This window comes from Pseudomonas sp. VI4.1 (assembly GCF_002029345.1).
GTDB lineage: Bacteria > Pseudomonadota > Gammaproteobacteria > Pseudomonadales > Pseudomonadaceae > Aquipseudomonas.
On record NZ_MULM01000185.1, the window covers coordinates 56,960 to 114,630 of the forward strand.

General features: G+C 57.0%; 51 protein-coding genes and 4 pseudogenes (2 of these 55 running past the window's edge). 29 read left to right on the forward strand and 26 right to left on the reverse strand.

Annotated features, from left to right (window positions below; genetic code table 11):
* On the forward strand, positions 1–551 hold the final stretch of the coding sequence (locus BZ163_RS33570) for a dermonecrotic toxin domain-containing protein (RefSeq protein WP_128874534.1). 3,970 nt of this gene lie to the left of the window's left edge; 551 of the gene's 4,521 nt are visible here — the last part of the coding sequence; its start codon lies off the left edge, out of view; its stop codon occupies positions 549–551.
* Positions 552–578: 27 nt separating this feature from the next.
* Here the strand turns inward: BZ163_RS33570 and BZ163_RS33575 are convergent, their stop codons facing one another.
* A complete protein-coding gene (locus BZ163_RS33575) occupies positions 579–2,129 on the reverse strand; it encodes a PLP-dependent aminotransferase family protein (RefSeq protein WP_128874535.1) in 1,551 nt (516 codons plus the stop codon).
* Between the two features lie 90 nt (positions 2,130–2,219).
* Between BZ163_RS33575 and BZ163_RS33580 the strand changes: the two genes are divergently transcribed.
* Genes BZ163_RS33580 through BZ163_RS33590 form a run of 3 tightly spaced genes read left to right on the forward strand, consistent with a single transcriptional unit; the run spans position 2,220 to position 3,988 of the window.
* Positions 2,220–2,843: an FMN-binding negative transcriptional regulator gene (locus BZ163_RS33580; RefSeq protein WP_128874536.1), complete on the forward strand. Its 624-nt coding sequence runs from the start codon at positions 2,220–2,222 to the stop codon at positions 2,841–2,843.
* Between the two features lie 9 nt (positions 2,844–2,852).
* The gene (locus BZ163_RS33585; RefSeq protein WP_128874537.1) at positions 2,853–3,305 is read left to right on the forward strand and encodes a GNAT family N-acetyltransferase; all 453 of its coding nucleotides are present in this window, start codon (positions 2,853–2,855) and stop codon (positions 3,303–3,305) included.
* A gap of 11 nt (positions 3,306–3,316) precedes the next feature.
* The gene (locus BZ163_RS33590) at positions 3,317–3,988 is read left to right on the forward strand and encodes a GNAT family N-acetyltransferase (RefSeq protein WP_128874538.1); all 672 of its coding nucleotides are present in this window, start codon (positions 3,317–3,319) and stop codon (positions 3,986–3,988) included.
* Between the two features lie 77 nt (positions 3,989–4,065).
* Here the strand turns inward: BZ163_RS33590 and oadA are convergent, their stop codons facing one another.
* Both oadA and BZ163_RS33600 read right to left on the reverse strand, forming a co-directional pair.
* Complete coding sequence (gene oadA / locus BZ163_RS33595) at positions 4,066–5,874, reverse strand: sodium-extruding oxaloacetate decarboxylase subunit alpha (RefSeq protein ID WP_128874539.1); 1,809 nt, start codon at positions 5,872–5,874, stop codon at positions 4,066–4,068.
* 11 nt (positions 5,875–5,885) lie between these two features.
* A complete protein-coding gene (locus BZ163_RS33600) occupies positions 5,886–7,301 on the reverse strand; it encodes an acetyl-CoA carboxylase biotin carboxylase subunit (protein ID WP_128874540.1) in 1,416 nt (471 codons plus the stop codon).
* Between the two features lie 190 nt (positions 7,302–7,491).
* Here BZ163_RS33600 and BZ163_RS33605 point away from each other — a divergent pair, with 190 nt between their 5' ends.
* A complete protein-coding gene (locus tag BZ163_RS33605; protein ID WP_128874541.1) occupies positions 7,492–8,454 on the forward strand; it encodes a LysR family transcriptional regulator in 963 nt (320 codons plus the stop codon).
* On the opposite strand, the gene BZ163_RS33610 is transcribed toward BZ163_RS33605, so the two are convergent.
* Positions 8,396–8,608 carry a PA3496 family putative envelope integrity protein gene (locus BZ163_RS33610; protein WP_128874542.1) on the reverse strand — a complete coding sequence of 71 codons (213 nt, stop codon included), beginning with the start codon at positions 8,606–8,608 and terminating at the stop codon, positions 8,396–8,398. The genes BZ163_RS33605 and BZ163_RS33610 overlap by 59 nt on opposite strands.
* On the opposite strand from BZ163_RS33610, the gene BZ163_RS36215 reads away from it, so the two are divergent.
* Positions 8,513–8,785 (forward strand): hypothetical protein, encoded by a 273-nt coding sequence (locus BZ163_RS36215; protein WP_256579197.1) that lies wholly within the window; start codon positions 8,513–8,515, stop codon positions 8,783–8,785. The genes BZ163_RS33610 and BZ163_RS36215 overlap by 96 nt on opposite strands.
* A gap of 76 nt (positions 8,786–8,861) precedes the next feature.
* On the opposite strand, the gene hexR is transcribed toward BZ163_RS36215, so the two are convergent.
* Together hexR and BZ163_RS33620 are read right to left on the reverse strand one after the other, a co-directional pair.
* On the reverse strand, positions 8,862–9,728 hold the full coding sequence (gene hexR / locus BZ163_RS33615; RefSeq protein ID WP_028620399.1) for a transcriptional regulator HexR: 867 nt from the start codon (positions 9,726–9,728) through the stop codon (positions 8,862–8,864).
* A gap of 135 nt (positions 9,729–9,863) precedes the next feature.
* The gene (locus BZ163_RS33620; protein WP_128874543.1) at positions 9,864–12,737 is read right to left on the reverse strand and encodes an EAL domain-containing protein; all 2,874 of its coding nucleotides are present in this window, start codon (positions 12,735–12,737) and stop codon (positions 9,864–9,866) included.
* 258 nt (positions 12,738–12,995) lie between these two features.
* Between BZ163_RS33620 and uvrD the strand changes: the two genes are divergently transcribed.
* The 3 genes from uvrD to BZ163_RS33640 all read left to right on the forward strand — a co-directional run bounded on the left by uvrD (position 12,996) and on the right by BZ163_RS33640 (position 16,894).
* Positions 12,996–15,179, forward strand: a complete 2,184-nt coding sequence (gene uvrD, locus BZ163_RS33625; protein ID WP_128874544.1) for a DNA helicase II — start codon at positions 12,996–12,998, stop codon at positions 15,177–15,179.
* Positions 15,180–15,477: 298 nt separating this feature from the next.
* Complete coding sequence (locus tag BZ163_RS33635) at positions 15,478–16,350, forward strand: Tim44 domain-containing protein (RefSeq protein WP_128874546.1); 873 nt, start codon at positions 15,478–15,480, stop codon at positions 16,348–16,350.
* Between the two features lie 136 nt (positions 16,351–16,486).
* Positions 16,487–16,894 (forward strand): SMI1/KNR4 family protein, encoded by a 408-nt coding sequence (locus tag BZ163_RS33640; protein WP_128874547.1) that lies wholly within the window; start codon positions 16,487–16,489, stop codon positions 16,892–16,894.
* Positions 16,895–16,917: 23 nt separating this feature from the next.
* Here the strand turns inward: BZ163_RS33640 and BZ163_RS33645 are convergent, their stop codons facing one another.
* Positions 16,918–18,681: a cation:proton antiporter gene (locus tag BZ163_RS33645; RefSeq protein ID WP_128874548.1), complete on the reverse strand. Its 1,764-nt coding sequence runs from the start codon at positions 18,679–18,681 to the stop codon at positions 16,918–16,920.
* A 284-nt stretch (positions 18,682–18,965) separates the two neighbouring features.
* On the opposite strand from BZ163_RS33645, the gene BZ163_RS33650 reads away from it, so the two are divergent.
* Positions 18,966–19,448: an acyl-CoA thioesterase gene (locus BZ163_RS33650; protein ID WP_128874549.1), complete on the forward strand. Its 483-nt coding sequence runs from the start codon at positions 18,966–18,968 to the stop codon at positions 19,446–19,448.
* 164 nt (positions 19,449–19,612) lie between these two features.
* Here the strand turns inward: BZ163_RS33650 and pdxY are convergent, their stop codons facing one another.
* A complete protein-coding gene (pdxY, locus tag BZ163_RS33655; protein WP_128874550.1) occupies positions 19,613–20,485 on the reverse strand; it encodes a pyridoxal kinase PdxY in 873 nt (290 codons plus the stop codon).
* A 117-nt stretch (positions 20,486–20,602) separates the two neighbouring features.
* Here pdxY and BZ163_RS33660 point away from each other — a divergent pair, with 117 nt between their 5' ends.
* The gene (locus BZ163_RS33660; RefSeq protein WP_128874551.1) at positions 20,603–21,016 is read left to right on the forward strand and encodes a DUF3301 domain-containing protein; all 414 of its coding nucleotides are present in this window, start codon (positions 20,603–20,605) and stop codon (positions 21,014–21,016) included.
* A 91-nt stretch (positions 21,017–21,107) separates the two neighbouring features.
* Here BZ163_RS33660 and BZ163_RS33665 read toward each other — a convergent pair whose 3' ends face one another.
* The gene (locus BZ163_RS33665) at positions 21,108–22,073 is read right to left on the reverse strand and encodes a GTP-binding protein (RefSeq protein ID WP_128874552.1); all 966 of its coding nucleotides are present in this window, start codon (positions 22,071–22,073) and stop codon (positions 21,108–21,110) included.
* 26 nt (positions 22,074–22,099) lie between these two features.
* Here BZ163_RS33665 and BZ163_RS33670 point away from each other — a divergent pair, with 26 nt between their 5' ends.
* Positions 22,100–22,456: an NADH:ubiquinone oxidoreductase gene (locus tag BZ163_RS33670; RefSeq protein WP_128874553.1), complete on the forward strand. Its 357-nt coding sequence runs from the start codon at positions 22,100–22,102 to the stop codon at positions 22,454–22,456.
* 18 nt (positions 22,457–22,474) lie between these two features.
* Here the strand turns inward: BZ163_RS33670 and BZ163_RS33675 are convergent, their stop codons facing one another.
* The gene (locus BZ163_RS33675) at positions 22,475–23,149 is read right to left on the reverse strand and encodes a DUF1826 domain-containing protein (RefSeq protein ID WP_128874554.1); all 675 of its coding nucleotides are present in this window, start codon (positions 23,147–23,149) and stop codon (positions 22,475–22,477) included.
* Positions 23,149–24,357 carry a zinc metallochaperone GTPase ZigA gene (zigA, locus tag BZ163_RS33680; protein WP_128874555.1) on the reverse strand — a complete coding sequence of 403 codons (1,209 nt, stop codon included), beginning with the start codon at positions 24,355–24,357 and terminating at the stop codon, positions 23,149–23,151. The genes BZ163_RS33675 and zigA overlap by 1 nt, the downstream gene beginning before the upstream one ends.
* A gap of 112 nt (positions 24,358–24,469) precedes the next feature.
* Between zigA and folE2 the strand changes: the two genes are divergently transcribed.
* Together folE2 and BZ163_RS33690 are read left to right on the forward strand one after the other, a co-directional pair.
* The gene (gene folE2 / locus BZ163_RS33685; RefSeq protein ID WP_128874556.1) at positions 24,470–25,363 is read left to right on the forward strand and encodes a GTP cyclohydrolase FolE2; all 894 of its coding nucleotides are present in this window, start codon (positions 24,470–24,472) and stop codon (positions 25,361–25,363) included.
* Positions 25,364–25,597: 234 nt separating this feature from the next.
* Positions 25,598–26,503 carry a His/Gly/Thr/Pro-type tRNA ligase C-terminal domain-containing protein gene (locus tag BZ163_RS33690; protein ID WP_128874557.1) on the forward strand — a complete coding sequence of 302 codons (906 nt, stop codon included), beginning with the start codon at positions 25,598–25,600 and terminating at the stop codon, positions 26,501–26,503.
* A gap of 48 nt (positions 26,504–26,551) precedes the next feature.
* Here BZ163_RS33690 and BZ163_RS33695 read toward each other — a convergent pair whose 3' ends face one another.
* Positions 26,552–27,073, reverse strand: a complete 522-nt coding sequence (locus BZ163_RS33695) for a DUF3617 domain-containing protein (RefSeq protein WP_128874558.1) — start codon at positions 27,071–27,073, stop codon at positions 26,552–26,554.
* Between the two features lie 27 nt (positions 27,074–27,100).
* Between BZ163_RS33695 and BZ163_RS36645 the strand changes: the two are divergent.
* Positions 27,101–27,181 (forward strand): annotated as a pseudogene (locus BZ163_RS36645) (CRISPR-associated DxTHG motif protein); the annotation flags it as partial.
* Positions 27,182–27,204: 23 nt separating this feature from the next.
* Positions 27,205–28,644 carry a cardiolipin synthase gene (cls, locus tag BZ163_RS33705; RefSeq protein WP_128874559.1) on the forward strand — a complete coding sequence of 480 codons (1,440 nt, stop codon included), beginning with the start codon at positions 27,205–27,207 and terminating at the stop codon, positions 28,642–28,644.
* Here the strand turns inward: cls and cfaB are convergent.
* Positions 28,641–29,828: a C17 cyclopropane fatty acid synthase CfaB gene (gene cfaB, locus BZ163_RS33710; protein WP_128874560.1), complete on the reverse strand. Its 1,188-nt coding sequence runs from the start codon at positions 29,826–29,828 to the stop codon at positions 28,641–28,643. The two genes, cls and cfaB, sit on opposite strands and share 4 nt — an antisense overlap.
* Positions 29,829–30,119: 291 nt before the next feature.
* Entirely contained in the window at positions 30,120–30,593 is a 474-nt protein-coding gene (locus BZ163_RS33715) for an Lrp/AsnC family transcriptional regulator (protein ID WP_128874561.1), read from the reverse strand.
* 144 nt (positions 30,594–30,737) lie between these two features.
* Between BZ163_RS33715 and BZ163_RS33720 the strand changes: the two genes are divergently transcribed.
* On the forward strand, positions 30,738–31,367 hold the full coding sequence (locus BZ163_RS33720) for a LysE family translocator (RefSeq protein ID WP_128874562.1): 630 nt from the start codon (positions 30,738–30,740) through the stop codon (positions 31,365–31,367).
* Here BZ163_RS33720 and BZ163_RS33725 read toward each other — a convergent pair whose 3' ends face one another.
* The 7 genes from BZ163_RS33725 to BZ163_RS33750 form a co-directional block, all read right to left on the reverse strand.
* Positions 31,368–33,500, reverse strand: a complete 2,133-nt coding sequence (locus BZ163_RS33725) for a hypothetical protein (protein WP_128874563.1) — start codon at positions 33,498–33,500, stop codon at positions 31,368–31,370.
* Positions 33,487–34,683, reverse strand: coding sequence for a DUF3142 domain-containing protein (locus BZ163_RS33730; RefSeq protein ID WP_128874564.1), 1,197 nt, complete (start codon positions 34,681–34,683; stop codon positions 33,487–33,489). The genes BZ163_RS33725 and BZ163_RS33730 overlap by 14 nt, the downstream gene beginning before the upstream one ends.
* Before the next feature lie 112 nt (positions 34,684–34,795).
* A complete protein-coding gene (locus tag BZ163_RS33735) occupies positions 34,796–36,826 on the reverse strand; it encodes a pyridoxamine 5'-phosphate oxidase family protein (protein ID WP_128874565.1) in 2,031 nt (676 codons plus the stop codon).
* Between the two features lie 61 nt (positions 36,827–36,887).
* Complete coding sequence (locus tag BZ163_RS33740; RefSeq protein WP_128874566.1) at positions 36,888–37,514, reverse strand: glutathione S-transferase family protein; 627 nt, start codon at positions 37,512–37,514, stop codon at positions 36,888–36,890.
* Positions 37,515–37,645: 131 nt separating this feature from the next.
* Positions 37,646–38,548 carry a LysR family transcriptional regulator gene (locus BZ163_RS33745; protein WP_128874567.1) on the reverse strand — a complete coding sequence of 301 codons (903 nt, stop codon included), beginning with the start codon at positions 38,546–38,548 and terminating at the stop codon, positions 37,646–37,648.
* Between the two features lie 317 nt (positions 38,549–38,865).
* Positions 38,866–39,036: a hypothetical protein gene (locus BZ163_RS34995; RefSeq protein WP_168187439.1), complete on the reverse strand. Its 171-nt coding sequence runs from the start codon at positions 39,034–39,036 to the stop codon at positions 38,866–38,868.
* Entirely contained in the window at positions 39,036–39,287 is a 252-nt protein-coding gene (locus BZ163_RS33750; protein WP_128874568.1) for an AbrB/MazE/SpoVT family DNA-binding domain-containing protein, read from the reverse strand. Before BZ163_RS33750 ends, BZ163_RS34995 begins: the two co-directional genes overlap by 1 nt.
* A 776-nt stretch (positions 39,288–40,063) precedes the next feature.
* Between BZ163_RS33750 and BZ163_RS35000 the strand changes: the two genes are divergently transcribed.
* A complete protein-coding gene (locus BZ163_RS35000) occupies positions 40,064–40,216 on the forward strand; it encodes a hypothetical protein (RefSeq protein ID WP_168187440.1) in 153 nt (50 codons plus the stop codon).
* 542 nt (positions 40,217–40,758) lie between these two features.
* On the opposite strand, the gene BZ163_RS33760 is transcribed toward BZ163_RS35000, so the two are convergent.
* Complete coding sequence (locus BZ163_RS33760; RefSeq protein ID WP_128874570.1) at positions 40,759–41,043, reverse strand: hypothetical protein; 285 nt, start codon at positions 41,041–41,043, stop codon at positions 40,759–40,761.
* Between the two features lie 109 nt (positions 41,044–41,152).
* Here BZ163_RS33760 and BZ163_RS33765 point away from each other — a divergent pair, with 109 nt between their 5' ends.
* The 6 genes from BZ163_RS33765 to BZ163_RS33790 all read left to right on the forward strand — a co-directional run bounded on the left by BZ163_RS33765 (position 41,153) and on the right by BZ163_RS33790 (position 49,088).
* A complete protein-coding gene (locus BZ163_RS33765; protein WP_128874571.1) occupies positions 41,153–42,565 on the forward strand; it encodes a hypothetical protein in 1,413 nt (470 codons plus the stop codon).
* 181 nt (positions 42,566–42,746) lie between these two features.
* Positions 42,747–46,427: an SIR2 family protein gene (locus BZ163_RS33770; protein ID WP_256579193.1), complete on the forward strand. Its 3,681-nt coding sequence runs from the start codon at positions 42,747–42,749 to the stop codon at positions 46,425–46,427.
* Positions 46,428–46,669: 242 nt separating this feature from the next.
* Positions 46,670–46,867 (forward strand): hypothetical protein, encoded by a 198-nt coding sequence (locus BZ163_RS33775; RefSeq protein ID WP_128874572.1) that lies wholly within the window; start codon positions 46,670–46,672, stop codon positions 46,865–46,867.
* Positions 46,868–46,988: 121 nt separating this feature from the next.
* Entirely contained in the window at positions 46,989–47,174 is a 186-nt protein-coding gene (gene gmtX / locus BZ163_RS36220) for a gamma-mobile-trio protein GmtX (protein WP_256579198.1), read from the forward strand.
* An 84-nt stretch (positions 47,175–47,258) separates the two neighbouring features.
* Entirely contained in the window at positions 47,259–48,284 is a 1,026-nt protein-coding gene (locus BZ163_RS33785) for a YaaC family protein (protein WP_128874573.1), read from the forward strand.
* A gap of 111 nt (positions 48,285–48,395) precedes the next feature.
* Positions 48,396–49,088, forward strand: coding sequence for a hypothetical protein (locus tag BZ163_RS33790; RefSeq protein WP_128874574.1), 693 nt, complete (start codon positions 48,396–48,398; stop codon positions 49,086–49,088).
* 198 nt (positions 49,089–49,286) lie between these two features.
* Here the strand turns inward: BZ163_RS33790 and BZ163_RS36225 are convergent, their stop codons facing one another.
* Positions 49,287–49,418, reverse strand: a complete 132-nt coding sequence (locus BZ163_RS36225; protein WP_256579194.1) for a hypothetical protein — start codon at positions 49,416–49,418, stop codon at positions 49,287–49,289.
* Between the two features lie 680 nt (positions 49,419–50,098).
* Here BZ163_RS36225 and BZ163_RS33795 point away from each other — a divergent pair.
* The 5 genes and pseudogenes from BZ163_RS33795 to BZ163_RS33820 all read left to right on the forward strand — a co-directional run bounded on the left by BZ163_RS33795 (position 50,099) and on the right by BZ163_RS33820 (position 55,923).
* Positions 50,099–50,326: a BPSL0761 family protein gene (locus BZ163_RS33795; protein WP_128874575.1), complete on the forward strand. Its 228-nt coding sequence runs from the start codon at positions 50,099–50,101 to the stop codon at positions 50,324–50,326.
* 204 nt (positions 50,327–50,530) lie between these two features.
* Positions 50,531–51,144, forward strand: a pseudogene (locus BZ163_RS33805) (transposase); the annotation flags it as partial.
* 1,308 nt (positions 51,145–52,452) lie between these two features.
* Positions 52,453–53,745, forward strand: coding sequence for an OprD family porin (locus BZ163_RS33810; protein WP_128874577.1), 1,293 nt, complete (start codon positions 52,453–52,455; stop codon positions 53,743–53,745).
* A gap of 292 nt (positions 53,746–54,037) precedes the next feature.
* Positions 54,038–54,277, forward strand: a pseudogene (locus BZ163_RS36650) (IS110 family transposase); the annotation flags it as partial.
* A 320-nt stretch (positions 54,278–54,597) separates the two neighbouring features.
* On the forward strand, positions 54,598–55,923 hold the full coding sequence (locus tag BZ163_RS33820) for an OprD family porin (RefSeq protein ID WP_128874578.1): 1,326 nt from the start codon (positions 54,598–54,600) through the stop codon (positions 55,921–55,923).
* A gap of 373 nt (positions 55,924–56,296) precedes the next feature.
* On the opposite strand, the gene BZ163_RS33825 is transcribed toward BZ163_RS33820, so the two are convergent.
* The 3 genes and pseudogenes from BZ163_RS33825 to BZ163_RS33835 all read right to left on the reverse strand — a co-directional run.
* The gene (locus BZ163_RS33825) at positions 56,297–56,629 is read right to left on the reverse strand and encodes a DUF2790 domain-containing protein (RefSeq protein WP_128874579.1); all 333 of its coding nucleotides are present in this window, start codon (positions 56,627–56,629) and stop codon (positions 56,297–56,299) included.
* A 143-nt stretch (positions 56,630–56,772) separates the two neighbouring features.
* Entirely contained in the window at positions 56,773–56,973 is a 201-nt protein-coding gene (locus BZ163_RS33830; RefSeq protein WP_128874580.1) for a co-regulatory protein PtrA N-terminal domain-containing protein, read from the reverse strand.
* Between the two features lie 141 nt (positions 56,974–57,114).
* A pseudogene (locus tag BZ163_RS33835) lies at positions 57,115–57,671 on the reverse strand (CusA/CzcA family heavy metal efflux RND transporter) (it continues 2,610 nt past the right edge of the window).

The following is a 57,671-nucleotide window of genomic DNA, read 5'->3' on the forward strand; positions in this document are numbered from 1 at the left end:
CTGCTGACATGCAGGACATATTCGATCAACAAGCAAGCCGGCTCGAACAAAGCGCTACCAGCGTTGACGAGGTTTGGTCCCGAACGAAGGAATTTCCGGTGCGCAGTTTAGCGCCGCAATTACGTGCGGCAGCTGCGACAATGCGCGAAACCGGCAAAAGCATTCGCGCCAGTCTCTACACATTGAGGAAGCCCACCCAGTCTATATTCAGATGGATGCATGAGAATGCTCAGATTGAATTGCGCCGAGACAAAGGCCGAATCAAGACTAAGCAGCTGGGCGATTATTTTCAGGAATACCGGATTCTCGACAAGACCCATAATGCTCGGGAACTCTGGGTCGCCCATTTCCATTACCCTACCCTGAAAAGCCCTCGAGACTATCCCGCTGCCGCGCACCTGAAGATCTCGGAAACCTATCTGAAAACGCTTACCGAGGAGCAACAAAAAACATTCGCCACAGTCGAGCCCATCGATGGGGTTTTGCGCAAGATCGATGACCCGGTGTTACGAAAGCTGTTTTTTGACCTGGAGCCTGTAGTCGAAGACTGACGTGTAACCCTGACGGGGGTGCATGACTCATGTGCGCCAGATTCTGTCCAAGCGCCGGAGTGCTTCGATGATGGCGACTTCGGGCACCGCCGCAAAACCCAGGACCAGTCCGGCGCGCTGGTCCTCCGGTTGTTGCGAGTCCGGCAACCAGTAGCTGCTCAGGGCATTGATCTCGACATCGACGCTGGCCGCTTTTTCGATCAGCGCCTGCTCGCGGGCCACAGACTCGACCGCGACCGTCAGGTGCAGCCCTGCCGCGACACTCGGCAGGCTACCGATACCGGGGATACCCTGGGGCCAACCGGACAGCAAAGTGTTACGCCGGCTCAGCGCAGCACGGCGCATACGCCGAATGTGTCGCTGGAAATGCCCTGCAGCCATGAACTCGGCCATCACCGCCTGAGTGCTGACCTCGGAATGCCGTACATCCACCGCACGACGTTGGGAGAATGCATCCACCAATGCTGGCGGCAATACCAGATAACCCAGGCGCAATGCCGGAAAGGCGACTTTGCCAAAGGTCCCGACGTACAGCACCCGCCCCTGGCGATCGAGTGCCGCCAAGGGCGCCAATGGCGCGCCGCTGTAGCGGTATTCGCCATCGTAGTCGTCCTCGACAATCCAGCCTTGGCTGCGTTCAGCCCAGGCCAGCAGTTCGACGCGACGTGCCAGGCTCATGACCACCCCGGTCGGGTACTGATGCGACGGCGTGACATAAGCCAGGCGACAATCACCCAGTCCCGCCAGTTCGGTGCAATCGATTCCCTCACTATCTACCGCTATCCCATGCAATCGCGCCCCAGCCACTGCGAACGCATGGCCCGCCGCCCGATACCCCGGATTCTCGAGCGCCACCCCGTCGCCCGGCTCCACCAGCAGCTGTGCACAAAGGCTGATCCCCTGCTGCGCGCCACTGGTGATCACTATTTGCTCAGCCGTGCACTGCATGCCTCGTGAACTGCGTAAATATGCGGCAATCAGGCCGCGCAAGCGCCCATCGCCTGCCGGATCGCCATAGCACAGCTGCTGCAAATCCGGTTTACGCCAGAAAGCCGCGTTCAGCTTGGCCCACACCTCAAACGGAAACAGATCAAAGGCCGGAACGCCGACCCGAAACGCCCGGGGTGGACCGCTCGGCGGCGTGGCCAAATGATTCTTTTCCACCCTCTCCAAGGCACCACTGTGGATAACTTTACTGGATGAAACCACAGCTAAATCCGCGCAATTTGTGGATAAGGCTGTGGGTAAGCCTGTTGACAACCCTGTGGATACTTTTGTGGATAGTTTTTTCGCCGGCAGCATCGCGTGAGGCAGTTGCGCAACATAAGTGCCGTCGCCAACACGCCCTTCGATAAAGCCCTCGGCGTAGAGCTGATCGTAGGCCCGGACCACGCTGTTGCGGGAAATCGCCAATGCCGCCGCCAGATCGCGACTGGCCGGTAACCGCGTGCCACTGGCCAATCTGCCGTCGAGCACGCGTACCCGTAACGCCTGATACAACTGCCGGCTCAAGCCCTGACGGCGATCAAGTTCGATACCCGCAGGATTGAACGACAAGGACAGTGATTCGCTGGTCATGGCAATGGACCTATGAAATTGGTCATTAATGGCTCTTACAACAGACCAATAGCCTGCCTAGGATGAACACATTCGCCAAGGAAAATCTCCATGTACACGCCAAGCAACTTTGCCATCAACGATTTGCCTGAATTGCAGCAGCAGATACTCGGCACCCGCCTTGCCGTGTTGGTTACCCATGGGGAGGAAGGCCTGCAGGCCAGTCATCTGCCACTGCTGCTTCGCCCCGACCAAGGTCCGAACGGTACCCTCTACGGTCACTTCGCCCGGGCCAATCCGCAATGGAAAGCATTGCAGAACGGCGCTCAAGCACTGGTGATTTTTGCCGGGGCCGATGCCTACGTCAGCCCGGGGTTCTACCCGAGCAAAGCCGAACACGGCAAGGTCGTGCCGACCTGGAACTACGTCGCCGTGCACGCCTACGGCACGGCCGAGGTTTTCACCGACGCTGATCGCCTGCGCGATCTGGTCAGTGCTCTGACGGATCGTCATGAAGCAGGTCGAAACAATCCGTGGAAGGTCGCGGATGCGCCCGCGGACTACATTGACGGGATGCTCAAGGCCATCGTCGGTTTTGCCTTGCCGATCCAGTGCCTGGAAGGTAAGCGCAAACTCAGCCAGAACCGCAGCCCTGCCGATATCGCCGGCGTGCGCGAGGGGCTCGCCGCCAGCCCCGATGCGCATGACCAGGCCCTCGCCCACTTGATGCGTTAAGGAATGAACATGAGTCAGATCGAGATTCGCCAGGTCACTGCCGATGATCATGCGGCCTGGTTGCCGTTGTGGCAGGCCTATCTGCGTTTCTATAACACCGAACTGCCCGAGGCCGTCACCCAAAGCACCTGGCAGCGCCTGCTCGACCCTGATGAACCGACCCACTCGGCGCTGGCCTGGGCCAGTGGCGAAGCGGTAGGGATGGTGAACTTCATCTACCATCGTTCGAACTGGAGCATCGAAAACGCCTGCTACCTGCAAGACCTGCTGGTAACGCCCCAAATGCGCGGCACCGGCGTTGGCCGCAAGCTGATCGAATATGTGTACGCCACAGCCAAAGAGGACGGTTGCTGCAAGGTCCACTGGCTGACCCACGAAACCAACGCCACCGCGATCCAGCTCTACGAACGCATCGCCGAACGTCCTGGTTTCATCCAGTTTCGCAAGGCCATCCAAGGTTAAGGGAGCACAGCATGACGACTTCACTCGCGGACTGGAAAGGCGTTCCGGCACCGACGGTTCAAACGATCGAAGGGCGCTTCATCCGCCTGGAAAAACTCGACCCGGCACGCCACGGCGACGGCTTGTGGAATGCCCTGCAAGGCCCAGGCTCCGATCCGAAGCTGTGGGACTATTTACCCTATGGACCCTTCCCGGAGCGCGGTGCATTCAATGACTGGCTGAATAATCATGCGGCCAACAGCGACCCGTATTTCTTCAGCGTGATCGATCGCGCCAACGGCGAGGTGCAAGGCATCCTCAGCCTGATGTCGATCGTGCCGTCACAGGGCCGAATCGAGATCGGCCACGTGACCTTCGGCGCACCGATGCAGCGTTCGCCAAAAAGCACCGAGGCGGTTTATTTGCTGGCCAAGGCATCCTTTGATCTGGGTTACCGGCGCCTGGAGTGGAAATGCAACAACGGCAACGCCCGCTCCAAGTACGCAGCCGAACGGCTGGGGTTCAGCTTTGAAGGGGTGTTCCGCCAGCACATGGTGGTCAAGGGGCAGAACCGGGATACCGCGTGGTATTCGATTGTGGACGCGGAATGGCCAGCGATTGGTGCGGGATTTGAACGATGGCTGTCCGATGAGAACCAGACGGATGCGGGGCAGGTGAAAACCCTGGCTGAGTGCCGCGGTTAGGGGCTGTGCCGAACCCATAAAAAAAGGGGAGCACATGCCCCCCCCGAGGTTTAAAGCGTTGAATCGAGGCTGTTAACTCAGCCTTCGATCTCGATCAGGATTTCGCCCGGGTTTACCCGGTCGCCCTTGGCCACGTGGATGGCGGTGACTTTGCCGGCGATGGCTGCCTGGACTTCGGTTTCCATCTTCATCGCTTCGGTGATCAGTACGGACTGGCCGGCTTTGACCATGTCGCCTTCCTTGACCAGCACGTCGACGATATTGCCTGGCATGGTGGTGCTGACGTGGCCCGGTGCAGTCGCTTGCTTGCGCTTGCTGCTGCCGCCGCCGACGAACTCGTTGAGCGGTTCGAACACCACTTCTTCCGGCATGCCGTCGATGGACAGGTAGAAGTGACGCTTGCCTTCCGCCTTGACGCCAACGCCAGTGATGTCGACGCGGTAGGTTTCGCCGTGGACGTCGATGACGAACTCGGTCGGCACGCCTTCGCCACCGGCGGAGGTCACGCCGCCCGCTTCCGGAATCGGCAACAGCACTTCTGGAGTCAGGGTGCCGGCAGCGCGTTCTTCGAGGAATTTGCGCCCGATGTCCGGGAACATGGCGTAGGTCAGCACGTCTTCTTCAGACTTGGCCACGGCGCCGATTTCGGCACGCAGCTTGGTCATTTCCGGCTTGAGCAAGTCAGCTGGACGGACGTCGATCACCTCTTCGCTGCCGATCGCCTGACGACGCAGTTGTTCGTTCACGGTGCCTGGCGCCTTGCCGTAGCCGCCTTGCAGGTAAAGTTTCACTTCGTTGGTGATGGTCTTGTAGCGCTCGCCGGCCAGCACGTTGAAGAACGCCTGGGTGCCGACGATTTGCGAAGTCGGGGTCACCAGCGGCGGGAAGCCGAGGTCTTCGCGAACCCGCGGGATCTCCGCCAGCACTTCGCTCATGCGGTTGAGGGCGCCCTGCTCTTTCAACTGGTTGGCCAGGTTGGAAATCATCCCGCCCGGTACCTGGTTGACTTGCACGCGGGTGTCGACAGCGGTGAATTCGCTTTCGAACTGGTGATACTTCTTGCGCACGGCGTAGAAGTACAGCCCGATCTCTTGCAGCAGTTCCAGGTTCAGGCCTGTATCGAATTCGGTGCCTTTAAGGGCAGCGACCATCGATTCGGTGCCAGGGTGGCTGGTGCCGGATGCGAAGCTGGAGATCGCGGTGTCGATGTGGTCGGCGCCGTTTTCGATAGCCTTGAGTTGGCACATGGTGGCCATGCCAGAGGTATCGTGCGAGTGAATGAACACGGGCAGCGACTGCTCGGATTTCAACGCCCGGACCAGTTCGCCAGTAGCGTAAGGAGTCAGCAGACCGGCCATGTCCTTGATCGCCACCGAGTCGCAACCCATGGCTTCCATTTGCCGGGCCTGGGCCACGAACGCGTCGATGGTGTGCACCGGGCTGGTGGTGTACGCGATGGTGCCCTGAGCGTGTTTGCCGGCGGCTTTTACCGCCTCGATGGCCGTGCGCAGGTTACGTACGTCGTTCATGGCATCGAAGATGCGGAACACGTCTATGCCGTTGACCGCTGCCTTGGCGACGAAGGCTTTGACCACGTCGTCGCTGTAGTGGCGGTAGCCCAGCAGGTTTTGACCACGCAATAGCATTTGCAGACGCGTGTTAGGCAATGCGGCACGCAGTTGGCGCAGGCGCTCCCACGGATCTTCTTTGAGAAAACGTACGCAGGCGTCGAACGTCGCGCCGCCCCAGCATTCGAGCGACCAATAGCCGACTTTGTCGAGCTTGTCGCAGATCGGCAGCATGTCTTCGGTGCGCATGCGGGTGGCGAGCAGCGATTGGTGGGCGTCGCGCAGGATGGTGTCGGTTACATGAATCTTCTTGGACATTGTTTTATTCCTCACAGGCCTGCGTGGGCGGCGATGGCGGCGGCGATGGCCAGGGCCAGCTCTTCGGGTTTGCGCTTGATCGAGTAGTTGGTCAGTTCAGGGTGGCTTTCAACGAAGCTGGTGTTGAACTGGCCGCTACGGAATTCCGGGTTGCGCAGGATTTCCTGGTAGTACGCGGCGGTGGTCTTGACCCCTTGCAGACGCATGTCGTCCAGAGCTCGCAAGCCACGGTCCATCGCCTCGTCCCAGGTCAGCGCCCAGACCACCAGTTTCAGGCACATGGAGTCATAGAACGGTGGAATGGTGTAACCGGTGTAGATCGCCGTGTCGGTACGCACGCCGGGACCGCCGGGCGCGTAGTAACGGGTGATTTTGCCGAAGCTCGGCAGGAAGTTGTTTTTCGGGTCTTCGGCGTTGATCCGGAATTGCAGCGCGAAACCGCGGTGCTGGATGTCTTCCTGTTTCACCGAAAGCGGCAAGCCGGACGCGATGCGAATCTGCTCGCGGACGATGTCGATGCCGGTGATTTCCTCGGTGATGGTGTGTTCCACCTGCACCCGGGTGTTCATCTCCATGAAGTACACCTCGCCCTCGGCGAGCAGGAACTCCACGGTACCGGCGTTTTCGTAACCCACGGCCTTGGCCGCACGCACCGACAGGTCGCCGATGTAGGCGCGCTGTTCCGGGGTCAGTTGCGGGCTCGGGGCGATTTCGATGAGCTTCTGGTTGCGGCGCTGGATCGAGCAGTCACGCTCAAACAGATGCACCACGTTGCCAAAGCTGTCGCCGAGGATCTGCGCTTCGATGTGTTTCGGATTGACGATGCATTTTTCCAGAAACACTTCCGCCGAACCGAACGCCTTGGTGGCTTCGGAGATCACGCGGGGGAACGCCTGCTCGAGTTCTTCGCGGCTGTTGCAGCGACGAATGCCGCGACCGCCACCACCGGAAGTGGCCTTGAGCATCACCGGGTAACCGATGCGCTCGCCTTCGACGAGGGCTTCTTCGATCCCCGAAACATTGCCTTCAGTGCCCGGGGTGACCGGCACGCCAGCCTTGATCATGCTGCGGCGAGCTTCGGTCTTGTCGCCCATGCGGCGAATCACTTCAGCCGACGGGCCAATGAATTTGATACCGCGCTCGGCGCAGATCTCCGCCAGTTCGGCATTTTCCGAAAGGAAACCGTAGCCTGGGTGCAAGGCATCGCAGCCGGTTTCCACAGCCAGGTTCACCAGCTTGCGCGGGTTCAGGTAGCCGGCCAGCGGATCGGCACCGATGCTGTGGGCTTCGTCCGCACGCTTCACATGCAGGGCATGGCGGTCGGCGTCGGAATAGACCGCGACCGAGCGAATGCCCATCTCGGCGCAGGCACGCACGATTCTTACGGCAATCTCACCACGGTTGGCGATCAGGATCTTTTTTATCACTTGGAGGTTCCCTTGAGCCGGTGGTACCCACGACCTGCTAGACCAGGTCGACGCGTGACCAAATGTTTCAATTTAGTCGCAGCCCCACACTAGCCCCCACAAGGGATTAACAAAAATGATTAATTATTGGGTCATGCATAAGTAAAGACTTATAGTTGACGCATCAGTCTGCCGACGGAGACCTTTAATTATGCGTAAGTCCTTGATGCGTCTGACATTGCGTCAGCTGCAGATCTTCAACGAAGTCTGTGATTTGAGGTCCTACAGCCGTGCAGCCGAAGAAATGTCGCTCACACAACCTGCCGTCAGCCTGCAGATTCGTCAACTCGAGGAGCTGATTGGTCAGCCCTTGTTCGATTACGTAGGCAAAAAACTCTACATGACGGAAGCGGCCGAGGCTTTACAGCGCGCCAGTCGGGACATTTTCGGCCGCCTGGAAAACCTCGATATGCAGCTCTCGGACATGCAAGGCTCGTTGCAGGGCCAACTGAAACTGGCGGTGGAATCCAGCGCCAAGTATTTCGTGCCGCATCTGTTTGCCGCGTTCAAGCGCCAGCATCCAGAGGTGAACCTGCAACTGACGGTGGTCAACCGGGGGCAAGTGATTCGACGTCTTTCCGATAATCGCGATGACCTGGTGATCATGTCCATGGTGCCGCAGGATATGGGCCTGGAATTCCTGCCGTTCCTCAACAACCCGATCGTCGCCGTGGCGCCACCGGATCATCCGTTGTGTCGCATGGGCCCTCTACGCTTGCAGGACCTGGAACCTTACACACTCCTGCTGCGCGAGTCCGGTTCCGGAACACGGCTGGCCTGTGAAGAGTATTTCAAGGAGAAACGTGTGCACTTCAACCAGACCCAGGAGGTCTCGTCAGCCGAAGCGCAACGCGAATGTGTGTCGGCGGGTCTGGGCCTGGCGCTGTTGACGCGCCACGCCCTGAACCTTGAATTGGCGACCGGCGGCCTGATCGAGTTGCCGGTCGAAGAGCTGCCGCTGTATCGCAGCTGGTGCCTGGTGCAGGCCAAGGCCAAGCGACTGTCACCGGTGGCGCACGCGTTCCTTGCGTTTATCCGCAGCGAGCGGCTGCAGATCAGCGCCCTGGTTGAGCGTTTCGACGGGAAGCCGCGGGAGCTGCCTGCCAGTAGTTGAGTTCCAGTTCGTCGGGAAAGTCGCCAATCTCGGCCAGCAGCTGGCGGCGTTCGCAACGATCTTCGATGGCGCGGCGAAATTCCATGCGGCGCTGGTCTTCCTGCTGGCGACGGGTTCTGACGGCGCTGTTGCGTTCTTCGTAGGGCTGGGCCATTTCGAGTCTCCCAAGGCGATGACGGGAGTTACAGGATGGGCATGGGGGATGACGGTTTGGCGGCTTGCGGGTTACAGGCAGATGAAAGTTGTCGCTTTAGAGGACGCCTTCGCGGGCAAGTCGGATCGCCGCACCGCCGCTCCCACAGGGATCGACTGTGTTGCACAAAATGTGTGAGCACCATGAACCCTGTGGGAGCGGGCTTGCCCGCGAATGAAGGTCGGAACGACCTTCCAGCCATCTGGGGTCAGAATCAGTCGTCCAGCGCTTTCACCGACTTGGGCGACAGTCGCAAGCTGCGCAGGCTGCGCTTGACGCTCTTGAGGTGATTGACCAGGCTCGGCCCGCGCGCCATGGCCACGCCCATCGCCAATACGTCGATCACCACCAGGTGGGCGATGCGCGAAGTCAGCGGTGTATAGATTTCGGTGTCTTCATGCACGTCGATCGCCAGATTGACCGTCGACAGCTCGGCCAAGGGTGTCTGGCTCGGGCACAGGGTGATCAGCGAGGCGCCGCTTTCACGCACCAGGTTGGCGGTGATCAACAGGTCCTTGGAGCGCCCGGACTGGGAAATGCAGATCGCCACGTCGGTCGGCTTCAGGGTCACCGCCGACATCGCCTGCATGTGCGGGTCGGAATAGGCCGCAGCGGTCAGCAGCAAGCGGAAAAACTTGTGCTGGGCATCCGCCGCCACCGCACCCGACGCCCCAAAGCCGTAGAACTCCACACGCTGGGCCTGGGACATGAGCGTCACGGCCCGCTGCAACTCCACCGGATCGAGCCGCTCGCGGACCTCCATCAGGGTGTGCAGGGTGGTGTCGAAGATTTTCAGGCTGTAGTCAGCGACCGAATCGTCTTCATGGATCGCGAACTGCCCGAAGCTCGCACCCGCCGCCAGACTCTGCGCCAGCTTCAGCTTCAAATCCTGGAACCCGGAGCACCCGATGGCGCGGCAGAACCGCACAATCGTCGGCTCGCTGATCCCCACGCTATGGGCCAGGTCGGCCATGGAACTGTGCATCACTGCCGCAGGGTCAAGCAGCACGTGGTCGGCGACCTTGAGCTCCGACTTGCGTAACAGGTGGCGAGACTGGGCGATGTGTTGCAGCAGATTCAAAGGGATCGACTCTTTGTTATTGGCAGGTGCCGGGGATGTAGCAAGCTTGTAGTTATACTACAAGAATCGTCTTTTTGCCTGCTCAATGCGTAACTCGATGCCCCCGTTTCACGCCTTGCGCGCTCCATGTAGCCCTTACAAGGGCTTCGCGTCCGCACGCAGCTGTTGCAACAGGCCGTCGGCCTCTACGGGCCGACTGATCAGATAGCCCTGTACCTCATCGCAGCGCTCAGCCTTCAAAAACTCAAGCTGCTCCGGCCGCTCCACCCCTTCAGCCACCACTTTCAACGACAGGCCATGGGCCATGGCAATGATTGCCCGGGTAATCGCCGCATCCACAGTGCCCTCCCCCAGGCCACGGATAAACGCCTGATCGATCTTCACGTAATCCACCGGGATGCGCTTGAGGTAGCTCAGGGACGAATAACCGGTACCAAAATCGTCAATCGCCAGTTTTACCCCAAGATTTCGCAGCTGCTGGAAGGTGGCGATAATGTGCTCGACGCTGTCCAGCAGATGACTTTCGGTGAGCTCCAGCTCCAGGTTGTGCGGCGCCAGGCCGGTTTCTTCCAGCACCTGTCGCACCAGGCTGACCAGCTTGCCATGCCGCAGTTGATGCACCGACAGGTTGACCGACATGCGAATCGGCGCAAGCCCCTGACGTTGCCACTCGCAGGCTTGCCAGCAGGCCTGGCGCAACACGAATTCGCCAATGGGGCCAATCAGGCCCGTTTCCTCGGCAAGCCCAATGAAATCCCCTGGCGGGATGCTACCCATGGTTGGGTGATCCCAGCGCACCAGCGCCTCGGCAGCGTTCAACCGGCCCGTGGCGAGGCACAGCTTGGGTTGGTAAAACACCTTCAATTGCTTTTCTTCGATGGCCTTGCGCAGCTGATTTTCCAGCTGCAGGCGTTCCAGCGTGCTGGCTTGCAGACTGTCGGTGTAGAACTGGAAATTGTTGCCGCCCAAGTGCTTGGCATGCTGCATGGCGATGTTCGACTGACTGACCAGCGCGGAAACTTCCCGGGCGTTGTCCGGCAGCAGACTGATGCCCATTGAAGCGCTCACCACCAATTCGTGGCCCTCGACGGTCATCGGCGTACGCAACTTGGACGACAAGCGCGTCGCTACTCGCGCCAGGCTCGAGAGGTTGCCGTAGGCATTGAACAACACGGCGAACTCGTCGCCGGACAAACGCGCGATGGTGTCCGCCTCGGGCAGCGCGTTGACCAGGCGCCGGGCTATTTTTTGCAACAACTGATCGGCGATTTCATGGCCCAGGCTGTCGTTGAGCAGTTTGAAACGATCCAGGTTGATGTGCAGCAATGCCAGGCTGCGGTAGCCGCCTTGGCGCACTCGCTGGTGAGCTTCGCTCAGCCGCTCGCGAAATAGCGATCGGTTGGCCAGGCCGGTGAGCTCGTCGTAATGGGTCAGGTAGCGCATGCGCTCTTCAGATTGCCGTCGCGCCGATAAATCGGCGAAGAAGCCCACAATATGGCTTACGTTTCCCCGAGCATCGCGTACGGTGTTCAGTTGCAGCCATTGCGGATACAACTCGCCGTTCTTGCGGGTTTCCACCAGCTCGCCTTGCCAGGTCCCCTGTTGCTCCAGCGCCTGATGGATCGTCGCATAGTGCCGGCGGGCATCACGACTGCAGGGCAAGTCGACCACATTGCGCCCGAGCATGTCCTCGATGGCATAGCCGGTGACTCGACTGAACGCCTGGTTGACGGCGATCAGCGCGTAGTTCGGGTCGAAAATCACGATGCCTTCGCTGGCGGCCTCGAACACGGTCGCTGCCAGTTGCCGCTGCACTTCCAGGCTTTTACTCACGCTGATGTCGCGGCGGGTGCCGACCATGCGGATGACCCGGCCGTTGTCACTGCGCTCAACCGCTCGACCACGGTCTTCGATCCACACCCAATGGCCATCGACATGGCGCACGCGGTACTCAACCTGATAATCCTCGCTGCGGCCTTTCAAATGCTCGACCAGCGCGCGCTTGAGCGACGGCAAGTCATCGGGGTGCAGGCGCGGCTTGAGGTGGCGCAGCATCGCCGTGACAAACTCCGGCTCCAGGCCGAACAGCTCCTGGAGATGGGTGTGGTGGACTTCATCGGTTTTCAGGTTCCAGTCCCACAACCCCAGCTCACTGGCCTTCAACGCCAGCGCCAGTCGCGCTTCACTTTTGCTCAAGGCCTGATTGGCGGAGTCCAGCTCCAGGCTGCGCTGGGCGATGCGGCCTTCCAGCCCGGTTTGAATCGCACGCAATTCGTCTTCGGCTCGACGGCGCTGGTCGATTTCCTTGGCGAGCTTGTGATTGAGCCGGTCGCCTTCGCTTCGAGCCTGCTGCAAGTGCTCGATCAGTGCCTGATTCTGGAAGCGCCGCAACAGTCCGCTATCGATCAGCCGATTGACCTGCCAGGCGACCACGCTCAACGCGCCCAGCAGAATCAGGCCGAACCAGCCCCAACCCTGTCCCTGCTCATCGCCGCCCCAGAACAGATAGCCGATGGCCGGCAACAGGCAGGGCAAGGTAAAGGACAGGAAGGCAGGCAGGCTGACCGCGTAGGCAACGCTGGCCGAGAGCGCAGCCGCTCCGATCAGACCGAATACCCAGGCTTGCTGGATGAAGTTGTCGCCAGGGACCAGCGCAATGCCGGCGCCGGCCAGGGTCAGGCCGGTCAGGGCCGAACCCAGCAAAAACATGCGGCGCCAGATCGGATGGGCCTGGCGATTGGGAATCGCCGAGTCGAAGGCCGCGACCTGAATCACCCGCAATGCCACCAACGACAACAACCACACCAGCCAGACGCTGACCAGGAAGTAGCGCTGCGGACTCCAGAGCAACCAGGCGCAGACCAGGCCATTGATCAACATGAACAGCGTGGGCAGCAATGAGCCTTGATACAGCAGGCGCGTGCGTTCGACCGCCATTTCCATGGCGTACTGTTTGCGGATAACCCGAGGATCCACCGCGGGGCCCGACAGGTCGGAGCTGAGGGTCATAGGCAAAGTTCTTGTTCTTATAATAGTGAGCATGAGCCCGAAACGTGCACGGAGCATACACAAGCAACTGCCCGGGCCAAACAGCCCCAGGTCATAAAACAGCTAAAAATATCCGCTGCTTTCCCCGCCGTAAAAGCGTCCAGGCGAGTCCCGCCAACGCTTGCAGCCGCTGACCGACCGGTCGTCCTGCACATGACTTTCATCGCCTGAAGCAAAGCGGGGTTTGCCCGGGGTCGCGCCGCCCCCTAGAATGCCCTGATGCGCGATGATCTCTCCCTTCTGCTGAACTCCCTCAACGATGCCCAACGCCAGGCCGTAGCTGCCTCCGTGGGTCGTCAGTTGGTCCTGGCCGGTGCTGGTTCCGGTAAAACCCGAGTGCTGGTGCACCGTATCGCCTGGTTGATCCAGGTCGAAAACGCCTCGCCCCACTCGATCCTGTCGGTAACCTTCACCAACAAGGCCGCTGCCGAGATGCGTCATCGCATCGAACAGTTGATGGGTATCAACCCGGCCGGCATGTGGGTCGGCACCTTCCACGGCCTGGCGCATCGCTTGTTGCGGGCGCATTGGCAGGAAGCCGGCCTGAGCCAGACTTTCCAGATTCTCGACAGCGACGACCAGCAGCGACTGGTCAAGCGGGTGATCCGCGAGTTGGGCCTGGACGAGCAACGCTGGCCGGCCCGTCAGGCCCAGTGGTTCATCAACGGGCAGAAAGACGAAGGTCTGCGCCCGCAACACATCCAGGCCAGCGGCGATTTGTTCCTGGCCACCATGCGCAGCATTTATGAAGCCTATGAGGCCGCGTGCCTGCGCGCCGGTGTCATCGACTTCTCCGAATTGCTGCTGCGCGCCCTCGACCTGTGGCGCGATAACCCAGGCTTGCTCGCGCATTATCAAAAGCGCTTCCGACACATTCTGGTGGACGAGTTCCAGGACACCAACGCCGTGCAGTACGCCTGGTTGCGTCTGCTGGCCAAGGGCGGCGACAGCCTGATGGTGGTCGGCGATGACGATCAGTCCATCTACGGCTGGCGCGGCGCGAAAATCGAGAACATTTATCAGTATTCCGACGATTTTCCCGATGCCGAGACCATTCGTCTTGAGCAGAACTACCGCTCTACCGCCGGGATCCTCAAGGCTGCCAACGCCCTGATCGCCAATAACACCGGGCGCATGGGCAAGGAGTTGTGGACCGACGGCGGTGAAGGCGAAGCGATCAATCTATATGCCGCGTTCAACGAGCATGATGAAGCGCGCTATGTGGTGGAAACCATCCAAAGTGCGCTGAAAACCGGCCTGTTGCGCAGTGATATCGCGATTCTGTACCGCTCCAATGCCCAATCGCGCGTTTTGGAAGAAGCCTTGTTGCGCGAGCGTATTCCGTACCGCATCTACGGCGGCCAGCGCTTTTTCGAGCGGGCTGAAATCAAGAATGCCATGGCCTACCTGCGCTTGCTGGAAGGCCGCGGCAACGATGCGGCGCTGGAGCGGGTGATCAACGTTCCGGCCCGTGGCATCGGCGAGAAAACTGTCGAAGCGATCCGCGACCATGCCCGTCACAGCGATGTGTCGATGTGGGAAGCCATGCGCCTGCTGGTCGCCAATAAAGGCCTGACCGGGCGCGCCGCGGGCGCTCTCGGGGCATTTATCGAGCTGATCGAGAACCTCGCCGCCAAATGCATGGAAATGCCCCTGCACCTGATGACCCAGACCGTCATCGAGCAGTCGGGGCTGATCGCCTACCACGAAGCGGAAAAAGGCGAGAAAGGCCAGGCCCGGGTAGAAAACCTTGAGGAACTGGTCAGCGCCGCGCGCAACTTCGAAAACGCGGAAGAAGATGAAGACCTGTCGCCATTGGCGGCGTTCCTCGGCCATGCGTCGCTGGAGGCCGGGGATACCCAGGCCGACGAGCACGAAGACAGCATTCAACTGATGACCCTGCACAGCGCCAAAGGCCTGGAATTTCCTTACGTATTTCTGGTGGGCATGGAAGAAGGCCTGTTCCCGCACAAGATGAGCCTGGAAGAACCCGGCCGTCTCGAGGAAGAGCGCCGCCTGGCCTATGTCGGCATCACCCGGGCCATGCAGAACCTGGTGATGACCTATGCCGAAACCCGACGCCTGTACGGCAGCGAGACCTACAACAAGGTGTCGCGTTTCGTACGGGAGATACCGAAAGGTCTGATCCAGGAAGTGCGCCTGTCCAACAGCGTCAGCCGTCCGTTCGGCGGCGGTCAGCAGCAGAGTTCCAGCAGTCTGTTTGGTGGCAGCGAGATCCCGGACACCGGGTTCAGTCTGGGCCAGACGGTACGCCATTCAGTGTTCGGCGACGGCGTGATCCTGAACTTCGAAGGCGCAGGGGCTCAGGCCCGGGTCCAGGTGAACTTCAGCGAAGGCAGCAAGTGGCTGATGCTTGGCTACGCCAAACTGGAAGCGATCTGACGCCCGCGCTCGGCTTTCTGCAGGAGCGAGCTTGCTCGCGAAGGTCGTCAACGGTGACGCGTTCATTCTGGGTGAGTGCGTTGTCCTGACGTTTTTCGCGAGCAAGCTCGCTCCTACAGAATTCATTCCTACAGAACCAAATCACAAATCCTACAGACCAAAGTTAACAGGCCTTATTGACCTGACTGAAGCTGAACGAAACCTGTCAGGCAAAAGCCCGAAACAATCTGCCGCTAGCCAGTAACACTTCACCTGTGCAACATGGCGCGCGTGCCTTCCACAAATGGGAATTCCCTTTATGAAACGTTTTCTTAGCATCGCCATGGCGTTGTGCATCGGCCTGACGATGAGCCTCGACGCCAACGCCAAGCGCTTTGGTGGCGGCAAGAGTTCCGGCGCTGCGCCGACTCACCAGACCAGCCAAATGGCTCCTTCTTCTGCCGCAGGCGGTGCTGCCGCCACTGCGGGCGCCGCCGGTGCCGCTGGCGCTGCCGCCAAGGCTGGCGGTGCTTCGCGCTGGCTCGGCCCTCTGGCCGGCATCGCTGCCGGTGGCCTGCTGGCCTCCATGTTCATGGGTGGCGGCTTCGAAGGCATGCAGATCTTCGATATCCTGATCATGGCGGTCATCGCCTTCCTGGTCTTCCGTTTCATCGCCGCCCGTCGCCGCAAGCAGCAGGAGCACCTGGCTCCGGCTGGCGCGCCGATGCAGCGTGAAGCGTTCGAGCAGAAGCCAGCAGCCATGGGTTCGATCTTCGGCGGTTCGGCAGCCCCTGTAGCCGCTCGTCCGGTGATCAATGCCCCGGCCTGGTTCAATGAAAAGAACTTCATTGAAGCCGCCCGCAACCATTTCCAGTCCCTGCAACAGCACTGGGACGCCAACGAAATGGACAAGATCTCCGAGTTCGTGACCCCGCAACTGCTCGAGTTCCTCAAGCGCGAACGGGCCGAGCTGGGCGAAGGTTTCCAGTCCACCTACATCGATAACCTCAACGTCCAGCTGGATGGCGTGGATGATCGCGCCGACAAGACCATCGCCACCCTGACCTTCAGCGGTGTGTCGAAGACTTCGCGCTTCGACCAGGGCGAAGTGTTCAGCGAAAGCTGGAACATGGAACGTCCGCAGGGCGAGAACCAGCCTTGGCTGGTCGCAGGTATCCGCCAGAACGGCTGAACCGACTTGCGTTAAACCTGTCCCATAAAAAAACCCCGGCCCAGGCCGGGGTTTTCTATTTCGCGGTTGCATCTATAGCGAGCTACTGTATAAACCGCCCCAACTAAACCGCGCCATCAGCAAGAGGATCCCGGACGTGGAAGAAATCATCGAACAACTGCGTGAAGCCAACGAACCGGTACCGGTCCCCTTGGAGCTGCCCGACGAAGATCAACTGGTAGAAATCGAGGAACAACTGTTCATCGACATTCCGTTTGTCTTCAGAGAATTTTTGCTGACCGTCAGCGACGTGGTCTACGGCAGCCTGGAGCCGGTGACCGTCACCGACCCGCAATCCCACACCTACCTGCCGGACGTTGCCGCAAACGCCTGGGATGCCGGCATCGATCGCAGCATGATCCCGATCTGCCAGGACGGCGACAACTACTACCTGGTCGAAGAAGACGGCACCGTGGTGCTGTGGCTGGCCGATGAAGAGCTGATTGCCGAAGAAACCTGGGAATCGGTATGGCACTGGGCGCGGGACGTCTGGCTGGAAAGCTGAGCCGTCTGACGCGCCCCCAGTGGTCAATGCCCCGGCGAATCCTTGTGGTTGTCCAGGGTTTCCAGCAAGGCCACCTGCATGCGCGTATGCACGCGGATGAACCAGCGCCAGAGTAGCGCCGCCACGGCGGCCGCGACGACGACGATCAGTACCAGCAACTTGTTGGTCGGCAGAATACTGGCCGACAAGGCTGCCAACAGCAGGAAGATCACCAGCAGCGAGAGAATCGGGATCACTTCGGAGATCACCCGTCGCACTCGCTGTGTGTGGCGTCCGGCCATTTCCGGCTTCACCCCCATCTCCGCCAGTAGCATCGACAGCGCCTTGAGCTTGCGATAGGCGGCGATCAGAAACGGCAGCGACAGCAGCAGCGCCCCACCCCAGATCAACGCTTTCTGCCAGCTCGGGTCACTGATCCAGTCTTGCAGGTAAGCGGAAATGCGCTCGGCGAAGTACGCGCCCGCGAAGAAAATCGCAATCACCAGCGCCAGATTGACCCCCACCTGCAACAGGATCCGCCGAATCATCGACGCCAGCAGCGCGCCCTCGCCCTGAGGCTGAATGCTGCGCAACCATTCGCCGTACATGCCCAACACCCGACTCAGGCGTTGCGGCATCACCGCCGCCAGCTTGATTGACAGTGGGTCAGCCGCGCGAATCAAGTACGGCGTCATCAGCGTAGTGAGCACCGACACTGCCACGGCCACCGGATAGAGGAAGTTACTGGTGACCTGCAAGGTCATGCCCAGCGAGGCGATGATGAAGGAAAATTCGCCAATCTGTGAAAGCCCCATCCCGACCCGCAGTGAGGTGCGTCCGTCGTTGCCGGCGATAAAAGCGCCGAGGCCGCAGGACACCATCTTGCCCAGTACCACGGCAACGGTGATGACCGCGATGGGCCAAGCGTATTGCAGCAGGATCATCGGATCCAGCATCAAGCCGATCGCAACAAAGAAGATGGCGCTGAACAGGTCGCGTACCGGCTCGATCAAGCGTTCGATCTTCAGCAATTGCCGGGACTCAGCCATGATCGCGCCGATCAGGAATGCCCCGAGCACCATGCTGTATTCGAGTTTGACCACCAGCAGGCAGAAGCCGAAGCACAGCCCCAGCACGGTGATCAGCAGCATCTCGTTGCTGTCGAATTTCGCCACGTAGGCCAGCAGTCGCGGGACCAGAAGAATGCCGATGACCAGCGCGACGATCATGAACAGCGAGAGCTTGCCGACCGTGGAAAAGACTTCACCGGAGCTGACCGTGCCGCTGACGGCGATGCTCGACAACAAGGCAATGATGCCGATACCGAGGATATCTTCGACGATCAATACGCCGAAGATCAGCTGGGCGAAGCGCTCGTTCTTCATCTTCAGGTCATTCAGGGCCTTGACGATGATGGTGGTCGAGGAAATCGCCAGGATCGCGCCGAGGAACAGCGAGTCCATGGTGTTCCAGTCGAACCAGCGGCCAATCTCGTAGCCGATCCAGATCATCAGCACGATTTCCAGGAATGCCGCGATGAACGCCGTGGCGCCCACCTTGAACAGCTTGCGCAGGCTGAACTCCAGGCCCAGGCAGAACATCAGGAAAATCACCCCGAGTTCGGCGAGGGTCTTGATGGTTTCTTCGTCGTGGATCAGGCCGAACGGCGGCGTGTGCGGGCCGATGATGAAGCCGGCGACGATATACCCGAGGACCACAGGCTGTTTGAAGCGATGGAACAGCACCGTCACCACACCCGCAACCAACATGATCACTGCCAGGTCCTGAATAAAACTGATGGCATGCATGGTGTGGGCTCCTTGGTCGCGATTGCTCAAGCGCCAACCCCGGGACAGGCCTGACTGAGCAGAGTAAAAATCCGGTTTACAGGTAGGAATTGCCCTTGGGGCAGGCATTTGAAGGGTAACACCGCGACTTCCGGCAGAAAGGCGGTGCAATATATGGAAACAGATCGTTGGAGCGTGACGGCGATCATCCGCCCGGCGTCCCGATAACTGTGGTTTGAAAAAACCGACCACGCACCCGCAGAGGTGCGCCCTTCCGAAAACCTGCCTTGACCCGTGAGAACGCTATGGAACCCGGAAACGCCCAGCTGTCGATGACGGTATTGATGACCCCCGACATGGCCAATTTTTCTGGCAATGTTCACGGCGGTACCCTGCTCAAGTACCTCGACGAAGTGGCCTACGCCTGCGCCAGCCGATATGCCGGCCGCTATGTGGTGACTTTGTCGGTGGATCAGGTGATTTTTCGCGAGCCGATACATGTCGGCGAACTGGTGACCTTCCTGGCCTCGGTCAATTACACCGGCAACACCTCGATGGAGGTGGGCATCAAGGTGGTGACCGAGAACATCCGCGAGCGCTCTGTGCGCCACACCAATAGCTGCTTCTTCACCATGGTCGCGGTGGATGACCAGCGCAAACCGGCGGCAGTCCCGCCGCTGCAACCACAGAATAGCGAAGACAAGCGTCGTTTCATGCAGGCCCAGCAGCGTCGGCAGATCCGGCAGGAACTGGAAAAGCGTTACCAGGAAATCAAGGACGACGCCTGAAGCCTGTTATCGGCTTCAGATAGCTTTTGCGAGCAAGTCGAATCGTCGCACCGTCGCTCCCACAGGGGATCTCCATCGTTCACATATCTCGTGCCCGCTGAAGATCAATGTGGGAGCGACGGTGCGACGATTCGACCTGCTCGCGAATGGGTTCAACGCCAAATTCAGAGACTGATCGCCATCGCCTCGAACCGCACCCGCGGATGAGCAATGCGGTCTTGCGCTCGCACCAGTTCCAGCTCATAGCTGGCACAGGCCTGGGTTTCCAGCAGCACTTCATGCACGGCCGACGCCGCGAACTCAAACGCCGCCACCAGGCTGTCGCCCAACAGGACGCGCGCCAGGAACAGACCGGAGGTCAGGTCGCCAACACCCACGGGCTGACGGGGAAATGCCAACATGGGACGACGCAGGTGCCAGCTGCCCTCTCCGGTCACCAAAAGCATCTCGAAAACGTCTGCCGGCTTGCCGGGATAGGCCAGATGCTTGACCAATACCGCTTTCGGACCACGCGCCAGCAGTGCTCGCGCCATGGCCAGGCAATCGAACAGGGACTGCGGCCTGCGCCCGGAGAAACTGTCCAGTTCCAGTTGGTTCGGGCACATGAAATCCGCCACGGCGGCCGCTTCTTCCAGCAGGAAATCGCTTACCTCCGCCGGCACACTGCACCCCTTCTCCGGGTGGCCCATCACCGGATCGCACAGATACAGCGCCTTGGGATTGATCGATTTGATCCGCGCCACCCCCGTCAGAATGGCCCGGCCCTGGGCCGCACTGCCCAGGTAACCGGACAACACGGCATCGCAGTTGCCTAGTTCGCCAATCGCTGCGATCCCTTCCACCAACTCGGGAATCTGATGCGGGGCCAGCACGTCACCGGTCCACTGGCCATATTGGGTGTGGTTGGAGAACTGCACGGTATTGAGCGGCCAGACATTCACCCCGACCCGCTGCATCGGAAAAACAGCGGCGCTGTTGCCAGCGTGGCCGAACACCACGTGGGACTGGATGGCGAGCAGATGGGGCGTACGTTTCATTCGGCGAGTTCCGTAAAACATTGGAAATTCAAGCCGCGCAGTATGCGACGAAACACAGCCTGTACGACAGACCGGCGACGCAGTTAAGCTGACACTATCTTGTTGGAGCAACCTTTCATGCTGACCCTCGGAAATATCTTTGTGCTGATGCTGCTCGCCACTGGCGGCGCGTGGCTATGGCACAACCATGGCATGCGCGAGCGGGCGCTGGAGCGGGTCATGCAGCATTGCAGCAAGCTCGGAATCGAGTTGCTGGACGGCAACGTGGCGTTGAAAAAAATCGCCTTCATCAAAGACGCCAACGGTCGGCGGCGTCTGGCCCGCGTGTATAACTTCGAATTCACCGTGACCGGCGAAACCCGACACAACGGCACGATCACTCAATTCGGGGCCCACAGCGCACAGATCGAACTGGCGCCCTACCCCATGCCATTCGACGATACGCCTGCGGTGGCCGAGGTGGTGAAGCCTCGTGCCGAGGTCATCGAGTTGAGCCAATGGCGACAGGAACACACCAAGTGGCGCCCATAAATCAAAGCTCCCAGGCTCCTGATTTTTGAAATGCATTCCCCCGTAGGAGCTGCCGCGGGCTGCGATCTTTTGCTCTTGGATTTTTTGATCTTCAACCCAATCGACATTCCGCCAAAGCCCTCTGCAACGAATCAACATCCTGCGGTTCACTGAAAATCAACTCGATCCGCGAATCCCGCCGCCACTCACTGGGCCGCCATTCCAGTACCGAATTATCCAGTGCATTCACCGATACCCAGCCGCCGACGCTGTGGATAACCAGCTTCGCCCGCCGCCAGGCAAGGCTTTCCAGCCATTGGCCAACCAGCGCCGCATCGAATGCCTGACTCGGATGCCAACGCCAGCCAATGCTCCAACCGCCCTCCTGATCCTGACTCAGGCAAATCGGTAATGCAGGGTCACTCCAGACCGCCGGCATCTGCGCCAGTCCCTGAGGCACCCTGAAGTTATCCACACCCGCCACAGCCTGGGTTGCAAACCCGGGTAATTCGCTCAACGGCAACACGGCCTGCTGCGTCCAGTACAGCCGACTTGCGGGCAGTAGCGCGGCGATACGCTGCCTGTCAGCGGCATCGAGATCTTCGGACTTGTTCAACAGCAGCAACCCTGCCCTGTTCAACGTCTCCTGTTGACTGGCAGGCAGCGGTTTGCCGACAGCAAGCGCCTGGGCATCCAGTACCAGTACACAAGGCTGAACCGCCAGCACCCCTTGCCACGGCGCTTCACCCAACTGCCTGAGCAACTGCGCCGGATGACCCAGCCCCGATGGCTCGATGAACAATCGATCCGGCCGCGCCCTGCGCAGCAGGCGCCCGAGACCGATCTGAAACGGCGCACCATTCACGCAGCACAAACAGCCCCCGGCCACTTCGCCCAGTGCTATACCTTCGATGTCCCGGGTCAGCAGTGCAGCGTCGAGGCCGATCTGGCCGAACTCGTTGATCAACACCGCCCAACGCTCGTTCGCCGGGCGTTGCGCCAGCAAGTGCTTGATCAGGCTGGTCTTGCCGGCGCCCAATGGGCCGGCGATGACGTGGGTCGGAATGTTCTGCAACATGGTCGGTATTTTCTAGGAGGTAATGAATGCGGTTGATGGGATTGTCTTTGCTGTTGGCACTCGTTTCAGGCGAAGTGTTGGCACAAGCATGTGTGGTACATAGTACGGCTGAACGGCTCGACGTCAGAGTCTGTCAGCAGAACCGCACCATCCCGGAGAAACTGTTCGCCGACGGTTTCTGCCAACCCAACCTGCCCGGGCAGAACGTTGAGGTGCAGTACGTCGACCAATGCGCAACCGGAGCCTTCGGCGTCTGCAGCAACGCCCAAGTAGCCAATATGCCTTACCACCAGGACATTCACTATTACGGCGTGGCCACCGATGCGGCGTATCTGCAGCCGTTTTGCGAAGCCCAGAGCCAGGGAACCTGGCTCAAGCCGTAAGCCGTAAGCCGTCATTCGCTAGCTCAGCCAGTCGAGGGTGAGGATCAAGCGGCGCTCACCCGGCGCGGGTAATGGAGAGCGATGGATCAGGCCGAAGCCTTCGTTGCCATGCCACTTCTCGCCCTTGAGCAGCGCCACGTCGCCGCTGTCGATCTGCTGGACCTGCAAGTCGACGCCAGGCTCGGCTTCAGGCTGGCCCAGTTTGCGGCGATCCATCACCCCTTCGCGCAGCCACTGGCTGCCGATACCAGCATAGGTGGTGATCAGCCGCACCGGCACATGATCAACGTGGAAACGTGGGCACATGGCCTTGTCCAGGGCCCTGAGGCGCAGACCAATACGTTTGGCGCCCAACAGGCAGGCAAAGGCGCGGGCCAGCCACGAAACGTCGGCAATGAAGCCTTCGTAGCCTTCAAGATCGCGAAAGCCCGAAGCCAATCCTTGAAGGCCGGGTTGTGCGTCATCGTCAACCAGTTCAAACGAAAGCGCTTGCGCCAGCGGTTCGTTCAGGGACAACAGCAGGCGACCGAAATCAGCGATATGCGCCGGGAGCTGGCGATTCCAGACGGCGAGGTTTACATCGTCTTCAAGGATTCTGATCAAGGCCTCCGGGGTGGCACCCTGATGTTGATGCCGGGTTCGGCAGGACGCTTTCGCGAGCAGGCTCGCTCCCACGGGTTTCAGCGCCTCCATCACGCAGCTTCCTTCTCATGCCAGGGGCCGAACGGATCGGCCAGCAACCTCCAACCCTCGACACCCAACGCCATTTCATCATCAGTCAGCAAGCAGTCATCAAGTTCCGCGGCGAGTAGCGCGAAGTCGATGTTCTGGCCGATGAACACCAGTTCCTGCCGGCAATCGCCAGCGTCGTCTGTCCAGTTTTGCATAATCGCCGCCGTGCTTTCCGTGTCTTGCGGCCACTGGGTTTTCGACACGAAACGCCACCAGCGCCCGGCGAAACCGTGGCGCATCAACCCACCGGCCTGAGACCAGCTACCGGCATCCATGTGCTTGCTGGCCAGCCAAAAGAAACCCTTGGAGCGCAGCAGTTTGCCGTTCACCCACGGCCGGTCGATGAAACTGAAGAAACGCTGTGGATGAAAGGGCCTGCGCGCTCGATAGACGCTGGAAGCGATGCCGTACTCCTGGGTCTCTGGCACATGTTCGCCGCGCAGTTCCTGCAACCAGCCAGGCGCCTGGGCGGCCTTTTCGAAGTCGAAGCGACCGGTGTTGAGTATCTTCTCCAAGGGGATTTCACCCATCACCATCGGGATGATTTGCGCCTGGGCATTGAGCCGCTCAAGGATCGCGATCAGCTCCTGACGCTCGCGACTGCTGATCAGGTCGATCTTGCTGATCAGGATCACGTCGGCGAACTCGATCTGCTCGATCAACAGATCAGTGATCGAGCGTTCGTCCTCATCGCCCAATGTCTCACCACGGGAAGCGAGGCTTTCGGCAGCCTGGTAGTCGAGCAGGAAATTCATGCCATCGACCACCGTGACCATGGTGTCGAGCCGGGCGATGTCAGCCAGGCTCTGCCCGTCTTCGTCACGAAACGTGAAGGTCTCCGCCACCGGCAATGGCTCGGAAATACCGGTGGATTCGATCAGCAAGTAATCAAACCGACCCTCCTTGGCGAGTTTGCTGACCTCCTCAAGCAAGTCCTCACGCAGGGTGCAGCAGATGCAGCCGTTGCTCATTTCCACGAGTTTCTCTTCAGCGCGATTCAGGCTGACGTCGCGCTGGACTTCGCCGCCATCGATGTTGATTTCGCTCATGTCGTTGACGATCACGGCGACCCGCAGGTTGTCGCGGTTACGTAGCACGTAGTTGAGCAATGTGCTTTTGCCAGCACCGAGAAAGCCGGACAGAACGGTGACAGGAAGACGGTTGGGCATCGGGGATTCCTCACAGGGCATACCCGATCAAATCGTCGGGCTTGAAAAAGGCGTGGTCGCATCTAATGTAATAACATAACATACAAGCTCGACTTCCACGATGGACCTGCTCATGAACGCGCTCACTCTGCCAGATATCGCCGCGCAGGCCTCACGCCAAGCCCTGCCCCTAGAGCGGGTGGGCATGTGTGGCATTGCTCTTCCTGTTTCATTCGAAGGCCAGCGCCTTGGCGCAAAGGTCGATGCCGGCGTCAGCCTCGATGATGGCGAGGCGCGTGGCATTCATATGTCACGGTTGTACCTTGCGCTCGAAATGCTTGAACAGGAAAACCTCACGCCTGGGTTGCTGAGGCAAGTCTTGCAGCGCTTTCTGAAGAGTCACGAAGGTCTCTCCACCAGCGCCTACCTGAAGATTCATACCGAGCTGCTGCTGAAAAGGTCAGCACTAGTCAGCCCATTGTCGGGCTGGAAAAGCTACCCGGTCAGCATCGAAGCACAATTGAAAAACGCGATGTTCCACGTGGAACTAAAAATCGACGTGACCTATTCCTCGACCTGCCCATGTTCGGCGGCGCTTGCCCGTCAACTGATTCAGCAGCAATTCGTTGATGACTTCGCCAACAAGGCACTGCAACACGCCGAGGTTTTGGCATGGCTTGGCTCTACCAAAGGTATCGTTGCGACACCCCATAGCCAACGCAGCTCTGCGAAATTGCGCATTCGTCTGGGCACGCATCTGGACGAACTGCCGCTGGTCGCGATCATCAATGAGGTAGAAGCTGCGCTCGGCACTGCTGTACAAACCGCAGTAAAGCGGGCCGACGAACAAGCCTTCGCTTTGGCCAACGGTCAGAACCTGATGTTCTGTGAAGATGCTGCCCGACGCTTGCACATGGCCCTGAAACGTACACCTGGCACCAACGCGTTTCACATCCAGGTCGTCCATGCCGAAAGCTTGCACGCCCATGACGCGGTCGCTGAAACCCGGTGGAACTGGGAGGCATGATCCGGAACACAACTTATTGATCTACCGCTAATCGCGAAATCTGCCTACGTCGATAAAACCTCTATATTTTTGGCACAGCGGTAATCAGCGAGCACGTACAGCCCGAACAACGACCTGGCCTGGCTGGAACAGCATATTTCCGGGCACGACCAACGTCTTAATGACAGCTACCCAGGTTTGCCTTTAGCGTCTATGCGCTAACGCATGTGATCGAAACCTTTCGAGACACTGACCATGATCCAGATCACTTTGACTGACGGTTCAATGCGTGAATACGACCAGCCGTTGTCTGTGTATGAGGTTGCTGCGAGCATTGGCGGTGGGTTGGCCAAAGCGGCTGTCGCAGGGCGGGTAGACGGTGTGCTGGTGGACTGTGCATTCATGATCGAAGTGGATGCCCGAGTCAGTATCGTCACACCGCAAGAGCCCGATGGCCTGGAGATCCTGCGCCGTTCCTGCGCGCTGATGCTGTCGGTGGCGGTCAAGCAGCTCTATCCGAGTGCCCAGTTGCAGACTGGATCGGCGCTGGGTGATGGCTTCTTTTATGAGTTTTTTTACGAGCGTCCCTTATCCCTGGTTGATCTTGCCAGCATCGAAGCGCGCATGAAGACGCTGGCGGCGACCAATCATTCGATCCGCCGTCGCGATCCGTCATTACCATCAACACCTGGCGAAACACCATCGCGGTACCTGCTGGGAAATGTCGAATGCGTGACGGTGGGACCGCATGTTCCTGCAACCAAGGTGTTGCAGGCGTTCGCCCTGGACCATATCAGCGGTACTTCGCCACAACGGATATATGGCACCTGCTGGTCGTGCCCACAGGAACTGGAACATTGGCGCACACCGCCGCATGTGATTGTCGTGAGCATGGATGATCGCCAATTGGATTATGCCCAGTCAGTGACCGAAGCATTGCGCCGAAGTGGCGTGCGTGCCAGCGCGGACCTGCGCAACGAGAAGGTACGCCATAAGATTCGCGAGCACAGTCAGCATGTGCCGTACGTGGTGGTGATCGGCGAGAAAGAAAAGCAAGGCGGGTTTGTCAGTGTGCGCAGCCGCACCGGGGAGGATTTCGGCAGGATGGCGGTCGAGGCGGTATGTAAATGGTTGCGATCAACAGGGCTTGGGAGAGCCTGAGCGGAGTCCCACAAATCCCTGTGGGAGCGAACCTGCTCGCGAAACTTATCAGGCTCTGGGCTTGACCGTTCCGCAGTCCTGCCCCAGCCACACGGCGCGAGTGTCGAGACTGCCCTTTTGCTGAATCCCGGTGGCGTTGAAAGTGCCATTGACCTTGGTGGTGAATTCACGATCACTGAGGAACGTGGCAACGCCTGCACCCTGCGCTTTTGGACAGCTGAAGCGGAATTTCCACTGGTTGCCCGTACGCTCGGTAATTTCCTGTTTGCAGCCCGATTGCGGATCCGTCAGCGGAATGTTGTCTGTCTTGACCTGCTCAGGCGTCAGGCAAGACCGTATCCCTTTGCCACCCATGGTGATGCCCTGCTTCTCCAGCTGTGCGCGCTGTGCAGGGGTCATCTGGCTCTGTATCTGCCCAAGGATCAACTGCAGATCTGGCAGGTCCTGATTATCGACTTTCATGTTGCTCGAGGTTAATTCCCACAAACCCGGCTGCAGCATCTGCGCCTGAGCGGCCACAGGAAGAGCCAAACCAAAAGCCACGGCCAAACTCAGCAGACGAACGTTCATCGAGTAACTCCTGATCAGTAGTGGCCGTTAGACGTCAGCCACGGGCTTCGGTTCATGGGCCAATTAATTAGCGACATTCTGCACGGAACATGGTCTTTTAAGTATTGAATCTTCAGGAGCAAGGCTGCCCCATGGATTATTTCGGACCGCAAGTTTTCGGTTATCTGATCGCCCTTCTGCACTCGTTAGGCATGATCGCCGCCATCCATGCCGTGTTGACCGTTCGGACCGCTCAGGGCTCGATCGCCTGGGCCCTGTCATTGCTGTTCATTCCCTACCTGACGCTTATCCCGTATCTGGTCTTCGGCCGCAGCACCTTCGATGGCTACATCAAGGCCCGGCGTCAGGCCAACGAGGAAATGCGCAAAGCCATCGCCGAGATGAACTGGCGACCCTGGGTCGAAGAGGCGCTGACCGCACGCGCGTCCAGCGCCTACGCGTCACTCAGGGCGATGCCGAAGCTGGGACGCATGCCATGCCTGGCCAACAATGAAGTGCGCTTGCTGATCAACGGCCAGGCCACTTTCGAGGCGATTTTTCAGGCCATCAGCCACGCCAGGCAAGCCGTGCTGATCCAGTTTTTCATCATCCACGACGACCGCCTAGGCCAACGTCTGCACGCGCTGCTGCTGAAAAAAGCCGCCGAAGGCGTGGCGGTCTATCTGCTGTACGATCGAATTGGCAGCCACTCCTTGCCCCACAGCTATGTCCAGCCATTGCGCGATGCCGGCGTCGAGGTCAAAGCGTTTGCAACTCGCAGTGGTTGGCTCAACCGCTTCCAGGTCAACTTCCGCAACCACCGCAAGATAGTGGTAGTCGACGGGATCCTGGGCTTCGTCGGGGGGCACAACGTCGGTGATGAATACATGGGAGAGAAACCGCCTCTGGCCCCGTGGCGCGATACCCACGTGCAAGTGCGCGGCCCCGTCGTGGCCTGCATGCAGGAATCCTTCGCTGAAGACTGGTTCTGGGCAGCCCGTTCCCTGCCACCGCTGATCTTGCCCGACGTTTATCCTGACGATGGCGTGCTCTGCCAATTGCTCGCCAGCGGGCCGGCCGATGCCTACGAGACCTGTTCGTTATTCTTCGTCGAAGCTATCCATGCGGCCACGGAGCGGGTCTGGATCACCAGTCCCTATTTCATTCCGGACGAGGCGGTATTCGCCGCATTGCGTCTGGCGGTGCTGCGTGGCGTGGATGTGCGCATTCTGCTGCCGTCGCGACCGGATCACCGAATCGTCTACGCCGCCTCCAGCCTGTATGCCTTCGAAGCGGTGCGTGCCGGCGTGCGGGTGTTCCGCTACGAGCCTGGTTTCCTGCATCAGAAAGTGGTGTTGATCGACAGTGAAATCAGCGCCGTCGGCAGCGCGAATATGGACAACCGTTCCTTCCGGCTGAATTTTGAAGTGATGCTGTTGACCGTGGACAGCGCTTTTGCCCTGGAAGTGGAGCACATGCTCAATGATGACTTTGCCCTGGCCCACGAAATCGCTAAAGAAGAAGGCCGGGAGACCCGCCGCTTGCAACAGGTCGGCATGCGGATCGCCCGGCTGATCTCCCCCATACTCTAGGGGTTGTAAATGTCGTCGCGGGTCCATGGCAGTTCATGGCTGCCATCGGCGTGAGCTTTCACCGCCAGGATCTGGTGCAAATTGATCCAGCCCCTGGCGAATGCATAGGCGCATCCCGCGAGGTACAGCCGCCAGATTCGCAATGCCTGCTCGGGCACCAATTTGCCCGCGGCCTCCAGATTGTCCTCGAGACGTTCGCTCCAATGGTCGAGGGTACGCGCGTAATGCAGGCGCAGGCTCTCGACATCGACGATCTCCAGCCCTGCTTCGCTGATCTCGGCAGAAATCATCGATAAGTGCGGCAGCTCACCGTTGGGGAATACGTACTTCCCAATGAAATCACCGGCACCGCGCCCCACTGGACGGCCATCGGTGTACTTGGCGGTGATCCCGTGGTTCATAACCAGGCCGCCCTCCTTCACCGCGCCGAACAAGGTTTTGCAGTATTGGGTCAGGTTGGCGTGACCGACGTGCTCGAACATGCCCACGCTGACCACTTTGTCGAAACGCCCGTCCTGAGGTAAATCGCGGTAGTCCAACAGCTGTAATTCGATCAGATCGTCCAGGCCTTCGGCACTCACCCGCTCACGGGCCAAGGCCAACTGTTCACTACTGAGCGTAATGCCGAATACCTTCGCACCGAACTCCCGGGCCGCATACCGCGCCAATCCGCCCCAGCCGCAACCGACATCCAGCAAATACTCGCCGGGCTGCAGCCGCAACTTGCGACACAGGTGGCGGAACTTGGCTTGCTGGGCTTGCTCAAGGGACTCGCTACCGGTTTCGAAATAGGCGCAGGAATACGCCATGTCGCTGTCGAGCCATAGCTGGTAAAAGGCATTGGAAAGGTCGTAGTGATAGGAAATCGCTTTAGCGTCGGTTTCCTTGTCGTGAACGGTGCGAACCGGCTGGCTGCTGTCGTCCTCGTCCAATAACGCCTGACTCCATTCATCGCAGACGCGGATCACGTCGCTGATGGAACCTTCGAGCTCCAGTTTGCCTTCGACAAACGCCGCTCCTAGCGCGTCGAGACTGGGGTGGGTGAACTGGGTAACCATTTGTGGGTCCTTGACCACAATAGTGACGCTGGGCGTCGGTCCCAGGTTGAACTCATGGCCGTCCCAGAGTCGCAAGCGTAAGGGAAGTTGCAGATTCTGTAAGGCCGGCGGAAGTTGCGCGAGCATGGAGAGCCCCCCTTGTTTCAGACGTCTGATGAGAGGGTAGACCATCCTGGAAAAATAGCTGGCTATCGAATTAATAGCGATTGTCTATAACCCACGGAGCTACAACTAGCCGCCGAGCGTTCATACAGTGCTATGCCCTCAACCTAGATGACTGCAAACTTCACGCACAGTTCTAAAAAATTTTTAATCGAATACACACACGCCAGTCCAGCGCGAATCCACGGAGTTTTCGGTTCATATGTTCCACGTGGAACCAACTTCACCGATGCAGATGTAGGCATTCGGCGTGGACTAAAGCGGTAGATGCTCAAGCGGCAAAGCACCCGGCGCCTTGACCGTGTGAATGGCAAAGTTACTGCGGATGTCACTCACACCTGGCAACTTCAATAAACGCCCGGTGAGAAAACGGTCATAGGCACGCAGATCCGGCACCACCACTTGCAGCAAAAAATCTGATTCACCAGATACCAGAAAAGCCGAAATCACCTCGGGCAATGACGTCACCGCCAAGCGAAAAGACTCCGCCTGTTCATCGTTGTGGCGTTCGACCTTGACCCCGACAAACACCGTCAGTCCCAGTCCGACTTCATCGCGATCAAGAGTGGCTTGATAGCCACGAATAACTCCGGCTTCTTCGAGCATTCGCACCCGGCGCAAACAGGGCGATGCGGACAGCCCGATCTCGTCGGCGAGTTGTACATTGCTCAGGCGACCGTCCCGTTGCAGTGCTGCGAGAATCTTGCGGTCGTAGGCATCAAGTTTCATGTTTGGCAGATCCTGAGGGTGTGCGTGTTATTCCGTGGCAGGTTATGCCAACTCAAGATGATTTAGAAGCAAACTACGCAACCACCTGCCCTGCCCTTCCGCCCTAGACTGAGCGTACCGAATCGACAACCAATGGGGTGCACAGTGGCAGGACTCTGGCTGTTTTTCATGGCGCTGGCGGTGGTTTACCTGTTGCCGGGCCCGGACATGATTCTGCTTTTGCAGACCGGTGCCCGTCAGGGCAAAGGTGCCGCACTGGCGACTGCGGTGGGCCTGGGAGTTGCCCGGGGGTGCCATGTGGCGTTGGCGGCGCTCGGGCTGGCGACGCTGTTCAAAGTTGCGCCCTGGACCTTCGACGTCGTCCGTCTGGTCGGGGCTGCCTATTTACTGTGGATCGGCATTCAGTGCCTGCGAACGACACTGCTGCCGAATTTGAATGGTGCACAAGCCGCCTCCGGGAAGTCTCATTGGCGCGCAGCAATCCTGCGCGGTTTGCTCACCAATCTGCTTAACCCCAAGGCGCTGCTGTTTTGCTCGGTGCTGTTGCCGCAATTCATCAATCCTGATGCCGGCCCGGTACTCGCACAGTTTGCGACCTTGGGCATAGTACTGGTCAGCGTCGGCTTGTTGTTCGACAGCGCTTATGCGCTGACCGGCGCCGCGCTGGGTCGCTGGCTGCAACGCAGTCCATCCGCCCAGCGTTTACAGCAATGGCTGTTCGGTAGCCTGCTGATCGGATTCGCCGTGCGGTTGACGTTCGTGCAACAGGCCTGATCAGGTCAGCTTGCGCTTGCGACGATTGATCAGTACCAGGGCGATCGCTGTAAACATCACCACGCCGCCCACTTGCAGCCATTTTTTATAAGGCCGTAGCGCTGAACGGACGGGCGCCACAGCCTGGGTCACGTAGCGTTTGTCTGCATTCTGAAAATCCGGATAAGGGCAGCGCTCGCCAAAGAATATGGCCCAGGGGACATAGGGGCCTTCCTTGACGTAGCGTCGATAGAACGCAGATTTTTCTTCGACACCGGTATTCCAGCCCGCCGCCGCGCACAGTACCGCGGCAAATGCCTGGCTGGTATGGGGCAAGTTATCGGCGGCGCGACTGGCAAATTCATTGGCGACATAACGATAGTGATAACGCAGGTCGGGGCGGGCCGCGCTGGCCTGCTGGCGTCTGACTTCCTCTTCAGCCACTAACGGACCGACCTTGAGTTCGCTGCTTTGGAGACTGTAATTGCCATCGAAGGTCGCATAATCCGGAGACATCTCGTAGCCCAACAGCGCCATGCCATCGAAGCGGGCCAGTGTCGCGGCATGGAAGTACGCGAATGCCCGTTTGGTAGGCCACCATTTCGATTCGGCATCGTTGCGCAACGCTCCATACCACTTTGCCTTGGCCTGCAACTCGGTGTTGTCAAAGTACGCCGGCGCTTCGTCGTAGCGCTGCTCACGCAGCAACCGCCGCCCCAGCAAATTGCGCAATTTGGCCGCCACCGGCAACGGCACATAGTTATCGCGCTCCTGCCGGGTCAACGCGGGTGGCGCCGGCACTTGGGTGTCGACGTATTGCTTGAGCTCATCGAGGGTCAGCACCCGCTCGGCAACCGTTGCCGCGTCGAACCAATAAATGTCTTGGCTGCGATAGAGCTGATCGAACGCTTGCAGGTAATCCCCACGTTGCAGTGCCAGGATCGCGCTTTCACCCTCGACCCGGCATTTAGGCTGCAGGGTTTCGTAATCCCAATCCGGGGTGCGTCGTTCGCCCCAGGACTCATTCTGCGGGAAGGCTTGGGCAGCCTTGGCGTACGCCGCAGCGGCCGCAGTCTTGTCGCCATCGCGCATCGCCAGTTTCGCCCGCAGCCACCACGCCAGACCGCCATCGCCCGCGTGCTCAAGAAATGCCTTGGCACTGGCGTAGTCACCCTGCTGATAGTTGACTGCCGCCAGACGATCAGCATTGTCGAGGCTACCCCGAGTGCTGTTGCGCAACAGTTTGATCAGCTTCAATTCGTTCGGCGGCTGATCACCGAATGACCAGCCCATCCGACTGATCAACGACGCCGTTACCAGTTGCTGCACCGGTTTGCCCCTGAGCAACGGAGCCAGCTGATCTTCAGGCATCGCCGCCAGATCGTTCATCAACAGTTTCAGCGAGGTGTAACCCACCGCCGAACCGTGGAGGTTTTGTGTGGCATAGAGTTCGATGGCGCGGTTCCAGTCACCCCCACTGCGCGCTACGCGGGCTTCTTCGCCGAGGCTGGCGACGCCCAGTTCCAGCGGGTCGCTGAAGCCATCAATGCTCAGCTGACGAGTGTGCTCGAATGCCTTGCGCGACTGATCCAGCAACCCGGGACCCGCGTCCGCTTCGGCGCTCATGGCAAACAATGCCCGACCTGATGAATAAGCAGCCCAGGTGCTACGCAACTTTCGCTGATCAACCGGTAATGCCAGGACCTTCTGGAAGTACTCGACCGCCAGCCCACGGTCGCCCGTATTGAACGCCACGGCACCTGCCAGATAGAGCTTGAGCTCGGCCGGCAAATCCGCGCCTTGAATCTCGACCTGACGGGCATCGGTCAGGCTGCGCAGCTGTTTCACCCGTGCTTGCTGCTCTGCCGTCAAACCGGCCCGCTCTGCGTTGTCCCGCTGCTCGGCAAGATCGGGCGCATCACCATAGCCAACATTCGGATTGTGGGTGGCGGCCGTGACATTCTTGAGCCCGGCGAGCGCCTGCCCGAGGCGATTGATCTCGAAGTTGAAGTTACCTTCCGGCAGCTCCGCCAGCGATTGGCCACGGTTATCCAGCAGGCGCATCGGGAAGTCCGGCCCGCAGGCCAGCGCCGAACCCAGCGGCAGGCCGAGACTCAGGCACAGCAAGTGACGGGGCCAGTTACGGGTGAACATTTGAAGCTCCTTGATCAATGTTTGCGCAACGCGCCCAACCGATGGCGCGCTGTCCGCCGGCCGCTATTCGACCGTCACTCAGGCGCGTGAAGGTAAGCAGATCCGGGCTCTGTTGCAACGCATAGCCGGCGAGGGCATCGGCGCCGTCGCAACCCTGCACCGCCAGTGTCAGGCGTTCGGGCCAGGCGTTGTCGAGATTGCCCTGATTAACCAGGCTGATGTCATAAAGGCCTTCTTTCGCTGAAAGCTTCAGGGTCAGGCGACTGTCGAGCGCATCGCCGCGCGCCACGGCGCGCAAGGTGGTCAGGCTCCATGCCCTGCGGTCGTTGGCCAGCGGCAGACGAAACCAGATCAATCCGGCCAGATGAGCCGGAGGATCGTCGCGCAATTGCCTGCCGAGTTGGCTCAGTTGCTGCGGATCGGCCAACAGTTCCCGGCGCGTTCCGCCCCGCTCGAGGGGCACTTCGCTTTCCACGACCGGTGCGCCATTGTCCCCAGGCAACAACGCCACGCCATAGGCCGGCAGCGCCAGATAAAAAGGTTTCGAAGTGATGCGGCTCCAGGTTACGGCCCACTTTTTGGCCTGATCCGGGTCAAACAAGCCACTGCGCGGATCACTGACCGCGTGCACCTGCAACACACTGCTATCGACTGTGGATAAGAGCGCCGGTAACTCAGGGCTGTCGAGCCAGGAGGGCAAGGCAGTGATGCTCAATGGCAGTGACGCTGGCAGAACCGAGCGCAGATGCACAAGAAATTCCCGATAGGCCGGTAATCGAGCATTGCCTGCATCGTGGTCGATTTCCACGCCGGCGAGGTTCAGCCCTCTCCCTTGCCAGTCGCCTAGGACCTGCTGGATCTGCGCAGTGACCTGGTCCTGGTCCAGCGATGGGAGCTGGCCATCGAGACGAACCACCGCTATCAACGGCCTGCCGTCACCTTTGAGCAACGCCGGATCAATGCGCGCCCGACTCCAACCCGCCTGCGGGAACGCCTGCAAGGCCAACACCCGCAGGGTCGAGAAGTCAGCGCGGCTGTCCTTGATGGCGGTTTCATGGGCCGGGGTCCATTGTCGTTGCCAGACGTAGAGCTGCTGATCAAGTGGCAGTGCGTCCTGTCGTTCGCAACCGTTGAGCAATCCCATCGCTGCGAGCAACACGATCAATCGAGTCAAAAAAACCATTAACAGCCTTATCCCTGAAATGCGAAAAGGGCCGTTCATGGCCCCTTGTCGTTCTTGCCCCCTACCCTACTGAGGCCCCGGCTGATGGGCAAATGCTCACTGACAGGGCTCATCAGATATCCAACACCAAAGGTTGCAAACCCTGGGCCGGAACTGCGCAACAAATCAGGACCTGGCCTTCGTCCGGCACCTCTGCCGGCGGCTGTGGATAATGGACCTGGCCGCTGATCAAGCGAGTCTTGCAGGTGCCGCAGGAACCGCCGCGACAGCTGAATTCCGGGCGCAGCCCACGGCCTTCCGCCAACTCCAGCAAACTGCCGCCGTTCGGGTGCCAGCGGGCCTCTTTGGCCGAGCGCTGGAACACCACGGGTACCGACGCAGTGGCCGCGGGCGGTTGATCGATGACCACCGCGTCAGGATCAGGCTTGCGACGCAAGGTAGAGGGGCCAAAGGTTTCGGCGTGAATCCTGGCATCACGGATGTCCAGATCCCGCAGGCTGTCGTATAGCCCCTGGGTAAAACTGCCTGGACCGCAGAGGACAAAATCCAGCTGATCGTAGTCCTCCACTTCGAGAACGGTCTTGAGCAACGCCGTGTCGATCCGTCCCACAAGGTCAAAATCCTCGCCCTCGTGAACCTCGGGTTCCGGCTGGCTAAGCAGGCGCAACACCCTCACTGCGTCACCTGCATCGTCGAGCAAGTGATCCAGCTCCGCCCGAAACGGTTGATCGGCCAAGGTTCGCGAACCCTGGAAAAACCAGGTCGGCCGAATGTGGCGAGTACGCAGGCCCTGGTAAACCACCTCGCGCAACATCGACAGCAGCGGCGTGATACCGACCCCCGCCGCCAGCAACACCAGCGGCCGGCGTTCATGGGGTGCCACGGTGAAATGCCCTTGAGGCGCGCGGGCCTCAAGCAAATCACCCACACGAACCTGTTTATGCAAAAACGAAGAAACCAGGCCTTCGCGCTTCACGCTGATGCGCAAAAAATCATCGGACGGCGCACTCGACAGGCTGTAGGTGCGGATATGCACCTCGCCAGCAATAGTGAATCGTAGCGGCAGATGTTGCCCGGCCTGAAACACCGGGAATCCGGCACCATCGGCGGGCTGCAGATAGATCGAGCGGATGGTGTGGCTTTCCGCTTCGATCCGCACCACCCGCAACGGCCGCCATTGATCGCCCAGGGCCTGGGCTTGCAGACGAGCCCGGGCCTGCTCCCAGGTACCGGTCAGCAAGCTGGTGGGGGAAACGCCATCGAAACGCCAGCGCAAAGCCAATGCTGCCGGGCGCCGGACCACGCTTTCCACGTCGAATGTCCAGAGGCGCTCCGCACCTTGAAAAGCTTCGACTTGCGGGCCTTCAAGGATGATTTCGGTGCGCCCGCTGAGCTGCAGCAGATCACCGGAGTTGAAATCGATAAACAGCAAACCGGCGCGAGGGTTGAGCAGCAGGTTGCCCAAGGTGTTGAAGAATAGATTGCCGGCGAAATCCGGAATGGTCAGGCGATTGCCTTCCACCTGGACGAACCCGGACTGACCGCCGCGGTGCGAAACGTCCACCGAGCGCTGACCATCGACGTCCACATAGCTGGCGACGAAAAAGGTATCGGCCCCCGCGATCATGGCTCGGGCTGCATCATCCAGCCCGTCGAGGTGCTGGGCGGTGCGAGTCGACGGGTCCGCCAGCGGCACCGAGCGAAACTGCCGCAATTGAATGTATTGCGGGCAATTGCCGAAGGACTGTTCCACGCTCACAGCGAAACTGCCGGCTGTCATTGAGTGAATGCGACCGTTGATGCGGTTGCGCCGTCGGGTGTGCAGCTCGATGCCCAGTAGGCCGATCGCCGCGCCATCGCTCAATTGCGCAGGATCATCGGCACCGGGCAGGCGGCGAAATTGCAGCACACCGGGCTCGGGCGAATAAGCGAAGCCCGGCTCGCCCTCGATAATGCTGGCCCAGGGTTTACCATCGGCATCCACCGCGCCGTACAACATGAACGGCAACTGCTGATAGAACGCACGGTGCTGGTCCGGCATCTCGTTGCGTATCACCCTGCGACCGAACGCGTCCATTCGCTCGGCAACCCCAACGTGAGCCTGCAACTGTTTCTCGCCAGCATGCCAAGGCGAACGGTTCATAACGGCTTCTCCCCTGCGCCATCGACGCAGCGTGAACGACCCTTGTATCGGGCCGCCAGCATCAGGCGGTTGTTTGCAGGCCGGCGACGGTACGCGGCATGCCGACAAAACCGGGCAAGGCTTCGATGCGCTTCAGCCAGGCGCGCACGTTGGCATAGTCTTCCAGGGAGACATTACCTTCGGGTGCATGGGCGATGTAGCTATAGGCCGCGACGTCGGCAATGGTCGGCTCGCTATCTGCCAGAAAAGTCGTATGAGCGAGTTCCTGATCGATCACTTTGAGCACGTCATGGGAACGGGCAATCGCTTCTTCAGCGTTGTGGGGCGCGCCGAATACTGTGATCAACCTCGCCCTGGCAGGGCCAAATGCGATCGGCCCGGCGGCCACCGACAACCAGCGCTGCACCTTGGCAGCACCGACCGGGTCGACTGGCAGCCAGCGACCGTTGCCGTACTTTTGCGCCAGATAAACCAGAATCGCGTTGGAGTCCGCCAGTACCACGCCTTGATCATCAATGACCGGAACCTGACCGAAAGCATTGAGCGCCAGGAACTCCGGCTGCTTGTGTGCACCCTTGGCCAGATCGACAAAGATCAGCTCGGTCGGCAGTTGCAGCAGGGACAGCATCAACTCCACACGGTGAGCATGGCCGGAACGGGGGAAGTTGTAGAGTTTGATCGCGTGCATGGTCGACTCCGCAGGGTGGGTGGCGCTGTTCGGGAGAGATCAGCGCCGATGCCCGCTATCTTCCACCCGCAACCAAAACAATAGAATCACCAGCAAACGCAATCCATTATTTCAACCAGCGCAATAATTGCTTATCCCTGCAAGGCCGGGTGTTCGCGTAGCGCCTCCACGGCGAAATCGACGAAACTTCGAACTCGCGCGGGGGCGTTGCGCCCGCCCTGGTACACCACATGGATGGGTAATGGCGGCAATTCGAAGTCGGCCAACACGATTTCCAACTCACCGGCGGCGACTTTGTTTGCGACCTGATAAGACAGGACCCGGGTGAAACCCAGCCCCAGACACGCTGCAGTGATCGCCGCCTGATTCGCCGTCACCACCAATCGGGGCTCAGGACGAACACTGAGCGGTTCACCTGCGTCAAGAAACGGCCAGCTTCTCACCTGACCGATAGCGGACGTGGCAATAACCGGTGCCTGAGCCAGGTCGCGAGGATGTTGCGGTCGACCCTGGGCCATCAGAAACCCTGGCGATCCGCAAATCACCCGCCGCACTTCACCCACGCGAATCGCGTGCTGATGACTGTCGGGCAACTCACCGATGCGCACGGCGACATCAACGCCCTCCTCGACCATGCTCACCACCCGGTCGACCAGCAAGCCATTGATGCTGACTTCAGGGAACCGGGTCAGATACTCCACCATCACTGGCGTGACAAACAGCTCGCCAAACAACACCGGCGCGGTGATCGTCAATTGCCCACGGGGCTGGGCGTGGCTGCCTGCCGCCGAGTCCTCGGCTTCCTGCACCTCGGCGAGAATCCTGCGACAGTCTTCCAGATATCGCTGACCGGCCTCGCTCAAATGCACGCTACGGGTCGTGCGGGTGAGCAACAGCGTGCCGATGCGTTTTTCCAGCGCCGCCACCGCTCGGGTGACGCTGGCGGCCGACATGCCCAAACGCCGCGCCGCCGCCGAGAAGCCCTGATCCTGGGCGACGGCGGCGAAGACCTGCATTTCCTGGAACCGGTCCATAAGTGTATGTCCTTTCAAAATCAAAAAATCGCAGCCTTCGGCAGCGCCTACAGGTGTGTTTCCTGTGAGTGCTGCGAAGGGTGCGATCTTTTTGGCGCTAATGGTTGCCTACAACATAGTTTGTCACAAGGTGCCCCGAAAACATTGGTCAACCCGCATCCTATCCCCTACCTCTTCAGAAACATAGTTTGTCCCGGGCCTCGGTTTCGATCGAATCCACTGGTTCGCTGACGACAACATAGTTTGTCCCAGCTACTAGGCAGCATCAGGCATAGTCATTCGCTCTAGTCGTTCTTCACAACGCAGGAGGTATGGATTCAGTCGATCAGGCTCGAAGGGATGATTTCCAGCACCCAAACCATTTCGACAACGGACCTCATCGCATTAAAGCTGGGGAAGTCCGAAGAAAGCGACTCAATCAGCGCTGTGCCCTTGCTGGTCCCCGCAAGATCATCTCGAGCAACATATCGTAAATAGGCTATTGACATCAGACCAATCCTCGCACTGCGGCTCCCCGGGCGGCGATTGCTGTACTCATATCCTCGATGCTCACCGGATTTAGCGGTTTCCGAATCATGCCCTTGAGGGCTTGAACGGGTTGATTGGAAGGCATGATGGCGAACTTCCCACGCTCCAGTTCCACAAACTCAATCCGATCACCCGCCTTAAGGCCGAGTGCTATCCGAATCTGGACCGGGATGGTGACTTGACCTTTAGACGTTAACGTTGCAGTTGTCATAAGCTCTCCCGTTCAAAGTTCCAATTCCTTACATCATAGTAAGGTAGCCAAAAATTCAAGATGGCTTGTTTGCAACATAGTTTGTCACAACGTGCCCCGAAAACATTGGTCAACCCGCATACTATCCCCCTGGGTATGGATTCAGTCGATCAGGCTCAGAGCGTTTTGAGACAGCGCCCAAGCTACGTGGTGAATAGCAGGATCACTCGGGCAGAAAGCCGCGGTGACTTGCGTTGGCACAATTCAACGCCCGTGTCCTGATTTCTTCCGAGGATCAAGACCCACTTAGCCAGAGCATAAATCTCACTCCAAGTGAGCAGTGCAAAACTTGCTCGGCCATACGAAGCTTGGAGTACCGTCCGGTTACTCATGATCATCGGATACCTGGCAAAGCTGTGCGTCGTCGAGACCCGACGCACCACCCTCACCCTGATCCGGAGTTACGACGAAATCAACCTGATCGCATCGCGTTCACCATCCCCATAAAGCTGACGGAGAGGACTGTATAACGCTATGCTCTAGACCAAAATTTACGAGGTACCAGGCCATGCTCACTACCTTTACCTGTAGCCAGGCTCGCCGTCGAATCCGTCGCCTGCTTGTGCTGATCGCTCAAGGTCACAATTTCGTCATAACTAAGAACGGGCGAGAAATGTGCCGGTTGGTGGCTGCAGAGTCGAAGGAGAATCCGTAATGAAAACGTCCGCTACAAAGAGCAATCAGCCATTAGCTGCCGGTCAGCACGGGCGGAAAGCGGCCAAAAGCGACCGGTCTGAATGACCGAGGCCAGCCCAAAAGCTGACGCTCAGCAACATCAATATCGTGGTCTGACCCTGATTGTTCTCTGGCTGTTGACCAGCAACCCACCTGCGGAAAATTGGGCTGCCGCAAAGTTCATTGCCGTTTTACAAGTGTCGTATGCAAGTTGAAGAATGTTCCCGAGACGTCAAAAGCGAGCATCATTTAGGTTTTGACCTCCTCTTGACTCTCATGTTGTTGTAAAAGCCCCGCGATGTAATTATTCCCCCCGCTTGGGAATACATAGTTAGGTTCTTTCAAGAGTGTAACTACTCAAATACCCCTCTCTGAGAGGCAATTTTTTATTCGCTAAAGTCCAAGCCATACCCTGTTTTAGCATCGGATGTACGCGAAATTCAGTTCTATGCAAGGCCGTGTTGCGCTTTATGGTAATTGCAATGACTTGATCAGCACCCTTCGTAAGCATGACCGGCAGAGAACGACCCAGGCTGTGTTAAAACGTAGCCGAGCCTTTGGGGCGTTCGGAAATGGGGCGAAAATTACGCCTGTACGCAAAATCCAGCTCTGCCAACCAACCAAATATTTACGGATTTCACATAGAAACGCCCTGTTCGATTTGGCGCTGACGTTTTCACACAGCCTGGACCCGAAGCGGCCAGTCACAGCGCTGCACTAGCGACTGTCGCTTCAGGTAAGAACGCGAGCCAGAAGACTAGGCGCCGGTGATGCCGGTTGCTTTTAAATAGTTAATTGCAAGCGATTCTGCTTCCTTTGCAACTCTGACGATACTGATCTGATCATTCTGGACCTTGGTTTTCACACGCAAATAGGTATTGAAAGACTCCAGGGTTTCGCCAGCAGCGTGAAGCTCGCTTTCGATAATGGCGTTCACCACTTCCTCTTTATTACGATAGCGATCTTTCAGTCGTTGATATGCCGCCATTTCCAGCGCTTCGCCAGCGGTACCGGAAACTTTTTTGGTGAGATTCGTAAACATGATTGGTTCCTCAGATGCTTCGGTTTGTTGGTGATTAACCACCGCTGAGGATGTTGCTCTAACCGGATGAGGGATAAAATAGAACGATTTACGATGTGTAAAGATACCCTTGACAAATAAAATTTATGACAATTATGAGTCGGCTTCTATCGATATGATGGATGCTCAGCTTCAGTCGCTGCTTGCGATCACTTGGCAGCATCGAAAAAACGATGGGGTAACCCGTCTACTTGAATTGGCTAAGTTGGCCCAGGAGAAGGTTGCCGAGTGCACAACAATCTTCAAAACGGATCGCGATCAGGAATACGCCGTTATGCGAACTCTCGATGCGCTTCAGCATGCCTGTCGGCGGCCTGGGACGCAGCGAGCCGCATATTTTTTAAATGACTGGGCGATAACGCCTTCAGGCTTGGACCTGCCCCGCTTGCATTGCGAGACTAAGGCTCCGTTTCAGGTTGTTACGGCGCTGGTAACAGAGGCTAAGAGAGATTTGGAAGCTCGCGCCATTCGCGGCAAGGTGCAGGAACAGTTGCGCAGGAGCATTCGTGCAATTGGAGAAGCGGAACAATTTCCATTTCATGTCCCCACGTTAGCCGAATGTATCGTGGGGCTAGCCAGCCGACCTGGGCGTGTCGTCGAGGCAGAACTGACGGCTGACGTCGCACGCTATGAAAAAGAGGCGGAACGAATAGCGCTGGACACGCAACACATCAAGATGATGGAAATCGCTGCCGAATTGCTACCGATCGCACAGAGCATTTACATTCAGATTGACCAATGCTACCCCTGGAGCGAAATTGCAACTAGCGCGGCAAAAATGACAAGTCTCAAGACGCTTAAAATGTATACGCATCTTAACTACCACGGCTTAGCCAATGATGCTCGCTTCTCTCATCACCACGTAAAAATTCCAATAATTCCAGCGGCCAGCTTCCGTAAAGATATGACCATTTGGATTATGCGGGCCTCTGCACTCATGTTCAGCGGGCCAGACAGAGAGACCCGAACTCTTCAACGCAGCATCGTCGATGCGGAACGAGCCGATGTTCAAATATATGGTAAGCGGCTGTTGGACTCGCTTGTGATGATCGTTCCTCTCGACGATGAAACGCACGATATCGAAAGGCAATTGGCGCTGTTGCTGATCAGGCTCGATGCGGTCTGGCGGCGACGTGGTTTTGATGTGAAGGCGTCTGCAAAATTTCTTGAAAAGCTACCTGTGAGCCTTCGCGACCTGGTCGTGAATCACGGCATGCGTCGCAAGGTGGTAAGGTCGAAAAAGTCGCTTCTCTTCTGTCTAGCAGGGCTTGTAGCAGAAAATGTGTACCGGTTTCGAGATCAACATGAAGCACTGCTGCCCAAAGGTATTAAAACCAGAACTGAAATTGACGATTACGTTTCGGTTTTGGTGAAAGAGCATGGTTTCCAGTACACCGCCGAAACCTTGCGCAGGAAGCGATCCCAGTGGTGCCGAGAGTTTCTTGACCGCGTGCCAGAGATTTTCGGGCTTGAGGATACCTAAGCTGTCAGTGTTCCGCCGCCTGATCAAGTGCAATGCAAAGTGGTCAAATGGAGTGCCATTTCGTATTTTATGGAAAAATCTTCGGGGCGGCGCGATTGACCGTGCGTGTCAGTCGATCTGACTGCTTAAGGCATGATCAGAGGAGATTTACCGCGTGTAGCTGATAAGCTGACACAGCGGTTTGCTGACGAGCATCTCTTCCCTGATGTGTCTGGAACCCGTCCTAAGCAGCATCATTACTTCTGAAAAAGAGAGCGCTAATTTGAGTCTTCGCTTTTCGAACGAAGGTCCAGCATTTCCGGAGCAACTGGTTGATGCTTTGCTTACTGGCGACGTGGTTTTTCTTTGTGGTGCGGGCATAAGCGCGCCCCAGCTGCCATTGTTTGCAGGTTTAGTCGATGAGTGCGTTGGCCGGCTTGGTTTGGAAAAAAATGCATCTGAGGCTGAGTCGTTCAAAAGTTACAGATTTGAAGAGGTGTTGGGATCGTTAAGTCGCCGGACTGTAGATCCAGGCGATGTGACTCGGGCGGTAGTGAATATACTGCAGGAGCACTCAGAAGATGCTGATTTGGCTCACCACCACACGATTCTCAAGCTATCGCGTAGCCTTGATAACCGCCCGACTGTCATCACAACCAATTTTGACACAATGCTAGAGAAAGCATTGTGGGATGTGGAAGGTCTCCAGCGGGCGCAGGAGCTAAGCTTTGCTGGCCAAGACTTGCCATCGCCCGGTAGCACAGACTTCGGTGGGATCATTCACCTCCACGGCCGTATCGCCGACGAGCAGATCGGTCTAAAGCAGACGCCGCTCGTCGTAACTAGCGCGGATTATGGTGATGCCTACATGCGTTCGGGTTGGGCATCTCGTTTTTTATTCGACCTGTGTCGCTGCAAGACCGTTGTTCTTATAGGCTATAGCGCGGGCGACGCACCGGTCCGCTACTTCCTGAATGTTCTCGAAGCTGATCGGCAGCGATTCCCTGATGTGCTTCCTGTCTATGCGTTAGATCCGGTCAAGGCGCGAGAGCTACCAGACGCTCGCTGGAGCACACTGGCAGTCGAACCGATTGCGTACGAATTCACTACTGATGCTGCGAATGGGGATCAAGATCACAGCGCGCTGTGGCGTGACCTTGATCAACTTGCAGAGCTCGTTGTTCGACCACGAACGACTAGGCATGCTTGGGCTCAAACAATCCTGGTAAAAAACTTCGATGCATCTGATCTAGCCGAACGTGATCGTATCTTGTGGCTACTTCAAGGGCGCCGAGACCTTTGGTCGATTGCGATCAGATCGATTGAGGATGTCGCCTGGTTTGATTTTCTGGTCGAGCGCAAGGTTTGGAGTGACCAAGATGGAGCCTGGATCCTGGCTGCTTGGATTGCCCGAAACCTACAATCGGTCGATCGGTTCAGGGTCGCCATAAAATGGTTGGAACAGTTCGACAAGCCGTTCTCCGACGCGCTCGCCAGGAACGTTGAGCAGAGCAAAGATTTACCAGACTTGTGGTACCGAGCTTGGCGCCTCCTTGCGGCCAGTCGGCAGCGCTTTCGTAAGGACATAGATCTTCACTTCTATGCCATGCTGAAGATCCTTCGCGGATCCGTTGTACTGAATAATGATCTTCATCACGCTGTAGGGCTGATTACCCCCGTATTCAAACTGACTGCTCGAGAATTGTCTGAAGGCAGCTCTCCAAATCGCTTGGCCGATATCTTTGGATCTCGCTGGATCATACGAGGGCAAGACGAAGCTAGCGAACTGGTTGACGCTCTTGTCGAAGTGCCGCAATCGCATGTGATCATCGCAATCGCTACGGCGAAGCTTCAGGAGGTTGTTGGAGTAGCTGTCGACCTGGATGCAATCGACGAACATTTCGATAGAAACGACTACTCAGTGCCATCGGTAGAGCCGCACGTACAAAACGAACATCATGAAGGACCTGTCTTTCTCGTCCAGCTTCTTGCGCGCTTACTTCCCGCTGCCACCCAAGTGGATAGAGAGACAACCCGTTCATTGGTAACGACGTGGCGTAATCTGCCCGGTTTCTTGGGGTGCAGGCTATGGCTACACGCGCTGCGTAACAAAGTGCTTTTCAGCGGAGATGAGGCAATTGCTGGGCTAGTAGCGCTCCCACAGAATGTCTTCTGGCATATCCGGCGCGAGCTCGCACTCGTACTGCGCGACCGTGCGGCCGACGCTGATGCGGAGCTGGTTACCCAAGTCGAACAGCGCATCCTCACTGAAGGAAATTCCTACTACCAACATTACACAATTGAGGAAGGTCAGGTTGATTGGCGCGGCCACGCACGCGATTCGGAGGTGTGGTTACGACTCAACATGCTCAATGCTGCCGGGAGGCTGTCCGGACGCGGCTCCACTGAGTTAGCCACTATCAAGAGGGCGCGGGAATATCTGGATCGTGATGTGGAAGAACGCGATTTTTTCGGATCCTATAGTTACGGCGTTCAGGCAGTTATCGGAGACGCACAGACAATCGTCGATGCGGGAGATGGTGAAAGGCTGGAGGTGGCCCTCCAAGTCATCCATAGCCCTGACATAAGAAAGCAACTGGGATGGAGCGTCTATTGCCGGACTGACCCGAGTGGGGCCTTCGACACGCTTGCCCAAGCGGAGCTTGACGCTTCAAACGCCCCGCTATGGGGCACTCTCATCGGTTCCCTTTCGTTTCCGCAAGGAGACTCTGATGAAAGCCGCAGCAAACTTGTCATCAGTATTTTCGAGGTGATTAAGCCTGCGAACGAATCCTTTTTAAAGCTCATAATCTACCGCTTAGCGGACCTTTACTTCAGTACTCCTAGGCAATCGGCTCAGGCACTCACGGATTGGTGGCCACGGTTGTTTTCCATTGCCGTACATCATGATAGCGAACCTTTCGATGCGAGCCGCGAACTTGCTGAAGATGCAATAAATTCGCCAGTCGGGCGTCTCACCCAAGCGCTGTTGACTGACATTGAATGGTGCCGTCAGGCGGGTGCGCTTATTAGGCCGGAACTGCTGAAGAGTATCGTTTCTGTGGCCTCGACAGAGGGACGCCAAGGCGTGTTCGCGCGTGCAGTCCTAATACGCGATGCAGCGTTTATTCTATCAATCGATGGGCAAGCTGTGACCGAATTACTCGACGCTGCGCTTACTGGCGAATCTGTCGAGGCAGCGGCGCTGCGCTCAGTGTTAGTCAACCAGGCAAACCTGTCTTCTACAACCTCCCGGGTATTCTGTAAGCACATCTTGCAGGGTGTTACAGAAATCGGAGGCCGGGATCGAAGCTCGAGGGCAGCCGCCGCTAAAATCATGGCACCAGCCTTATCGATCATTCGCCAAGAACAAGACGCCGATCATTGGGGCATATCACTTGAGCAAACGGATTTGGCGCTCAAAAAGGGCCCTCCGGCGTTGCGTGAGGGCGCTGTACGCTTGCTCGCGCAATGGATTCATGAGATTGAGGGCGGCCCAGCAGAGGCATGGCGCACCAGCATAGGTCGTTTACTTGCCAGGTGGTCGCGTGACCGCGAGCTTTACGAAAAGGAGCTAACGCAACATTTTGCCGAGCTTGCGATTGCGTCGGCAGATGCGTTTCCTGAGGCTCTAAATCAATTACTGCCCTATCTAACGCGTCTACATGGTCGTGGCAGCCTCTACGCAATCGAGTCGTCTGAAGCTCCTGAGAAATTTCCTAGTGATACTTTGACATTGCTCTGGACGCTATTCGGACCGGGCTGCACCAGTAGTCTTTACGGGGTACCCAAGGTCCTAGAGCGCATGATCAAAGCCAAGCCAAGTATCGAACTGGATCGGCGGTTGCAATGGCTTGACCAAATGGCTCTTCGCTATGAGTAAGGAAAAATACTACGGTCGGCTTGTTGCGTTCAGTCAAAAGCAACCTATGAATGTCCCCTGATTTTGTAGACATAAATGACTGGCAGCTATGGGACGGATAGCGTCGGTCTAGTATCGACCGTTGCAGTGAATGGTCAGACTTCCGTCTGTTCCGCCATTTTGCTTTGTTGCTAAGCCTTCATCTGTCCTCTATAACTTCAGCACGTTTGGAGCCTCGCAACTTCATAGATTGGAGTAATGCTATGCCTATCGGCTATTACCTAGCGTGCCTAGAAACCCATCGTTATGTCTGGATTGGCACACTCAGCGACACAATATCCGCAGCTGGTGTCGACGCTGACCTCGTATCTAGCTTCTGCTTGGAGCACCGGGGCAAGGCGCTCATCGTGATCGGCGAAACGCATCAGGTCATCGAAGAAGGCCACGAATGGGCTCTCTAACTTGTGCAATGCGCAGATAGGGCAGATCTCATGTTTGTGACAGTCAAGGCGCGCGTGTATACAGATCGGCGTCCCCTGGGGGGCAACTATTGCGGGGGCACCTGGAGTGCAGCCGGTTGCAGTGCTCGCCCTTGCTGCGCAGCTGACCCCATCTGAGCACGAAGCCTTGCGGAAGGCCATATCGCCCGAATCCCTTGAAGAACGCAGCCTTCGGGAAGGCTGCCATGGAGAAATTGTCAATTATCAAGGCCGGACAATATTTGAAGTGGGCTTTGCCCGAGTGATTCGTAAAATACTGGGTGATTAAATTTTACTACAAACTAGCTCCAGCAGGGTATCAACTGCTAGGCGGGTTAAAAGAATAGCAAAGCCTTATATAAAGGAAACGGTAATGGCGCATCGTGACATAAAATATAAAAGAAAAAATCTAACCATACATAAATCAGTCACCACCCCACACTTCAACGAAAGTACCGTCCTGGTTACTAGTACTTGGGATTATGTAGATTTGTGGCTGAAGCGGGCTGGAAAAAAAGATGCTCGTTTTTTCTGGAGTCAGGCAAGAAGCTTCTATGATGCTACCAAAATATTACCTAAAACATCTGCCCCTCTCACTGCTTACTATTGCTTTTTGAATGCAACAAAAACCCTGTTGTTAGCAAAAGGTGTCCAGTTCAGCGATGAGCACGGCGTATCAGGCTACACAAAAAAAGGACATACATCCCTTAGTAATGAACAGGTAAAGTTCAAGTCTTCTGGCGTACTTCCGGCACTGTGCCGCCATCTCGGCGAGCCTGCTGAAGAAAGCTCATATGCTTTAAAGGATCTTCTATACAACCTACCAGGCATACACCGAGCATTTAATTTGACCTATAGCTCTGATCCAGAGCTTTTTATACCACTGACAGATCCAAAAATCGTTAAATCAGCAAAAACGAATGAAGCATGGTTTTGTGCAAAAGTCACAGGGCAATATGCTACAAGTCACACTACAAACAAGCTACCTGATAAATTCGAAAGAGATATCAGTGTCGAGGATGCCTTTCTAATTAGATCAACTAACAGGTTTAACTGGAAGCCGAATCAGACGCCGCAAAATCTGGCAAAATACAAGACCTACCATACAAAGCTCAGGAAAAATATCTATTATATAAACGGTGCGCAAAGGCTTTGGTACTTGAAGCGCGCAGGTAACATTCATGGCCTAATCCAAAGAAGCTCAATGACCATAGCATTTGCCGCGATGCATAAACTGTCAGAGATGGCCAGATACGAGCCCGATAAGCTCTCACGGCATTTCGACTGCCAACATAACTGGCTACTCTCAGAGTTCATATCCTCGGCATCGGCCCAATTCATAGATGAAATATCTTCTGAGCTTACAGGGCATGAATTCATGCTGCCGGGCCGAAACTAACTCAATTAAATTTGTCTCGTCCGCAAAACTGCTGCGGTTCTGAATCAGGGGTTGGGGTAATTCCTATCGTTCAGTTACGTTCTGAAACGCTCAATCGCAGGGAGATATCTGATGGAAGTCGCTTGGTTTCTGAAACAGCGCGTTAGCTTCATCCGGCACTTGTATCGCGATGCCACTGCCCCCTTTGTCGAGCGTATGCGTTTAATCGAATCGGGTGAGCCTCCGTTTGAGCCGCCATATAGCGAGGACGGCGAGCCACCGTACGAGATCGAGTGGAACGAGGCATCCGATGCCGTTCAAGTGCTCGGTCATTCGTGCCTGTCGATGCTGGCCGGCGCTCTTCACGTTTACCTCGAAACTTGGGAGCAGCAAGTCGGGATAAAAATCGACCCGGAGGAACGGAAGTCGTTGTTCCGCAAGGGGTGGTTGCACGGTTACAGGACAGTGTTCTCGAACTCCATCGGTGTGCAGTTCGACGACAGCGGTGAGAGTCTCGGCATGCTTGAGCAGCTCATATTGGCCAGGAACCGGGCGCAGCACCCAGGGAGTCTGACGCGTATCACTCCAACGCATGCGGCGAAGGATCTGAAGAAACACCCAAGCCCATTTTTCCTTGCTGACCATGAACGCTGTTTACTTGCTCACATAGAGACCAGTGGTTTGGATGTGGATTCAATGTGGATGATCGAGCCCACACTGCACGTCGACGCCGATAAACTCAATACAGTCCTCGCTGAGGTCGAGCACTTCGCTACGTGGTTCGATCAAGCGTGCTTCGATTGGATTTACGGTCCTAGGGGGTAGACGTCAACGATCAAGGGTAAAGGCAACTGAAGAAGTACCGGCATCACCGCCGCCGCTTAGGAGTTGCGATGCCTTACGATGTATTTCTACATCGTAAGGCTATGATGGTCGAATGCCGACAACGGTGAGCTCTACGGTCCCCTCTCAAAAACTATGTACCTTTAGGGTATAAGTCTTTCAGGGCGGGGCTTTTACAGGTCACTTACCTTTTTTGTGCTTATGTACGTCTAGATCGGGATGTTTCGGTTTGTTCTCGGGGGTAACACTACGACGCTGGTCTTTTTTGCCAGTCGAATCAGCTATCGGTTTTGGTCCAGGTTTGATACTCATATGGCTAGCTCCTTCAATTGATATGTACATGCCTTTGCAAACCATCACCGTGTAGCTACCCGCTCAGCACGGGCACATGATCACGGGTACACCTGACACTGTAGCTTGCATTTCCTTCTGCTAGTGAACTCCTTATCAGCCTTTATCCTTGTTTCCCGCTTCCCTGCGGGCATACCTGCCTAGCTACTTCCTGAGTAATCGCTATCCCGCACTCTGACTGGCCAAGTTTCGATTGGCCTCGTCCCACTCGGGGCTGGTTTGGCCGCTCTCTGGGATGGTCTGTCCGCTTGCGAGCCATAGCGCGTACTGCGGGGAAGGCAATCACGAGTAAGTCGATCTCCTCTGTACCTAAGCCCAAGGATCGCCGCCGGCTCTCTGATTTGGTGAAAATGTGACACGACCTGCATGGCGTGGCATTAGCTGAAGGTCATCGTCGATTTTCCATCCTCGACGTAGATTTGGGGACAAACAAGGTATTGATGCTGTCGGGCAGTAGCGGCCGCTTGATCATCTTGCCGGTCAGCACATGTGCCGCGACAATAAGAACTGATCCTTTATCTGCTCTACACTCAACAATATCCACACAACACGAGTCTTGAACAACTGCATGGCAGTCTTTTACAGTGTAGACATGGCTGCCGCACATTTGCTCACCAAAAAAGCAAGTCGGGGAGAAATAGATGACTATGCCTCACGAGCGTACACGGGCGGTGCTGCAGACTCGCGATTTTCTGATTAAGCTCTCACGCGACACGTCTATCTCTGAAAAGATACGGCACGATGCAAAATTTCTTCTAAGACACTTCCCCCTCAAAAGCGATCTTGAACAGGCTGGGCTCCTTGAAGAGCAGCCTGAACGTTTCGGCAATCTCATTGGCCCGATCTTTAGTTCCTCGACCGAAATCTGATCGGTCTCGGGTCGCAACTGAGCTGACACTGGTGTGCCATGGCCGCCTTCAATCCCATAGCCGTGGGTTCGGTGGCCCGATAGCTGGCTTTCGTGAAAGGCGGCCTTCGGCCGATTCTGTTGAAAAAGTAGCGCCCCTGTCTGGCCTGCGGCAAAATCCTCGCATCGGCCAGCAGGGAAGCAGGGAAGCAGGGAAGCACGCAGCATGATGGGACAGTTATCGAGTGGGCAGGAACGACTGTTTTACTCGTTCAACCTTGAAAATCACATCCCAGCCAATCACCTCTGCGCAGCATCGATCGGTGTCTCGATCTGAGCGACTTGCGCCATTACCTCGCCGATTTTTACAGCCCAATTGGGCGTCCTTCGATTGATCCTGAGCTGATGATCCGCATGCTAATCGTGGGCTATTGCTACGGCATTCGCTCCGAGCGGCAGCTGTGCGAAGAGACCCATTTGAACCTGGCATATCGCTAGTTCAGCCGGTTGAGCCTTGAAGATGAAGTTCCCAATCATTCGACCTTTTCCAAAAATCGACACGGCCGTTTTCGGGACAGCGATCTCTTTCGCTGGCTGTTCAATGAAGTGCTGCGCCGTTGCATGGACGCAGGCCTGGTCAAAGGTGAAGGCTTTGCCGTGGACGCCAGCATCATGAAGGTGGATGCCAACTGACAGCGCGGTGTACCGGGCGATGAATAGGTCAACTAGAGCGATCCGGCCCTGAGCACCCGCGCCGGGCGTGATTATCTTGAGGCGCTCGATGAAAAGGCTCTGGCCGAAACGCTACCGAAGCGCCTAGCGCTGACTGATCCTCAAGCCATCGCTTTCAAAGCAATAGCCTTAAACATCGGCCATGTGTTGTCGTTGTGGCGGCTGAGTTTGGAATAGTGGCGTTGCGAACGCGGCTAACTCTTGAAAAACCTTGGAGAGGCTCGAGCGCGCGTTGTGATACGAGGTACATCAACAGGCACAGGTGATGGAGTAGATTTGTGGGAATCCTCAGGATCCGTCCGCTTTGGACACCCGCATATAGCCGATCAACATCTCTTCACCTGACACATATACGTTCGATTATTTGACAGTTGGAGTTAGGAAGCTCCGCCGTCAAAAATTTAACCCGCTATTTAAATTAAGACATGCGCAGATTAATCAGGCTCATAATGTGACAAGTATTCCGGCGGAATCCGCTCGTTGGCAAACATGGCGCGCAAGTGCGCCAGGGGTTACCGTTGTCACTAATGCTGGTTGGCGACAATGGAATGCAGGTCGGCGCGGATCGGTGCAAGTTCATTCGCAGTGACGGTTCAGGAGCGGATAGTCGCAGTTTTTCTTGGTCGAAAAGCGCCTTGATGGCAGGTCAAGGCGTTTTTAATGCTGGCCGTTACAATTAAGGGAGGAAAGTCCACTTGGGCGAGCTTGCCTACCAGCGGATTAATTGATGCACCTGAGACCTTGTCTACCAGGGCCACATCAAGGATTGCCACCGTATTGCTCGCTGTTCAATGCCAGGTCAGCGGCCACCCCCATTGGGCAGGACATATACGTCAAGCTTGGCTCTCGAGGCCTGGACAACACTTTCGGTTTGCAGCAGATGGTCTTCGACGGCAGCACGTGCATGGTTGTCTACCTCATTTTAAGGTTGAAAGCCTAGGCCCTGCTGCCTCACTGAATGCAATCACGTGCTGACGCAATCATAAACATTACAAAATTGTAATCTACAAATCATCTCCACGTTATCTCCAGATTGCAACGATGAAACTCGGCGACGATACGGGAGCGAAACCTGCTTACCGTAAAAATAATTCCACCCTAAGAGTTTTCTAGTTCTGCCGAACCGAAGGAGTGATTGATGGCTAACAATACAAAATTTTCGATGGTTGCTTTGGCAAAGGTTGTCAGATCTCTCATTCAGGGATGGTCGACGCCATTCTTCGGCGCGGTGTTTACAACCACATCCGCCGCTGTATAGCCCGAAACCGTAAAAGCCTGCTGAAAGGTTAGAGAAAGGTTGAGCCGTTAGGGTCCATCCACGGACAGGTTCGACTGCCGTAACCATTAAAGAGTAGTGCCCTGAAAAACGCCTTGATGCGTTTTCGCCAATAAGAACAATAAACGGAGTGTTTCACGATGCTGTCCATGCAGTCTCAGGCTTGCCCGCCTGTTCGTTTTTCCCGCCTCAGCCAGACAGCCCTTGCCAGTGCGGCCGCCATCGCCGGTTTTTCGCCTTTGAGCCAGGCGGCCTTCGTCGATGACAGTACGGCAACCCTCGAAACCCGCAACATGTATTTCAACCGCGACTTTCGCGACGGTACCAGCGCCCAACAATCCAAGCGGGACGAATGGGCCCAGGGGTTCATGCTCAATCTGCAATCGGGTTACACAGACGGCACCGTGGGGTTCGGTGTCGATGCGCTGGGCATGCTGGGGGTCAAGCTAGATTCGAGTCCCGACCGCACCGGCACCGGCTTGCTGCCGACCCACGATGACGGTCGCGCGGCCGATGAGTACTCCAAGCTTGGCCTGACCGGCAAAGTGAAAATTTCCGCCACGGAAATTAAAATTGGCAGCCTGATTCCGGAACTGCCGATCCTCAAGCCCAACGACGGGCGCATTCTGCCGCAGACTTTTGAAGGTGGACTGCTGACCTCCAAAGAAATCAAGAGTCTGACCTTCACCGGCGGGCGTCTGGAGAAAGCCAAGGACCGCGACAGCACCGACTTTGAGGACATCGCTCTCAACAACAAGAACAGCCGTTTCGCAGGCACCGTGGCCGGCAAGCATTTCGACTTTGGCGGCGTGGACTACAAGTTCACCGACAAGATCACTGGTAGCTATCACTTTGCGCAACTCGATGAAGTCTATAACCAGCACTTCCTCGGTGTCGTCGCTTCGCAACCGTTCGGTCCGGGCACCATCGGCACCGACCTGCGAGTGGCCATCAGTGATGATCAAGGCGCGGCCCGAGGCGGCAAGATCGACAATAAATCCCTCAACGGTCTGGTGAGCTACGCCTTGAGCGGGCATAAATTTAGCGCCGGCTATCAGCACATGTCCGGCGACAGTGCATTCCCTTATGTCGATGGCAGTGACCCGTACCTGGTCAACTTCGTTCAGATCAACGACTTTGCCGAGGCCGAAGAACGCTCCTGGCAGGCACGTTATGACTTTGACTTCGCCAAGCTCGGTATTACCGGACTGAGCTTCATGAGCCGTTACCTGAGTGGTGACAACATCAAACTCAAGAACGGCGACTCCGGCAAAGAGTGGGAGCGTAACACCGAGATCAAATACGTCGTACAAAGTGGCGCCTTGAAGGACGTCGCCGTACGCCTGCGCAATGCCACCTACCGTTCCAATTACTCCGCCCGCGATGCCGATGAAGTGCGTCTGCTGGTGAGCTATAGCGTTGCCCTTTGGTAATTCGATACATCCATAACAACAAATCCCAACCGGAGCTGGACACCTAGGTCAAGAAGCAGGTTGCGGACTACAAAGTGCTGACCAAAGAGTTCGGCCTGATTCAGTGATCGCCTCTGTCTATGGGCTGCGGCACTGTTTCCTAGGGCCGTGGCACAGGAGTCCCCGAGGATGGGGCCTAACAACCCCCCCTTACCTAAACCGGGTAGGGGCTTAATGAGATGGTCAGCCTGACCGAGAAGCCCTGCAGGTTTACGCTTGCAGGGCTTTTCTCGTTTTCGGCGGAGGATCTCTCATGAACACGATGACGCTTCTCGGTATCGACATTGGCAAACACAGTTTCCACCTGCATGGCCAGGATGCCAAAGGTCATCAGGTATTACGCAAGAAAATCAGCCGCAGCCAATTGCTCAGCACATTGGCTCAGCACCGGCCTGCACGGTGGTGAATGGAGTCATGCGGCTGCGCCCATTAGTTGGCCCGACAAATGGGTGCATTGGGCCACGAGGCGAAGCTGATCGCCCCGCAATTCGTAAGTTTATCGAGGCTCACAATGACCTTTTCGGCCACTTAACCATTTAGGCCACTAGGGAGGGGAAAGCCAAAAAACGCCGTCAGAAGGCGGATTTTCTTGCAGGATATAGTTTGAAGGCCATGGCCTGCGGCCTCACTGCTTGCAGTCACGTGCTGACATAATCATAAATATTACAAAATTGTAATTTTTCAATCATCTCCACGTTATCTCCAGATTGCGAGGATGAAACTCGGCGACGATACGGGAGCAAAATCTGCTTACCGTAAACAATAATTCCAGCCGAAGAACTTTCTAGTTCTGCCGAACCTAAGGAGTGATTGATGGTTAACAATACAAAATTTTCGATGGCCGCGTTAGCAATGGTTGTCAGTGCTGGGCCTACCCTGGTGTTTGCGGAAGAAAAGGCCGGCGGGTTTATAGAAGATAGCAGCCTTACAGTTCTTAACCGAAATTTCTACTTCAATCGTGATAACCGCAACGGTCAGTCAAGCGCGACAGGCAACGGCTATTCCGAAGCATGGGCACACGCCATCATTAGTAAGTTTGAATCGGGTTTTACTCAAGGTACTGTGGGTGTAGGTGTCGACGCGTTCGCTATGATCGGGTTGAAACTCGACACGGGCGACGGCCGTAATGGGGGTCAGAGTTCGTTCGACGTACTTCCCGTCAATAGCCAAGGAGAGGCAAGTGACGACTACAGCAAAGTTGGCGGTGCAGCAAAAGTTCGTGCTTTTGACACGGTAGTAAAAGTGGGTGATGTATTTCCCTCCAACCCTGTTGTTGCAGCAGGTGATTCGAGACTTTTGCCAGAAAGCTTCACCGGTGTGACGGCAACGAACACCAGTATTGACGGTTTGACTGTTCAAGGTGGTCGTCTTCACGCTATGAGCCAGCCTACCTCCAGCAATATGCGTGACAACTTCGCGACCTTCTATGCAGGGCCCGTTAACTCACCTTGGGTCGCCTATTTCGGTGGCGACTACAATGTGAACAAAAATGTCATCGTTAGTCTTTACTCCAGCCGTCTCAAAGACGCCTGGAATCAATACTATGCCGGCACAGGGTTGAGCTACGCACTGACGGATGAGCTTGCCGTATTTGGCGGAGTGAATTACTACAAGGCTGTCGATGAAGGTAAAAAACTGCTGGGCGAGTTTGACAACGACATTTGGAGCGGCAAAGTTGGTTTGAAGTATGGTGCACACTCGCTTGCACTTTCTCACCAGCGAAATAATGGTGACGACGACTTCGACTATCTGCGCCAGTCGGATTCTATCTTTCTCGATAACTCAATCCAGTACAGCGACTTCAACTCGCCTAAAGAACGTTCATGGATGGTTCGTTATGACCTCGACATGAGCACGTATGGCGTGCCTGGGTTGTCGTTTATGACACGTTACGCTCGTGGCACTGATGCTGACTACTCCAACGCCAACGCGACGTACATGCGGCGTGACGCAGATGGGAACCCGTTGACTGACCAGAAACGTTGGGAGCGCGACATCGAAGTAAAATACGTCGTTCAGACAGGTTCCTTGAAAGACATGTCTTTCCGCCTGCGCCAGGCTAACACTCGCGCAACCGCATTTGAGTCGGACCTGGATGAAGTTCGTGTAATTGTTGAGTATCCACTAGCTATTCTGTAACACCTGAGCGGGATGATTCGCCTAGACGAACATCCCGTTTTCACTGGAAAAATTTCAAAAATGTCATTTTTCAATCATCTCCCTGTTAGCTTGAGTTCTTTATAGTTAGCGGGAGTTGATGGCAAACTAGCTAGCGCATCTGGATAGTTTGCTATAGGTGAGTAGCTAGCCTGTGAAAATCTGAAACTCATTGCTGTTCAGTTGAAGTACACATTCACCTTTAGAAGCTCCTTTTGACGAGGTGAATTTTATGACGTCCCCAGGGACGTCATTTTTATGCCCATCAAAAACCTAGCATAAAAAAAACGCCCGACATCTCTAAATGTTGCGGGCAAGTCGAGCGTTATGAATTCTTTTGACAGGAGTGCAGCTTCTAGCCGCCCCGTTTCCGACACTCTCCGACCACGGTATATCTAATCGTATTTAGCTGCCCTTCTGAATCTTCATATGTCATTGCGGCGGGCACCACTGCGCAGACTTTCGCTGGTCGCACCACACTAATTACTTTTACAACATCCACCTTCATTCCGTACTCGTATTGCTTCGCTACAGGGGCGCCCTTTCCCTGACTAATCGCATACTGTTCCATGGCTTTAGCATTAGCAGCCATCATTTTTTCGAAAGCCTTATCGCCGCCACCTTCAGCTAGTACATTTGCGGAGATCGCCACAGCTCCAGCGAAAGCGATGATGTTCATAAAATTCATATCTTGTACCTCATATAATCACTATTACAAGAATATCAATTCAAACATTGCAACGGCGTGGCATTAGGATTACGGATGCGTAATGAAACTATCAAAAAAACCCGCCACCGGAAACCGGGACGGGCACTTTGCATCTAGCACTACTATATTTCTTTATTGGTCTCATCTTTAGTATCACTTGACACCACCGGGGCATTCTTCCCTTCTCTGGCTGCGTACTTCTCCATGGCCTGGTCTTTCGCTTGCATCGCTTTAGCAAACGTCCGGTCTCCGCCACCTTCAGCCAAGGCAGCGGAAGAGAGTACCAAAGCTCCTACAAGAGCGTAAATCTGAGTAATTTTCATGGTGACACCTCATATATTTATATCCTATTAGGGTATCAATCCGAACCTATCATCACGGTGGCACTAAGATTACATATTCGTAATTATTGCTGGCAAAAAAAGCCCGCTACTGGATCACATTAGCGGGCTTTTTAAAGGAAGCTATACTGTTGCTGTTTTGTCTTCCTCTGCTTCATCCTCGTCCCGACGGTGCGCCCAGTGATATAACGCAGGCAGTATTAACAAGGTCAAGGCAGTTGAAGACAGGATGCCGCCGATCACCACAGTAGCCAATGGTCGTTGGACTTCAGCCCCGGTTCCGGTGGCCAAAGCCATAGGAATAAAGCCAAGAGAAGCCACCAGTGCTGTCATCAGCACTGGGCGTAGGCGTGTGAGGGCCCCCTCATTGATCGCAGAGCTCAACGAATGCCCCTCCTCTCGCAGATTGCGGATGAAAGCAATCATCACCAGACCGTTCAGCACCGCCACTCCCGACAACGCAATGAAACCAACACCCGCCGAGATCGACAGCGGAATATCACGTAGCCACAAAGCCATGATTCCACCTGTCAACGCGAATGGAATCCCGGTGAACACCAACAGGCCGTCCTTGAGATTGTTGAACATCATGAACAGTAGGGCGAATACCAGGAGCAGGGCCACCGGGACTACGATCTGCAGGCGTTTGGCCGCTGATTGGAGTTGCTCGAACTGCCCAC

Coding starts and splice junctions, on each gene's coding strand:
- BZ163_RS33575 (WP_128874535.1), bottom strand. CDS start 2,129: ATGACCAGCGAATCACTGTCCTTGTCGTTCAATCCTGCGGGTATCGAA.
- BZ163_RS33580 (WP_128874536.1), top strand. CDS start 2,220: ATGTACACGCCAAGCAACTTTGCCATCAACGATTTGCCTGAATTGCAG.
- BZ163_RS33585 (WP_128874537.1), top strand. CDS start 2,853: ATGAGTCAGATCGAGATTCGCCAGGTCACTGCCGATGATCATGCGGCC.
- BZ163_RS33590 (WP_128874538.1), top strand. CDS start 3,317: ATGACGACTTCACTCGCGGACTGGAAAGGCGTTCCGGCACCGACGGTT.
- oadA (WP_128874539.1), bottom strand. CDS start 5,874: ATGTCCAAGAAGATTCATGTAACCGACACCATCCTGCGCGACGCCCAC.
- BZ163_RS33605 (WP_128874541.1), top strand. CDS start 7,492: ATGCGTAAGTCCTTGATGCGTCTGACATTGCGTCAGCTGCAGATCTTC.
- BZ163_RS33610 (WP_128874542.1), bottom strand. CDS start 8,608: ATGGCCCAGCCCTACGAAGAACGCAACAGCGCCGTCAGAACCCGTCGC.
- BZ163_RS33620 (WP_128874543.1), bottom strand. CDS start 12,737: ATGACCCTCAGCTCCGACCTGTCGGGCCCCGCGGTGGATCCTCGGGTT.
- uvrD (WP_128874544.1), top strand. CDS start 12,996: ATGCGCGATGATCTCTCCCTTCTGCTGAACTCCCTCAACGATGCCCAA.
- BZ163_RS33635 (WP_128874546.1), top strand. CDS start 15,478: ATGAAACGTTTTCTTAGCATCGCCATGGCGTTGTGCATCGGCCTGACG.
- BZ163_RS33645 (WP_128874548.1), bottom strand. CDS start 18,681: ATGCATGCCATCAGTTTTATTCAGGACCTGGCAGTGATCATGTTGGTT.
- BZ163_RS33650 (WP_128874549.1), top strand. CDS start 18,966: ATGGAACCCGGAAACGCCCAGCTGTCGATGACGGTATTGATGACCCCC.
- pdxY (WP_128874550.1), bottom strand. CDS start 20,485: ATGAAACGTACGCCCCATCTGCTCGCCATCCAGTCCCACGTGGTGTTC.
- BZ163_RS33660 (WP_128874551.1), top strand. CDS start 20,603: ATGCTGACCCTCGGAAATATCTTTGTGCTGATGCTGCTCGCCACTGGC.
- BZ163_RS33665 (WP_128874552.1), bottom strand. CDS start 22,073: ATGTTGCAGAACATTCCGACCCACGTCATCGCCGGCCCATTGGGCGCC.
- BZ163_RS33670 (WP_128874553.1), top strand. CDS start 22,100: ATGCGGTTGATGGGATTGTCTTTGCTGTTGGCACTCGTTTCAGGCGAA.
- BZ163_RS33675 (WP_128874554.1), bottom strand. CDS start 23,149: ATGGAGGCGCTGAAACCCGTGGGAGCGAGCCTGCTCGCGAAAGCGTCC.
- zigA (WP_128874555.1), bottom strand. CDS start 24,357: ATGCCCAACCGTCTTCCTGTCACCGTTCTGTCCGGCTTTCTCGGTGCT.
- folE2 (WP_128874556.1), top strand. CDS start 24,470: ATGAACGCGCTCACTCTGCCAGATATCGCCGCGCAGGCCTCACGCCAA.
- BZ163_RS33690 (WP_128874557.1), top strand. CDS start 25,598: ATGATCCAGATCACTTTGACTGACGGTTCAATGCGTGAATACGACCAG.
- BZ163_RS33695 (WP_128874558.1), bottom strand. CDS start 27,073: ATGAACGTTCGTCTGCTGAGTTTGGCCGTGGCTTTTGGTTTGGCTCTT.
- cls (WP_128874559.1), top strand. CDS start 27,205: ATGGATTATTTCGGACCGCAAGTTTTCGGTTATCTGATCGCCCTTCTG.
- cfaB (WP_128874560.1), bottom strand. CDS start 29,828: ATGCTCGCGCAACTTCCGCCGGCCTTACAGAATCTGCAACTTCCCTTA.
- BZ163_RS33715 (WP_128874561.1), bottom strand. CDS start 30,593: ATGAAACTTGATGCCTACGACCGCAAGATTCTCGCAGCACTGCAACGG.
- BZ163_RS33725 (WP_128874563.1), bottom strand. CDS start 33,500: ATGTTCACCCGTAACTGGCCCCGTCACTTGCTGTGCCTGAGTCTCGGC.
- BZ163_RS33730 (WP_128874564.1), bottom strand. CDS start 34,683: ATGGTTTTTTTGACTCGATTGATCGTGTTGCTCGCAGCGATGGGATTG.
- BZ163_RS33735 (WP_128874565.1), bottom strand. CDS start 36,826: ATGAACCGTTCGCCTTGGCATGCTGGCGAGAAACAGTTGCAGGCTCAC.
- BZ163_RS33740 (WP_128874566.1), bottom strand. CDS start 37,514: ATGCACGCGATCAAACTCTACAACTTCCCCCGTTCCGGCCATGCTCAC.
- BZ163_RS33745 (WP_128874567.1), bottom strand. CDS start 38,548: ATGGACCGGTTCCAGGAAATGCAGGTCTTCGCCGCCGTCGCCCAGGAT.
- BZ163_RS34995 (WP_168187439.1), bottom strand. CDS start 39,036: ATGTCAATAGCCTATTTACGATATGTTGCTCGAGATGATCTTGCGGGG.
- BZ163_RS33750 (WP_128874568.1), bottom strand. CDS start 39,287: ATGACAACTGCAACGTTAACGTCTAAAGGTCAAGTCACCATCCCGGTC.
- BZ163_RS35000 (WP_168187440.1), top strand. CDS start 40,064: ATGACCGAGGCCAGCCCAAAAGCTGACGCTCAGCAACATCAATATCGT.
- BZ163_RS33760 (WP_128874570.1), bottom strand. CDS start 41,043: ATGTTTACGAATCTCACCAAAAAAGTTTCCGGTACCGCTGGCGAAGCG.
- BZ163_RS33775 (WP_128874572.1), top strand. CDS start 46,670: ATGCCTATCGGCTATTACCTAGCGTGCCTAGAAACCCATCGTTATGTC.
- BZ163_RS33785 (WP_128874573.1), top strand. CDS start 47,259: ATGGCGCATCGTGACATAAAATATAAAAGAAAAAATCTAACCATACAT.
- BZ163_RS33790 (WP_128874574.1), top strand. CDS start 48,396: ATGGAAGTCGCTTGGTTTCTGAAACAGCGCGTTAGCTTCATCCGGCAC.
- BZ163_RS36225 (WP_256579194.1), bottom strand. CDS start 49,418: ATGAGTATCAAACCTGGACCAAAACCGATAGCTGATTCGACTGGCAAA.
- BZ163_RS33795 (WP_128874575.1), top strand. CDS start 50,099: ATGACTATGCCTCACGAGCGTACACGGGCGGTGCTGCAGACTCGCGAT.
- BZ163_RS33810 (WP_128874577.1), top strand. CDS start 52,453: ATGCTGTCCATGCAGTCTCAGGCTTGCCCGCCTGTTCGTTTTTCCCGC.
- BZ163_RS33820 (WP_128874578.1), top strand. CDS start 54,598: ATGGTTAACAATACAAAATTTTCGATGGCCGCGTTAGCAATGGTTGTC.
- BZ163_RS33825 (WP_128874579.1), bottom strand. CDS start 56,629: ATGAATTTTATGAACATCATCGCTTTCGCTGGAGCTGTGGCGATCTCC.
- BZ163_RS33830 (WP_128874580.1), bottom strand. CDS start 56,973: ATGAAAATTACTCAGATTTACGCTCTTGTAGGAGCTTTGGTACTCTCT.